Below are 57671 nucleotides of genomic sequence, written 5' to 3'. Positions count from 1 at the left end.
CCGAACCTAAAAATGGATTCATTCCGGACACGAACATGTGATGCCCCCATACGATGGTTGATAAAAAGGCAATGGCCAATATGGAAGCAATCATGGCACGGTACCCAAAAATTGGTTTTCGCGAGTTGGATGCCATAATCTCTGAAACAATTCCCATGGCAGGCAAAATTACAATATACACTTCAGGATGCCCTAAGAACCAAAACAGGTGCTCGAACAAAACGGGTGAACCGCCTTGATAATGTAACACTTCCCCTTGAATAAAAATATCGGATAAGAAGAAGGAAGTTCCAAAACTTCTATCCATAATTAATAATAAGGCAGCAGATAATAACACCGGAAATGACACCACACCGATGATGGCCGTTACGAAAAATGCCCAAATAGTAAGTGGTAAACGCGTCATCGACATGCCTTTAGTGCGCAAATTGATAACGGTTACAATATAATTTAACGAGCCCAATAACGATGAAGCAATAAAAATTGCCATAGAAACTAACCACAAGGTCATGCCCATACCCGAACCACCTTGCGCCATAGGCAATGCACTTAAGGGTGGGTATATGGTCCATCCCGCAGCAGCTGGTCCAGCCTCTACAAATAATGAGGAAACCATGATGATACTTGAAAGGAAAAACAACCAATAAGATATCATATTCAAGAAGCCAGAGGCCATATCGCGTGCACCAATTTGCAACGGAATTAACAAGTTGCTAAACGTACCGCTTAGACCTGCCGTTAAAACGAAAAAAACCATAATGGTACCATGAATGGTAACCAAGGCCAAATAAATGTCGGCATCCATGACACCGTCTGGTGCCCATTTGCCCAACAATGCTTCAAACAAAACGTTAGGCTCTTCTGGCCATGCGATTTGAATACGGAACATCATAGACATGATAACACCAATAATACCCATTAGCGTACCTGTAATGAGGTATTGTTTGGCAATCATTTTATGGTCTTGACTAAATATATATTTAGTTATAAACGTTTCTTTATGATGATGTCCGTGGTCGTCGTGAGCGTGATTATCTTCGTGTGCTGACATAATCTTATATCGTTTTTATCTTTTTAATTAGTTAATTAGCGAATTTTTGAAATCTTTCTGTTCTTTAATCCATGCATCATATTCTTCCTGTGTTTCCACTACTATTTTCATTTGCATGTTATAATGAGATTTACCACAAATTTTATTGCACAGAAGCAAATAATCAAATTCATAAGGCTCAAGAGCATCGCTCCCTTTTGCGGTTAGTTCTTTACTCTTTTCAGATCTAATCTTATTGATATTATTAACTTTGTCAACTATTTCAGGGGTTTTCCTCATGTCGGCAGTAGTAATTGTTGGCGTAAAACCAAATTGTGTTATCATACCGGGCACACAGTTCATTTGTGCTCTAAAGTGGGGCATATAAGCTGAATGCAATACATCTTGCGAACGCATTTTAAAGAGTACTGGCTTTCCAACGGGCAAATGCAGTTCGGTTGTAATGATGTCGTCCTGGGCATTTGGATCGGCTTCATCCAAACCTAAAATATTGGCTTTATCGATATCTATTAAACGCACATTGGCTTTACCTAAGGTATTATCGTTACCCCCATATCGGGCTTTCCAGTTAAACTGTTGCGCATATAATTCAACAATTAAAGGGTCGTCGCTCTCATCAACTCCCATGATATTGATCCAAGTGTTCAATCCATAAATGATCAAACCTGCCAGCACGATAACGGGAATGATTGTCCAGATAGCTTCAAGTTTATTGTTATCGGCAAAGAACAATGCTTTTTTTCCTTTTTCACCTTTGTATTTGAAGGCAAAATAGTGCAAAAGAAATTGGGTTACGGTTTGTACAAAGAAGATGATTACTAGAGAAACGATCATCAAATTATCGATGGTAGGGCCGTGTTCGGATGCAGAATTTGATAACAAAGGCAAGTCGCCCCATTTTGCAAAGGATATGATGGTAATTACATAGATGAATGCTAAAAAGCCCATCATTAAATATCCATTCATGGTATTATCCTTATCTGTGGCAACTTGGGTGTTTTCATTTTTGGCATGAGCCAAATCGAAAATCTTCACCATTTGCCAAATGGCTATCAGAATAAATACTAAAACTATAATTGTTAATAAAGCAGTCATCGTTTTTGTTCGTCTTAACTTAAATTAATAATGGAAATGCTCACTTTCTTTTCTAAAAGGATAACCTTTTACAAGTAATGGCGCTTTTGTTAGGGCGGTAAATACTATAAATATAAACAGACCAGCAAAAAGTAGTACTGAGCTGATTTCTGGGATACCAATAAACCAACGGTCGCCTACGGTGGCGGGCATGATCATAATAAATACATCAATATAATGCCCTAGTAGTATAACCAATCCTGTCATGATTACAAACCAAGGAATACGTTTATAATTGGCATTCATCAACATTAAAATGGGAAACACGAAATTCAATACCACCATTCCTAGGAACAATAATTTATAATCCTGGAACCTGGTGATGAAATAAGTTACCTCTTCTGGAATGTTTGAATACCAAATAAGCATAAATTGTGAAAACCATAAATAGGTCCAAAAAATACTGAACGCAAACATATATTTAGCAACGTCGTGCAAATGGTTTTCGTTTACAAACTCTAAATAGTTTCTTGATTTTAAGTAAATGGCCACCAAAGCTATTACGGTAATGCCGCTTACAAACATGGTTGCGAATACATACCACCCAAACAATGTTGAAAACCAGTGGGGGTCCACACTCATGATCCAGTCCCAAGACATCATAGATTCGGTGTAGATAAAGAAAACCAAAAAGGCTGCTGATATTCGGAACGATTTTTTAAAATTGCTAGTATCTTCTGCCGTATCCTGTGCAATAGAAAATTTACGCGAAAAATGACGGTACAGGCTCCAACCAGCGATAAATATCAACCCACGTATGGCAAACCAAGGAAGGTTTAAGAAACTGGATTTTCCGGCAATCAATTTATCATAATGTTCGCTTTCTGGGTTTATAAGGTCTGGGTTCATCCAAACAAACAGATTATAATGCCCAATAGTACCTGAAGCAACGGCTATACCCAAAACGATTAAAGTACCGGGCAACACATAGGCTGTGATGCCTTCCATGACTCTAAATAATACTGGAGACCACCCAGCTTGGGAAGCAATTTGAATGGCGTAAAATGCCAAAACGCCCAAAGCTATCATCATAAAGAAAAAGGCCGCTACATAAAGTGCCGACCATGGCCTGTTTGACAATTGGTGCTGTACATGTTCTGCATGCTCATTCGCGTTGTGGGCTTCATCTGAATGATCAGCATGTGCATCGGCAACAGCGTGGGTGGTTTGAACGGCATGACCTCCATGATGCGCTGCTTCTTCATTAAGCATGGTTTTAACTTCATCTATAGATTTATGGGACGTCATAAAACCATATCCAACACCCAATGCTCCTAATATCATTAGAATGAAAGAAAATGTCTTTAATTTATTTGAAAATGTGTACATATCTATAATAATCTGGTCTATCTTACTTAACTAAATCGGCTCTTAATTGCAACACATACGATACGACTTGCCAGCGTTCTTCTTCTTGCAATTGGTTTGCATAACTACCCATGGCATTTTTTCCATAATATATGGTGTGGTAAATGCTGCCTTCGGTAATTTCCCTATCGGCATAATTTGGAATACCCAATATTTTTTCGCGTTTTACCAAGTTACCCTGTCCGTCGCCCGCAGTGCCATGGCAAATAGCACAATAGATATCGTAAAGGGCTTTACCAGTTTGCGCATTGACTTGGGTAGAATCTAAGGGGCTTTTTAAGGTTTCCTTTGCTAGTTCGTACCCTTCGGTTGAATTTGCTATATCAAAAGGTACATGTCCTCTAGGTATGGAGCCTTCAGCAGGTAATTGAGCCTCAACACCATTTTTAAAGGCTGCTTCACCATAGGTTTCGTAACCTGCCGATTGGTACATATTTGGCATGAACTGATAGTTTGGTGCAGTATCTTTTTTACAAGACACAGCCATTAACCCAATTGCTAATACTACTATTTTAATTAAGCTTTTCATATCTATTATTAATGGGCTTTATTAATTAAATTAATTTCCACTGCGCCTGTTTCTTTAAGCAAGCTTTCCAGTTCGTTCTCATTTCCGTTTACTGCAATTTCCATTAAAAAATGGTCATCGGTTGTTCTAGGATCTGGATTTTCAGCATTTTTAAAAGGCCACATTTTACTGCGCAAGTAAAAAGTTATTACCATTAAATGTGCTGCAAAAAACACGGTTAACTCGAACATAATGGGCACAAATGCTGGCATATTTTCTAGGTAACTAAAGCTTGGTTTGCCACCAATATCTTGAGGCCAATCTTCAATCATGATATAATTCATCATGACTATGGATACTGTTAAACCTATTAAACCATAAATAAACGATGCTATGGCGATACGCGTGGGCGCTAAACCCATGGCCTTATCTAGCCCATGAACCGGAAACGGTGTGTATATTTCTTCGATATGATAACGTTCTGCCTTAACCTTTTTTACTGCCGACATTAATACATCATCATCCGTATAAATAGCGTGAATAACTTTTGAAGCTTCCATTGACTCTATTCTAGTTTATTAATTTTTTAGCTTGACCAGACCAATCATCACGTTCGGCCCTTCCTGGGAAAGAACCTGTAATATCATCCAACAAGTCGTATTCTCTTTTTGTCATTTTACTTACTTGCGCATAAGTAAAAATACCAATACTGTTAAGTACCTCTTCCATTTTAGGGCCAATGCCGCTAATTACCTTTAAATCATCAGCCGTTTGCAAGGTGGGATCAAATTTACCAACACCCTTCAATAGGTTATCCAACTTTTCAGCTTTATCTTGATGCGGTTTTACATCGGTAGTTTCCTGAGTAATCTTAAAATTAGACGTTCTGGCATCGACACCTGTTCCTACTAAACTACCTCCAGCTTCACGGATTCTTTTATAACGTTCTCCGGAAGATTTTAAAATGGTTTTAACCTCTGCTTGGGCAATTACGGGGAATGTTCTTGAATACAATAGGAACAACACAAAGAAGAAGCCAATGGTTCCAATGAAAATTCCTATATCAACAAATGTTGGCGAGAACATGGTCCAAGATGAAGGCAAATAATCTCGATGCAATGAGGTAACGATAATTACGAATCGTTCAAACCACATCCCAATATTTACAACAATAGATATAAAGAACGAAAACATAATGCTTGTTCTTAATTTCTTGAACCACATAAACTGTGGCGAAAACACGTTACAGGTCATCATCGACCAATAAGCCCACCAATAAGGGCCTGTTGCCCTGTTTAAGAAAGCATATTGTTCGTATTCTACACCCGAATACCAAGCGATAAAAAGCTCGGTAATATAGGCAACACCTACAATGGAACCGGTAATCATGATAACGATGTTCATTAACTCAATGTGTTGAACGGTAATATAGTCTTCAAGGTTACAAACTTTACGCATTATGATGAGCAGCGTATTTACCATGGCAAAACCAGAGAATACCGCTCCGGCAACAAAGTAAGGAGGGAATATGGTGGTATGCCAACCGGGAATAACCGATGTAGCAAAGTCAAACGATACAATTGTATGAACAGAAAGCACCAACGGGGTTGCTAAACCGGCAAGTACCAAAGATACTTCTTCAAAACGTTGCCAATCTTTGGCACGACCAGACCAGCCAAAGCTCAATAAAGAGTAGATTTTCTTTTGGAAAGGTTTTACAGCCCTGTCGCGAATCATGGCGAAATCGGGCAACAAACCTGTCCACCAAAACACTAATGATACCGATAGATAAGTAGAAATAGCAAACACGTCCCAAAGCAATGGGGAGTTAAAGTTTACCCATAAGGAACCGAATTGGTTTGGAATGGGTAATACCCAATATCCTAACCACGGGCGCCCCATGTGTATAATAGGGAATAAACCTGCCTGAACTACCGAGAAAATGGTCATTGCCTCCGCAGAACGGTTGATGGCCATACGCCATTTTTGACGGAACAACAAGAGTACAGCAGAAATAAGTGTTCCTGCATGCCCGATACCTACCCACCAAACAAAGTTAGTAATATCCCAGGCCCAACCTACGGTTTTGTTCAAACCCCAGGTTCCAATACCCGTGGATATTGTATAAATGATACAACCTATCCCCCAAAGGAAAGCTGCTAGTGCAATAGAAAATACTATCCACCATTGTTTATTCGCTTTTCCTTCCACAGGTCGTGCCACATCTACCGATACATCGTGATATGATTTTTCGCCTGTAACTAAAGGTCTTCTAATAGGTGCTTCGTAATGAGACGCCATAATTATATAATTGATTCTTTAATTAGATTTATGCTTCGGTTGTATTTCGCACTTTTGTTTGGTACATCACATTCGGTTTTATGCCTACGTGTTCCAACAAGTGGTACATACGGTTATCTTGTTTAAGTTTTGCAACTTTACTTTCCTTATCGTTAATGTCTCCAAATACCATGGCACCCGTACCACATGCTGCGGAACAAGCTGTTTGGAACTCACCATCCTTGATTTCACGACCATCGCGTTTTGCGTCAAGAATCGTTTTTTGCGTTTTTTGGATACACATCGAACATTTCTCCATAACACCGCGAGAACGCACCACCACATCGGGGTTTAAAACCATTCGGCCTAAATCGTCGTTCATGTGGTAATCAAACTCATCGTTTCCATTGTACAGGAACCAGTTGAAACGACGTACTTTGTATGGACAGTTGTTGGCACAATAACGTGTCCCTACACAACGGTTGTATGCCATTTGGTTTTGGCCTTGACGCCCGTGCGATGTTGCCGCAACCGGACAAACAGTTTCACATGGCGCGTGGTTACAATGTTGACACATAACAGGTTGGAAGGCTACTTGTGGATTGGCCGATGCATGTTCCATTTCAGCAAATTCGCTTAACGAGCTTCCTAAACCTGAAATATCATCTTTTTTCTTATCATCACCTTCAAAAGAATCTTCCGATGAATAATACCTATCAATACGCAACCAGTGCATATCACGGCTACGGCGTACTTCGCTTTTGCCAACTACGGGCACATTGTTTTCAGCATGACAAGCTATTACACAAGCACCACAGCCGGTACAGGCGTTCAAATCGATTGATAAGTTGAAATGATGCCCTATAGAACGATCGAAGGAATCCCATAAATCTACTTCTGGTGATGATACAGGTGTAGGTTTGTGGTTTAAGGACACCATAGCGACCTCGTTCCAGTATTTTTTATCTTTTGTATTGAATATCTCTAAAGTCGTTTCTTTAATGATATCGCCACGACCCATTAACGTGTTATGAAGTTGTACCGAAGCAAATTCATGCTCACCAGAAACCGCTTCAACGGTTACGTTTTGCACCGTATTAAAGCCTTGATATAATGCAAAGGCATTAACGCCCGTTTGCATTTCCTCCTTTAATCCTTTTGTTCTTCCGTAGCCCAATGCCAACCCCACAGATCCTTTTGCTTGACCTGGTTGAATCATTACCGGTGCAGTAACCGATTTTCCGTTAACGGTTACTTTAGCATAGCTTCCGTTTAATGCGCCATTTGCTACGTGCTTGTTAATTAAACCAAGTGCATCGGCATCGGCTTTTGAAATGGTTAAATAATTATCCCAAGAGGTTCTGGTAATGGGGTCTGGAAATTCTTGTAACCATGGGTTGTTGGCCTGTTGCCCATCGCCCATACCGACTTTGGTATATAAGGTTAATTCAAGACCTGATTTTTTTGCTGAAGACGCCAAAGCACTGGCCGCCGAACCTGAAGGGGCTGCTAAAGTTGATGCATCGGTAGTTGAAATGACTTCGGTGGCAATACTTCCAACAAAAACTCCATCGTGCAATGCTTGGTTAAAAGAACTGCCTCCTAAAATAGTTGTTCCCCAAGCCTCTTTAATATAATCGTGGTAAGAAACAGGGTTCCCTGTCCATTTTAACAACGCTTCTTGAAACTGTCGGGTATTAAACAAGGGGCGGATTGTAGGTTGTGTTAAACCATAATGCCCTTTTTTAATTTCAACATCGCCCCAAGATTCTAAATAATGTGGCGCTGCGGCCACATATTCCACTTCTGAAGCAGTTTCATCCATTTTCATGGAGAATGTTATGGATAATTCGGTTTTTTTCAAGCCTGCAACAAACTCGGAAGCATTGGGCAACGTGTAAACAGGATTGACACCGCTCATAATGATGGCGCCTACTTTTCCCGCTTTCATATCAGCAACCAAAGCTGCAACATCGGCATCGCTACCTTGTCTTGTTTTTATGGGAGTGGCTTTATCAAAAGCATTACTTACTAAAAATTCATTTATTTCTAAAGCAACGGTTTGTGCATTTACATCTTGAATTCCGGTAAGAACCACGCCATTGGTACCTGCCTTTTTTAATTGGGCTGCCGCTTTTTTAACGGCAACTTCAACCTGGTTTGGTAAACTTCCAGAAACAGAACCGCCAACCACATAGCTGTATAATTTTGCCAAGGCTATTTTTTGTTCACTGGGCGTTAAAGGCACGCGTTTATCGGCATTGGCACCAGTTAACGATAGGTTCGATTCAAACTGTATGTGGCGCGACATTTTTCCTTCTTGGGGAATGCGCCCTTTGGAATAACCAACCTCAAAACCACCACCTTGCCAATCGCCCAAGAAATCGGCACCTATGGAAACAATGGTTGAGGCCTTTGATAAATCGTAATTTGCCAATGCACGCTCACCATATTTTGCTTGGTAGGCATCCAATGCAGCCGATTCTGAAACAGCATCGTAAACGACATGACGAACCGTACCGTATTTTTCTTTAAATTCTGAGATTAACTTACTTGTTGAAGGGCTTGCATAGGTTTGTGTTAGCAATACAATTTCTTTACCTGCAACTTTTAAGTTCGTTAACTTCTGATTGGTTTCAGCATCGAAATCAGTCCATGAAATAGAATTGCCTCCTTTTTTGGGGCTTTGTAGTCGTAAACTATCATACAATCCAAGAACCGAAGCATTTACCCTGGCATTTGCTACGCTATTGGTTGCAGCTAATGCATTGTTTTCTATTTTAATAGGTCGCCCTTCTCGTGTCTTTACCAAAATACTTGCAAAATCAAAGCCATCGGCAATGGTTGTAGCATAGTAATTGGCAACACCTGGAATTATTTCTTGGGGTTGCACTACATAGGGAATGGATTTAACCACAGGACCCTCGCAGGCAGCCAATGATGCTGCCGCTGTACTAAACCCAATATATTTTAAGAAATCGCGACGTGTTGTAGAAGTTGCCTCCAATGTATCTTTATCACCTAAAAATTCATCGGTAGGGATCTCTGAAACAAACTCGTTTTGTTTTAGCGTCTCAACAATAGAACTAGTCTCGTTTAGCTCTTCAACACTTTTCCAGTATTTCTTGTTTGATGACATATTTATTAAATAGTTATTAGTTGTTAGTTATAAGTTGCTTGGTTACTCGCAAACCATAACTTTTTTTTATTAATAATGACATTTACCACATTCTAAGCCACCCATTTCAGCAACTGTAAGCTTTTCTTTATTATATTTTTTGGCTAAAGCTTCGTGGATTTTCGTGTAATAAGCATTGTCCTGAATTTTAACATCGGTGGTTCTGTGACAATCAATACACCAACCCATTGTTAAGGGCGCAAATTGGCTTACAACCTCCATTTCTTGTATAGGCCCGTGGCAGGTTTGGCACTCAACACCCGCTACGGTAACGTGCTGCGAGTGGTTAAAGTAAACAAAATCGGGCAAATTGTGAATACGCACCCATTTTACTGGTTGGGATTCACCTGTATATTTTTGTTCGGTATCATCCCATCCTACGGCTTTGTATAATTTTTTTATTTCAGCGTTATAATCAACCCCAATGGCTGCACCTTCTGCCTGGGTTTCTGGCGCTACTTCGTAAATTGATTTGTGGCAGTTCATACAAACATTTAACGACGGAATGCCTGAATGTTTACTTGTTCTAGCAGAAGAGTGGCAGTATTTACAATCTATTCCATTATCGCCAGCATGTATTTTGTGCGAATAATGTATTGGCTGCACAGGTTGATACCCTTGATCTACCCCAATTTGCATCATATAGCCATACACAAAATAAGCACTTGCCAACAATAGGAAAATAGCCAGCACCAACATTAAAAACTGGTTTTTAACAAATGCTTGCCATAGTGGCATACGCTTGGTAGCTTCGGGCAATTCGATATTTTGCGCATTGGCAAAACGACGTAAGGTTTTGTTAACCACAAATAAGCCCAATGCCAATAACACAAATAAAATGGCTAGGGCACCTAAAATTAGCTCATTGGTAATACCACCTGTTGCTGCTGGCGCATTGGTGGTTGCACCTGAGGCAACAGCGGCGGCGGGAGCCTCTTCTTTTACCTCGGCCGTATATGCTAATATGTTATCAATATCCTCGTTGGACAATTGTGGGAATGGGGACATGGCAGCGCCACCAAATTCATTATAAATTTTATTGGCATAAGCATCGCCCGATTTAATCAAACCAGCACTATTGCGGATCCACTCATAAATCCAGGCCCTATCCAAGCCTTCGGCAACAATTTTCTCCTCTACATTACGCAAGGCAGGACCCGTCATCTTTTTATCTAATTGATGACAAGCGGCACAATTGGCATTAAACAATGACTTTCCTTTTACTGGATCTCCTCCTTGGGCAGAAAGAGAGGTTGCGAACGCTAACAAAATAATTAAGCATAAACCAAGAATGTTCTTACTTAATATACGGTGAATCACCTTTCTCATATTGTTGGTTAAATTAACTTCTAAACTTTGGTATGACTTTTGTCATTTTATAAATAAAAAAACACAGTTATAAAAATACCAAGCAAAAGTAATATTTAAAGTCGATTTGAGAAACCTTAGATTGTCGATATTATTAATTTAGAAGAATTCTAAATAATAAAATAGTGTTAAATTTAGTTTATAACTTTTACATTTGTATAAATTTATTTGAAAATGAAACTATTGAAATTGAAAACTAGCATTTTAAGTGTTTTTTGCTTTGTAATGGCAACAGCTTTTGGTTATGCACAACAGGGAACTATTAACATTAACCAAGACAAAAAATTGAACACTTTGCTTGATATTAAGAAAGAAATGAACAAAAATGGAACGGAATCCGATAGATACAAAATACAAATTTATTCTGGAAATAACCGTTCAAGTGCTGAATCTGCGCAAAGAGAGTTCAACAGCGCTTTTTCTGATTGGAAGGCTTCCATTCAATTTGAAACGCCCAATTTCAAGATTTGGTCCAGCAGTTTTAACACACGGTTGGAAGCCGATAAGGCCTTGAAACAAATTAAGTCCAAATTTCCTGCGGCCTTTATTTTTAAGCCTAAAAAATAAGGCTGTTGTGTACTATTTTAGGCTAAAAAAAGCGACCAGTGAATTTCTTACTGGTCGCTTTTTTTATTTGTTTATGTTATTTCGATTTGTTACTTGAGTTTCTTTTTAACTTCTACCTCATGGAACGCTTCAATAATATCGCCTTCTTTTATGTCGTTGAAGTTTTTAATTTGCATACCACAATCGAACCCTTTAGTAACCTCTTTCGCATCATCTTTAAATCGTTTTAGCGATGCCAGTACACCTGTAAAAACCACTACCCCATCTCTAATTAAACGAATACCTGCACTCTTCACAATTTTTCCGCTGGTAACCATGCAACCTGCAATACTGCCAATTTTGGTTACTTTGAATATCTCCCTAATTTCAGCAGTACCTAAAATCTCTTCCTTAAATTCAGGAGAAAGCATGCCTTCCATAGCATCTTTAAGATCGTTGATGGCATCATAAATAATAGAGTAGGTTCGGATATCGATTTCTTCCTTATCGGCAATCATTCGGGCATTTCCAACTGGGCGCACATTGAACCCTATGATGATGGCATCGGAAGCCGATGCCAACAAGACATCGCTTTCGGTTATGGCACCAACACCCTTATGTAAAATGTTCACTTGAATTTCTTCGGTTGATAGTTTCTGGAACGAATCGGTCAACGCTTCCACAGAACCATCCACGTCGCCTTTAAGTATGATGTTCAATTCTTGGAAATCGCCCAATGCAATTCGACGACCAATTTCATCTAAAGTGATATGGCGCTGAGTCCTAACCGATTGCTCGCGTTGTAATTGTGCGCGTTTTGAAGCAATTTGTTTGGCTTCACGTTCATCTTCAAACACATTAAACTTATCGCCCGCTTGTGGTGCGCCATCCAATCCTAAAATAGAGACTGGTGTGGAGGGTCCAGCAGCTTTAACGCTATTTCCACGCTCATCGTGCATGGCCTTTACTTTGCCACTATTCTTGCCTGCCAACACATAATCGCCAACGCGAAGTGTACCTGCTTGAACCAGAATTGTAGATACAAAGCCGCGACCTTTATCTAAAAAGGCCTCTACAACGGTGCCCAATGCTGGTTTATTTGGGTTTGCCTTCAGCTCTAGCAATTCGGCTTCAAGCAACACTTTTTCCAATAATTCTTTTACGCCGGTACCTACTTTTGCAGAAATATCGTGCGATTGTATTTTACCGCCCCAATCTTCAACCAATAAATTCATTTGTGCCAATCCTTCTTTAATCTTTTCCGGATTCGCCGCAGGTTTATCAATTTTATTGATGGCAAAAACAATAGGCACTCCTGCTGCTTGCGCATGGGCAATGGCCTCTTTTGTTTGAGGCATGATATCATCATCGGCAGCGGCCACGATAATAGCAATATCGGTTACTTGGGCGCCACGTGCACGCATGGCGGTAAACGCTTCGTGCCCCGGTGTATCTAAGAATGCGATTTTTTGTCCGTTATCCAACTCAACGCCGTAGGCCCCGATATGTTGTGTAATGCCTCCCGATTCGCCAGCAATCACATTTTCTTTACGGATGTAATCCAAAAGCGATGTTTTACCATGATCTACGTGCCCCATCACGGTTACAATGGGTGCTCGTGGCAATAAATCTTCTTCCCTATCTTCATACACCTCGATAGAATCTTCAATATCAGCGGTTACAAATTCTACTTCAAATCCAAATTCCTCAGCAACAATTGATAGGGTTTCAGCATCTAATCGCTGGTTCATCGTTACCATCATACCTAACGACATACATGCTGATATGATTTGTGTAACCTGTACATCCATCATGGTAGCCACTTCGCTTGCCGTAACAAACTCGGTTACTTTAAGGATTTTGCTTTCGGCTGCTTCCTGCTCTAGGTGGCGTTCGGTTTGATCGCGATGATGCTCTCTTTTGTCCCGTCTATATTTGGCACCTTTGCCTTTTGTTGATTTTCCTTGAAGTTTTTCTAGGGTTTCGCGTACTTGTTTTTTTACGTCTTCATCGCTAGGATCTTCTTTAAGAATGGGGCGTCTGGCCTGTCCTGGTTTGCCACCCTTAAAACGATCATTACCAGGTTTGTTTGCTGTGGTATCGCCAGTTTGCTGTGGTCCTCCTACCTTACTGATACGGCGGCGCTTTTTCTTATTAGCAGCGGTACCTGCATCGGCATTTTTGGTTTCAGGTTTTTTATCTTCTTTCTTTTTCTTGGGCTTATTGAATTGCGACAAATCAATTTTATCGCCCGCTATTTTGGGTCCGGTGAGTTTTTGGTATTTGGTTTTTACGCGTTCCTCGGCAATGGCTTCACCATCGTTATTGGTGGTCGCGCTTTTTGAAACGACCTTTTCCTTTTTGCTTTCGGAAACAGGCTGTTCTTTAGGCTTAACAGGTTCTTCTTTTTCTTCTACCCTAACGTTTTCGGCCTTCTTTTCGGTTTGGGCCACCTGTGGCACATCAACTGGCGTTTCTTTTACTGAAGCTTCCTTAACTGGGGGTGTTTCAACTGTTTTTGGAACAACTTCTTCAATGTGCGTTGACACCTCTTTATCGGCTTGCTTTGGAACAGCAGGAGTTTCAATTGTCTTTTTGGGCTCCAAATCGATTTTTCCAACCTGTTTGGGGCCTGCAAGTGTTTTGGAGGCTTTTATGATTTCTTCTTTTTTGGCTGCCTCTTTGTGTTTTTCTTCAAGCTCACGCTCGCGTTGCTCGCGCAACACTTCCTTCTCTTTTAATTTTGCTTCACCAACCTCTTTGGATGCTACTTTTTTGCTGGCATCGGTTTGAAACTCGTTTGAAAGGATTACGTGTACTTCTTCTGAAATTTTCGTATTCGGACTTTTCTCTATTTCGATGCCTTTTGATTCTAGAAAATCAACGGCACGGTCAATAGAGATATTGAGTTCGCGTAATACTTTATTTAATCTAATTGTGTCAGCCATAAATTGCCTTTAAAATACTCAAATATATGTTATTATTCTTCAAATTCTTCCCTAAGGATCCTAATAACGTCTCTAATTGTTTCTTCTTCTAAATCGGTTCGTTTCACCAAATCGTCAACATCCTGTTCTAAAATGCTTTTTGCGGTATCCAGTCCTGCTTTACTGAACTCTTCAATGATCCAGCCTTCTATTTCATCGGAGAACTCTCTCAATTCAACATCTTCTTCGGCACCTTCTCTAAACACATCAATTTCGTAGCCTGTTAACTGGCCTGCCAATCGAATGTTGTGACCGCCCCTGCCAATCGCTTTGCTTACTTCCTCGGGCTTTAAAATAACCTCGGCGCGTTTGGTTTCTTCGTTGATTTTTACTGAAGTTACGCGTGCAGGACTTAAAGCTCTGGTTATGTAGAGCTGTAAATTGTTGGTGTAATTGATGACATCGATGTTTTCGTTGCCCAATTCGCGAACAATGCCATGGATTCTGGAGCCTTTCATGCCCACACAAGCACCTACTGGGTCAATCCTATCATCATAGGAATCTACGGCTACCTTGGCTTTTTCGCCTGGTATTCTAACCACATTTTTAATGGTAATCAAGCCATCGAAAACCTCGGGTATTTCTTGTTCAAAAAGCTTTTCCAAAAATACGGGGGAGCTTCTGGACATGATGATGGTTGGTTTGGCGCCTTTTAGCTCGACGCTATCAATAACCCCGCGAACATTATCGCCTTTTCTGAAAAAATCTGAAGGGATTTGTTTTTCTTTGGGAAGGACGATTTCATTGCCTTCATCATCCAATAAAATAACAGCGCGGTGGCGAATGTGGTGTACTTCGGCGGTATAAATTTCGCCCACTAAATCCTTGAATTGCTTGAAAATAATGGTGTTATCGTGTTCGTGGATTTTAGAAATGAGGTTTTGGCGCAATGCTAAAATGGCGCGTCTGCCTAAATCGATCAATTTCACTTCTTCCGATACATCTTCGCCTACCTCAAAATCGGGTTCAATTTTACGGGCTTCAGATAGTGAAATTTCCTGATTGGGCTCCACTACCTCGCCATCGGCCACAACAACCCTGTTTCGCCATATTTCCAAATCGCCTTTATCGGGATTTACAATGATATCGAAATTATCGTCATCGCCATATTTTTTTTTTAGGGCACTTCTAAACACATCTTCTAAAATGGCCATCAACGTTACTCTGTCAATTAGCTTATCGTCTTTGAATTCCGAGAAAGATTCAATTAACGCGATATTCTCCATAACTCTTATTGAATTAAAATTTAATCATAACTTTTGCTTCTACAATATCTTCGTAAGCGATTACCGCCTGCTTTTTTACGGTTATTTTGCCTTTACCTACGGGTTTAGGCTCTCTAACGTTCCACTCTAATGTTATCTTTGTTTCGGTAGCGTTTGCAAGTGTTCCCTCTAGTTTTCCTGAGGTTGTTTTTAAAGTTAGCTCCCTACCTACATTTTTTTTATACTGCCGTTTGTTTACTAAGGGCGATGTTGCCCCGGCCGACATGACTTCTAAGGAAAAATCGTGTTCTTCCCTATCTATGTTATGCTCGATGGCCCTGCTTATAAACATGCAATCTTCAACCAAAACCCCGTTATCGCCATCAATCACTACATTAATATGATTATCGCCTTGAATTGAAAAATCAATTAAAAACAAATCTGGTCGTTCCTTCAGGGCGGCTTCTAGTAAATCTGTTACGGTGTTTTTAAACATTTTTTTTATGAAAAGAGGGGACTTCCCGTCCCCTCTTCTTTTGTTTTAGCCTTTCAACGGTGCAAATATATAATATTTTATTGATTTTTAAAGTAATATTTCATAAATTTAGAATCAACTTAGTTTGCTGTTTATGAAAAAAATACTCGTTCCAACCGACTTTTCCGTACAAGCTGAAAACGCCTTAAAGGTTGCCGCACAATTGGCCAAAAAATACCATTGCGACATTTACCTGCTGCACGTTCTTGAAATACCTTTGCACACCGTAGATCCCTTAACTACTTACAATAACTTGCCGGAAGCCGTTTATTTTATGAAATTGGCCCATAAACAATTTGAGGAACTTAAAGCTAAGGACTATTTAAAAAACCTTACGGTACATGAAAAAGTAGAGTTTCAAGACCTATTTAAAAGTGTTTTCCATGTTTGCAAAAAAGAACAAATTGATTTAATAGTTATGGGTTCCAACGGCGAAAACGGTTTAATGGAAATGCTTATTGGCAGCAACACCGAAAAAGTGGTGCGCACCTCGGAAACCCCCGTATTGGTGGTAAAAAAAGAGCACCCACAATTTAACCCGAAACATTTTGTGTTTGCTTCCGATTTTAGGGATGAAGCCAAAAAACCGTTTGGGAAAGCCTTGGGTTTTGCAACTATTTTTGGGGCGAAAATGCACTTGCTTATGGTAAATACGCCCCAAAATTTCATTACTACTTCCGAGTCGCAAACGAGAATGCAGGATTTTATAAAAAACTTCAACTTTTTAAATTATTCGCTTCATGTCCACAATGAAGTTACCATTGAAAAAGGCATCATGCATTTTGCTCAATCCATTAAAGCCGACTTAATTGGCATGAGTACCCATGGCCGACAAGGAATTTCGCATTTTTTTAATGGCAGTGTGAGCGAAGATTTGGTAAACCACGCCAAACGCCCTGTGATGACCTTTAAGATTTGAAAAAGGATTCTCTGGCAAAAACGCAATGTAGAAGCTGAAGTAGTTTATTCCAAAAACTGATAGTTATCGGAGACTTCAACAAAAGAAACTTCAACAAAAAAACTCAAAAAAAAAATGGGGTTTTGAGATGAGGTTGGCTTACTAGGGCTTCCCGCAGGAAAACGGGATAAACTTCGCGCCCCATGGGCTTTATCGCAAAAAACAAAAAACCCAACTCTAAAAGAATTGGGTTTTTGAGATGATGTTGGCTTACTAGGGCTCGAACCTAGACTCTTCTGGACCAAAACCAGACGTGTTGCCAGTTACACCATAAGCCAATGTGTAATTGAGGGTGCAAATTTAGTACAAAGTTTTATTTTCGCAAGCATTTTTTAAAAAAATAATCGCAAATACTTAACGTTTACTTAAAAACATTTTGAATACCATATTTATTGTTAAATTCGCCAAGGGTTTATAGAATTCACGATTCTGGATTCTGAATTCTGGATTTTATAATTACAATAAACAATATGACCAATTTCAATTTTAAAAAATGGAATACCATTTTAGGGTGGTTTGCTTTTTTTATAGCGCTTATTACCTATACCCTTACCGCAGAACCAACCGTTAGTTTTTGGGATGCCGGCGAGTATATTTTAACATCGGCAAAATTACAGGTTGGACATCCTCCGGGGGCGCCCTTGTTTCAAATGCTTGGTGCCTTTTTTGCCATGTTTGCGCTAGAACCCTCACAAATTGGCTTTATGCTTAACATGATGAGTGCCATTTCTAGTGCGCTTACTATTTTATTCATGTTCTGGACCATTACCTTACTATTAAAAAAACTGGTTCACTTTAAAAATGAAATTTCGCAATCAAAAGCAATTGCTATTTTGGGCAGCGGTTTGGTTGGTAGTTTGGCCTTTACCTTTACCGATTCATTCTGGTTTAATGCCGTTGAAACCGAGGTTTATGCCATGGCAACCTTAATTATGTCTGTGCTGTTTTGGCTTGCATTGCGTTGGGAACAAGATATGCACAAACCTAGGGGCAACCGTTGGCTTATTTTAATTGCTTTTATTATTGGTCTGTCGTTTGGGGTACATTTTATGGGTTTATTGACCATTCCTGCCATCGGGCTTATTTATTATTTTAAAAACTATAAAACGGTTACCGTTAAAAATTTCATTATTGCCAATGTTATTTCAGTAGCTATTTTATTGTTCATTTTTAAGCTTTTGGCACCTAATATTCTTAAAATTTTCAGTGCCTTCGAGATATTTTTCGTAAACTCAGTGGGCTTACCATTTAATTCTGGGTCTATAATTGCAGGTCTTCTTTTGGTTGCCATTATTTACTACGCTTTAAATTACACCCACAAAAAGGGCTATGTAAACCTTAACACGAGCATTTTATGTGTAACTTTTATAATCATTGGGTTTTCAACATGGTTGATGCTGCCCATACGCGCCAATGCACAAACCGTTATAAATGAAAACAACCCATCAAGTGCCCGCGAGCTTTTAGCTTATTACAATTTAGAGCAATACCCAGAAACGCACTTGTTTTATGGACCGTTGTTTACCGACCAGTATGCTTATTTAGATGAAAACCAGCCCTATGTTGATGACAAGCCTAAATATGAAAAAGATGAAGCCAAAGGCAAATATGTGGTGGTAAACGACTATAAGAATGCAAAACAAAATTACAACTCAAAGCATGCTGCCATCCTACCAAGAATGTGGAGCAGCGAGCATGCCGAAAATTACATGACATTTTCTGGTTTCCTGAAATTTAAAATAAAACCGGAGTACCAAATGGAAAATGAGTTGCGCAACGTTATCAATAATTTTCAAAAAGATGTAGCCAAAGGCAATGTTGATTATGAAGATTACAATAAATTTTTAATGCGTTACAAAAGCTATATCGATGTTGAAAAACCTAGTTTATGGCAAAACATTACCTATATGGTCCAATACCAATTAGGCTATATGTATTGGCGCTATTTTATGTGGAATTTCTCTGGGAGACAAGACGATATTCAAGGGCGTTACGACAACCACGGTAACTGGATTACAGGAATCAAATTCCTTGACGAAAAACTTTTAGGAGCATCACAAGATAATTTACCTAGCGATGTTAAAAACAATAAGGGAAGAAATACCTATTTCTTACTACCATTCATCCTTGGTTTAATAGGCTTCTTCTTCTTATTCAACAAAGACAAAAAACTATTTTGGACTATGCTGGTATTTTTCCTGTTTACGGGTATCGCCATTCAATTCTACACCAACGTGCGCCCTTTTGAGCCTCGAGAACGCGACTACTCGGTTGTGGGGTCTTTTTACGTGTTTGCCCTTTGGATCGGGTTTGGTGTGTATGCACTTTATGAAGCCTTAAAAAAACACCTGTCGCCCAAAGTTTTAGCCCCGGCCATGACGCTGCTATGCTTGGTTTTGGTACCGGTAAATCTGGCTGCCAATAATTGGGATGACCACGACCGATCAGACAAATACACTGCCAGGGCAATGGCCAAAATGTATTTGGATTCTTGTGCTGAAGATGGCATTTTGTTTACCATTGGTGATAACGATACCTTTGCGCTGTGGTACGCACAGGAAATTGAAGGCTATCGAACCGATGTGCGTGTAGTAAATACCAGTTTATTCCAAACCGATTGGTATATTGACCAGATGAAGCGTCAAGCATACGAAAGCGAACCAATTCCATCACAATTAACGCACGATTTGTACAAATATGGCACGAACGATTATATTGTTATCGAACCGGTTATTAAGGATACATTAAACGTAAAACAATTTTTAGATTTTATTGCCAGTAACAACCCTAAAACCAAGTACAAATACATTTTACAACAAAAAGGTGTAGATATTTCGCAAGTTAGAAACCAAGATTTAGCAGCAAGTTATTTACCAACCGATAATTTAAGAATACCTGTAAACAAAGAAAACGTGCTAAAATATGGCATTGTTGCCGCTAAAGACGCCGATAAAATTGTTCCCTACATTGATATACACATAACAGGAAATGCTTTATACAAAAACAGGTTGTTAATGTTGGATATTATTGCGAATAATGATTGGAAACGCCCCATTTATTTTACAGGGGGAAGCTTTGGCGATGACGATTATATTTGGATGAAAGACTACCTTCAATTAGATGGTATGTGCTATAAACTGGTGCCCATAAAAACACCTGTTGACAGAGCAAACCCCTTTGATATGGGACGTGTTGATAGTGAGCTTATGTACCAAAAAGTAAAGAAATGGGATTGGGGAAACAGTGGCGGCGACATTTACCACGACCCCGAAACTCGCAAAAATTCCATAACCTACCGAGGTAATTTAGCCCGATTGATTGAGCAATTGATCAACGAGAAAAAACTAGATAAAGCCGAAAAAATAGCCGATATAGCCATGACCAACATGCCCGTTGACTATTTTGGGTACTATACCCTGTTAGAGCCTTATATTAGCGCCTATTACGAAGTAGGAAATAAAGAAAAAGCACAGAAATTATACAAACAGGTGGCCGTAAAATACCAAGAAAACCTATCCTATTATGGTGGTTTGGAAAAACAAACCCAAGAACGCCTGTTTGAAGATATTTATACCGACATTCAACGTTACAAGGGCTTAATTGATGTTTTAACCAAATACGACCCTAAGTTTGCAGAAATTGAGGGTGCCATATTCAACAAAAACCTGATGCTCTTTAAGCATTTTTACGGGGAAGAAGATGAAAATGCACCCAAAACCGATATTGACATACCTGCCCAAGACAGCAGCAAAAATTTAATTACAGAGTAAGGCATGCCCTTAACGCCCATTAAAACACCGTTGTTTGTAAAAAAGATGTTCCCAAACTATGTTTGGGACATCACAACCAATACTAAATCCATCTACCTAACTTTTGATGATGGCCCAACTCCTGAAATTACAAATTGGGTTTTAAACATGCTAAAAAGCTATCATGCAAAAGCTACTTTTTTTTGCATTGGCAACAATATTGAAAAACACCCTGAAATATTTCAAAATATTATTGCAGATGGGCACAGCATTGGAAACCACACACACAACCATATAAAAGGCTGGAAAACAAAAGCAAACGATTATGTAGATAACATCGCGAAAGCGGAAAGCCTAATCGATTCCCAAATTCAGAATTCAGAATTGAGAATTCAGAATTTATTCCGGCCACCATACGGACAGATAACCCCAAAACAAGGAAAAAAACTTTTGGCGTTGGGCTACAAAATCATCATGTGGGATGTATTGTCTTTTGATTGGGACAAAAATGTATCCGAAGAAACTTGTTTTAATAATGTTATATCAAAAGCAACCAATGGTAGCATTATTGTTTTTCATGATAGCGTAAAAGCCTCAAAAAACCTGCAGTACACCTTGCCAAGGGTGTTGGAATTTTTCAGCAAAAAAAACTTTCTGTTTGAAGCCTTACCACAAAAAAATCGGTAAAACTGAACGCTTTTAAAAATCCAACTATTTCGCAAGCTATATATTAAACAAAAAGAAAATGGGAGTACTTCCTCGAAATGTTTCTAAAATAAAGCCCTGTTTTAAATTTGATTTTTAAGCAATTTTTGTTGGGGCATTTCAATATGGTTACTATACATCTGCCATATTTTGAAACCGCCTGCTACGTTTGCTACATTGGCCATACCGTTGTTTCTTAAAATTAATTCGGCCAGATACCCCCGCAATCCTTTTTGGCAAAAAACAATTACTTTTTTACCCTGTTGTTTAATCGTTTTCGTGTGGTTTCTTAAAGCATCTAACGGAAAATTTACAGCGTTGGGAATGGTTCCTTTTTCATATTCTTCAACCGTTCTGGCATCTATCAACACATAATCTTCTTTGGAATGGGTGCGCATGAAGGTTTCCAGTTCTTCAACAGACATTTGTTCCGTTCTACCATTTAATATGTTTTCTGTAACATAACTTGAAACAATAACCGGATCTTTTGCAGGCGAAAATGGCGGTGCATAGGCCAAATCCAATTGAGCCAAATCGGTAATTTTCAATTTAGCATATATGGCGGTACTTAAAACATCAATGCGCTTATCAACGCCCACTTCACCAAAAAGTTCGGCCCCTAAAATTTCCTCTGTATCTGGATTATAATAAATCTCCGTGATGAGATCCTTCTGTCCTGGATAATAACCCGGGGTGGCACCAGCAACCGTTAAAACCGTTTTAAATGGCATGTTTTTTTGGGTAAGTGCGGTTGCGTTTAAACCGGTTCTTGCCAACGTGTACTTAAACACCTTTACAATGGCTGTTTTGTAGGCGCCCTTAAAGGCAATGCTTCTACCCACAGCATTGGCCCCTGCAGCACGACCCGCCTTATTGGAGTGTGTTCCTAAAGGAAAATAATCGTATGCATTGGTTTGTAAATTTTTAATGGACACATTATCTCCAGCAGCAAACACATCTTTAATGGATGTTTCCATAAATTGGTTCACTTTTAATGCGCCGTTTTCAATGGCTTCTGCACCTTCTGCGAGCAATAAATCGGTATTTGGTTTAATGCCAACGCTTAGTATGACAAAATCGGTTGGAATGGTTTTACCATCTTTGGTGATTACGTTCTGTATTTTTCCGTTACTATCTATGTCAAATTTAGTAACCAACGTATCTGTTAATACGTGGATGCCTTCTTCTTTTAAAATGTTTTCGGCAAAATTCCCAAATTTTTTCTGCCACATATTCAATACATGCGAAGAACCTTCAATTAAAGTTACGGTTTTGCCCGCTTCCTTTAGGTTTTCGGCAACTTCAACACCTATTAATCCGGCTCCAATTATGGTTATGTGCCGTGAGGCCGCCGTTAATCCTTCTTGTGTTATTTTATCAAAATCGGCCATAGAACGACAAGTGGACCAATTATGCGCCAGTTTAATATTGTGTATTGGTGGCACAATAGAGCTGGCTCCTGTTGCGAAAATTAAGGTGTCGTACTCATAACTATTCGTGTGGGAGAACACTATTTTATTTTTGGTATCAATTTTTATTATTTCCTCGTTTAAACGCACATCAATATTAAAGCGGGTTTTAAGCAATTCCGGTTTCACGACCATAAGGCGTTCCCTGCTCTCGATAACACCCGAAAACGCATAAGGCATGCCACAGGTAGCGTAACTAACGTGCGCCCCTTTTTCAAACAAAAGTATGTGGGCCTGTTCATGCTCGCGTCGTGCTTTTGCTGCTGCTGAAGGCCCTGCGGACAAACCTCCAATGACGATGATTTTTTTCATTTTAATTGAAATTTATGCCCAAATGTCCATCAATTCTTTTAATTGGAATGTAATAATTGTTACGCTATCGATTTCGTAAAACCAATAGTGTTTCCCTGGTTTAATTCACAAACCATTATATTTGCAGCGTAACTTTTAAAAAAAATGACAGTAACGTTTAAAAATATCCCCATTTTTTATACCGATAATGGCGTTGGAAAGCCTGTTGTGCTACTGCATGGGTTTTTAGAGAACTCGACCATGTGGGATGCCTTCCTTCCTGAATTAACTAAAAAAAACAGAATTATTTGCATAGATTTATTAGGCCATGGCCAAACAGGATGCCTAGGCTACCTGCATACCATGGAACAGATGGCGGAAGCTGTTGAAGCGGTACTTAAGCATTTAAATATTACCCAATCTATAATTATTGGTCACTCGATGGGCGGTTATGTGGCGCTCGCTTTCGCGGAAAAAAACCCACAGCGTTTACATGGGCTTTGTTTAATGAATTCTACGGCACTTCCGGATACAGACGAAAAAAAACAAAACCGCGACCGTGCCATTATGGCCGTGAAACAAAATTATAAAACCTTTATTCGAATTGCGGTTAAAAATTTATTCCGACCCAAAAACCGTATTATTTTTGCGGAAAAAATCAAGGAAATAACCGAACAAGCCCTAAAAACACCCTTACAAGGCATAATTGCCGCCCTTGAAGGCATGAAAATTAGACCCAACAACGTTCATATCCTTAAAAACCCGGGCTTTAAAAAAATGATGATCATCAGCAAAAAAGACCCCGCGCTCGATTACAGTTCCCTTATAGCCCAAACAAGGAATACCAATGTTAAGATAGTTGGATTTCCTGATGGCCACATGAGCCACATTGAAAATAAAAACGATTTTTTACTACAAATAAAACATTTTGTCGATTTTATTTAGCTTTTTATCGTTTTATTTCATTTTTTTTGTACATTTAGTCTCTTTAAAATGTTCAAATCATGAAAATAACCACTAACAAACCTACCTTAATCCCTAAAATGTACTGCAATCTTTTTGGACACGATTATGTAATTAGTAAAAAAGTTACCTTCCATGTAAAAGAATACACTTGCAAACATTGTAAAAAACAATTAACCACCAATAGTAACGGCAATTTAATTGAGCTTACGCCAAAATTCAAGGAAATTAATGCCATTTTAGAACATGTTTACAACAGCAGAAGAGAACGTTCAAAGAAGAAAATAGCCCTTTCGTCGATTTGTTGATAAATTGTTAATAACTTTTAAATGTTTTTCATAGCTTCATAGTCCCTAACCAAACTAATAATAGCATTAAATGAAAAGCATCCCTTGTCTGGTATTTGGGCATGAGTACGTTGTTACACGGCATGTTACCTATCATGTTAAAGAATACTCGTGCAAAAACTGCAAAAAACAGCTCACCACCAGTGGTAATGGCAGCCTCATTGAACTTACACCAAAATTTAAGGAAATTAATGATGTGCTAGAGCGCATTCACTACAAACGGCTTTCTAGGGTCTCCAAACTAGGTGAGATATTGCAAAAAAAAGAGCCCAAACCTAAAAAAGAAAACGAGCTTCTTTTGGTTTAAGCCTCAAAGTTTTTCCACCCTTGTGCCTTCATCGCGATTTTTGTGTTACCCCTGGTCACTAAATGGATGCCCTCACTGGCTTCTTTTATATAACCTATCACGCTAAAATTGGGGTTGGCCTTAATCTTGGGAAAGTCTTCTTGAGCTATGGTGAATAACAATTCATAATCCTCGCCGCCATTCAAGGCCACGGTTGTACTATCGATATTAAATTCTTCGCAGGTTGAAATAACCTGAGGATCCAAAGGTATTTTCTCTTCATACAAATCGCAACCAACACCACTTTGCTTACATAAATGAATAATTTCCGAAGATAACCCATCACTAATATCAATCATAGCGGTGGGTGTTACGCCCAAATCTTTTAACAACTGAACAATATCCTTTCTGGCTTCCGGTTTTAATTGGCGCTCAATTATATAGGTATAAGGCTCCAAATCTGGTTGATTATTGGGGTTTACTTTATACACTTCTTTTTCACGTTCCAGCACTTGTAGGCCCATAAAAGCACCCCCTAAATCGCCCGAAACCACCAACAAGTCGTTAATTTTTGCACCATTTCTATAAACGGGCAGCTGCACTTCGCCAATGGCGGTAACCGAAATTAAAAGACCGGTGTTTGAAGACGTGGTATCGCCACCAACCACATCAACATTGTAAATTTTTGCAGCCGTTTCAATTCCTGCATACAATTCTTCAAGAGCTTCCAAAGGAAATCGGTTGGATACCGCAATCGATACCGTAATTTGGGTTGCTTTTGCATTCATCGCATACACGTCCGACAGATTAACAACTACAGCCTTGTAGCCCAAATGTTTTAAGGGCATATAACTTAAATCGAAATGAACGCCTTCAACCAACAAATCGGTAGTAACCACCATTTTGTTGTTTTTAAACTCTAAAACCGCAGCATCATCACCTATACCCTTTATAGTTGAGGCGTGCTGTATCTTGAAATTCTTTGTGAGATGGTCTATAAGTCCAAATTCACCCAGATCGCTTAATTGGGTGCGGTGTTGATTTTTGTCTTCTATCATGCCACAAAAATAAGAAGCCTATTTATAATAATGCCTACCCTATCGCTAATAAAAATGTATAAAATCTGCTAATAAATTACAAAAACATAATGAAACACCCCTTTTTTAAAACGATAAGAAAAACCTATAAAACGTTTATGTATAAAGAAAGTTGCATATTTGTGTGCGGCGATTTTCCATAGGGAAATCGGAAGCAGGCAAACAGAGCAACAAACTTAGTGCAAGCCTAAAGTAGCAATTTTTTTACACGGTGTTACCAAACGTATTTTTTATCAGTTCTAAAGTTAATTGACACACTGAAAAATTTATTTTCTTTGAGGGAAGGCAGATTACTAACGGTCGGAAGCAAAATTATTTTTAGCTTTTATTTGAAAGAATAATCATAATATATCGACTAAAAGTAATAATTTGATAAAAAATTACGGTATAATGCAAAATATTTTGTATATTAAAATCGTTAAACATATATTAGCTTAATAAAAAAAAGGAGGCTCCACAAAACCTCCTTATAAACAGCTGCCGCTAAGCTACAGTGTTAACCAGATTGCAAACGCTTTTGCTTTCTTCGGATAAACCCGATTTCCACTTTTATCAAGTTTCCATCTACGGAATATCAACATCTGTCTTTTGCCGTTTTTTGTTCGAAATATTGACATTTGACATCAATTTAATGAACTTGGTACAACCCAATATTTGCAATTAAGGTCCAGACCAAATTATTGGGCGCTATCAAACTATATGATAACTAAAAGCCTTGTTTGCGGAAAACAAGGCTTTGTTTTGTTAGTGAGAATAAATTTTTGTTAATAGCAACAATCTGCGGAGCGCATTAGTTAGTTTTCTCACATAACTTTTAAATTGACGTAAACGTCTTTTGTATTTCGAACGGAACAAATATATAAAATATATTTGTATTATTTCAAAGAACCCGTAGCTCTTAATAATAGAGTTTCAACAGTATTATTGAAAGTCCTATTTTCATTTTTTGACAATTCTTCAATTGTCTTTAAAAGACTTGGATTGAGGCGAATTGTCTTAACTTGTAATTTACTAGCCATATCCATTTTTTTTAATTAATAGCAATGCTAAATTAAAAAAAAATTCACAGGGATGCACCGTGAACTTATTAACATTGTCGCAAAGTTTTTAACAGAATTTAACATTTAAAAATGTTGATATTCCGCAAACAAGCTTAAAAAGGCGAAAAAAATAAAGAGATTTCAGTAAGTCAGTTGATTAAGAGTGATAATTTATATGTTTGTCAACTATATGCTAATATAATGTTAGGTAATGTGGTAATACGTTACTTATATTGTATATTTGCACCCTATTTAGAAACTGTCTTAATAAAAACAGTTTAAAATTTGATTGTACTTTGTTATTAAACGTTAGAAAAATTAATAATCAAATATTCAAAACGTACCCAGTTTTGAGTGCCTTCCCTCTTGGAAGGTTTGAATGGGCTAAATATGATAAAAGTATCTGAAACAGCTAAGAAAAAAGTTATCGAACTTATGCAAGAAGATGGCTATAACCCTGCGACCGATTATGTACGGGTAGGCGTTAAAAGCGGTGGTTGTTCGGGGTTGTCGTACGATTTAAAGTTCGACAAGGAAAACCAAGATGGCGATAAGGTTTTTATTGATAATGAAGTGAGAATTATAGTTGACAAAAAAAGCTTCCTGTATTTGGTTGGCACAACTTTAGAATATTCTGGAGGATTGAACGGTACCGGATTTGTGTTTAAAAACCCAAACGCAAATCGTACATGTGGCTGCGGGGAAAGTTTTTCGCTGTAAAGCTTCGTAATCACCAAAGGAAGAAAAAAGGCTGTCATTAAAATAACCAAAAAAAACCTATTTACCCCTGATAGGAATTCCCATATTTTTGGGGACTTAGGGGCAAATTATGAGTAAATACACAGAAGACGATTTAAGAGAAGAACTAAAAACCAAGGAATATCAATACGGATTTTATACCGATATAGCCTCCGATACATTCCCAATAGGATTAAACGAAGAGGTTGTTCGCGCTATTTCCCTTAAAAAAGAAGAGCCCGAATGGATGACCGAATGGCGCCTGGAAGCGTTTCGCGCCTGGGAGAAAATGACCGAACCCGAATGGGCCAATGTGCATTATGCCAAACCCGATTTTCAAGCCATTTCCTATTATTCGGCCCCCAACAGCAAGCCCAAATACAATAGTTTGGATGAAGTTGACCCGGAACTGTTGGCTACATTTACCAAACTGGGCATTTCATTAGACGAACAAAAAGCACTATCGGGCGTGGCTATGGATGTGGTGGTCGATTCCGTTTCGGTTGCTACAACATTTAAAAAAGCGCTGGGAGAAAAAGGCATTATTTTTTGCTCCATTTCCGAAGCTTTGAGAGAACATCCAGACTTAGTGAAAAAATACATAGGCACCGTTGTACCACAAAAAGACAATTTCTATGCCGCTTTAAATTCGGCCGTATTTAGCGATGGCAGCTTTTGTTACATCCCTAAAGGCGTTCGTTGCCCCATGGAATTGTCAACCTATTTTAGGATCAATCAAGGTGGCACCGGCCAGTTCGAAAGAACCTTGGTTATTGCCGATGAAGGCAGTTATGTAAGCTACCTTGAAGGTTGTACCGCACCAAGTAGGGACGAAAACCAATTGCATGCAGCCGTGGTAGAATTAATTGCGCTGGACGATGCTGAAATAAAATACTCAACCGTTCAAAACTGGTTTCCCGGAAACGCCGAAGGCAAAGGAGGCGTTTACAATTTTGTAACCAAACGCGGATTGTGCGAAAAAAACGCTAAAATCTCATGGACACAGGTGGAAACAGGAAGTGCCGTAACCTGGAAATACCCATCATGTGTGTTGAAAGGTGATAATTCAGTTGGAGAGTTTTATTCTATTGCAGTAACTAACAATTACCAACAAGCCGATACGGGAACAAAGATGATTCATTTGGGAAAAAATACCAAATCAACTATTATTTCAAAAGGCATTTCAGCAGGAAAATCGCAAAACAGCTATCGTGGTTTGGTGAAAATTAGTCCGAATGCCGATAACGCCCGTAATTTTTCACAGTGCGATAGTTTATTAATGGGAAATGATTGTGGTGCGCACACCTTTCCTTATATAGAAGCAAAAAATAAATCGGCTAAAATCGAGCACGAAGCCACCACCAGTAAAATTGGCGAGGACCAAATATTTTATTGCAACCAACGGGGCATCGATACCGAAAAGGCCATTGCGCTTATTGTAAACGGCTTTAGCAAGGAAGTGCTTAACAAACTCCCCATGGAATTTGCCGTAGAAGCCCAAAAACTTTTGGAAATTAGCTTAGAAGGCTCGGTAGGATAATATAAAAAATACCAAAATTCAAATACTAAATTCCCTTAAAAAAGTGCTTTTGGAATTTGGAATTTTAAGATTGAAATTTTAAAAATTAAGTATGTTAAAAATTGAAAATTTACACGCCAGTATTGACGATAAGGCCATTTTAAGAGGCATAAACCTAGAAGTAAAAGCAGGTGAAGTACATGCCATAATGGGGCCAAACGGTTCCGGAAAAAGCACCCTTGCCTCGGTAATTGCTGGAAAAGAAGACTATGAGGTTACCCAAGGCCACATCGTGTTTAACAACGAAAACATTGATGAACTAGCGGCCGAAGAACGTGCCCACAAAGGCATCTTTTTGTCTTTCCAATATCCTGTTGAAATCCCCGGGGTTTCGGTTACCAACTTTATGAAAACCGCAATCAACGAAACGCGCAAAGCAAAAGGTTTGGAAGAAATGCCGGCAAAGGACATGTTAAAGCTCATCCGCGAAAAATCGGAATTGCTGGAAATTGACAGAAAGTTTTTGTCGCGTTCCTTAAACGAGGGCTTTTCGGGCGGTGAAAAAAAACGCAACGAAATTTTCCAAATGGCCATGTTGGAGCCACAACTGGCCATTCTCGATGAAACCGATTCAGGTCTTGATATCGATGCGCTGCGTATTGTAGCCAATGGGGTAAACAAGTTAAAAAATAAGGACAATGCCGTTATCGTTATTACCCACTACCAGCGTTTGCTCGATTATATCGTGCCCGATTTTGTGCATGTTCTGCATAACGGCCGCATTGTAAAATCTGGCCCTAAAGAACTGGCCCACGAACTTGAGGAAAAAGGATACGACTGGATTAAGGACGAAGTTGAGGCTTGAAATCAAGTTTTAAGTAGCAGCAACAGTTGGCAGTTGTTTACGAAAAACTGACTACTAAAAATTTACCATTATTTTACTAAAAACTGCAACTAAAAGCTGAAACCACGACTGAAAACCAAAAACTGCGACTGAAAACCGAATAAAATGGATTTAAAAGAAAAACTCATATCATCCTTTTTAGCATTTGAAAACCAAGTGGATACCGACACTTTTATTCACAATGTTAGAAACGAAGCCATTAAAATGTTTGAGGAAAAAGGCTTCCCAACAAAAAAAGAAGAGGCTTGGAAATATACCTCCTTAAATAGTGTTCTAAAACACGATTACAGTGTGTTTCCCACCCAAGAAAATAACGTTGATTATAACGAGGTTAAAAAATATTTTATCCACGATATCGATACCTTCAACGTGGTATTTATCGACGGTAAATTTGCCTCACACCTCTCGCAAACCACGCACGATGGTATCGATGTTTGCCTAATGTCGTCGGCATTAACAAAACCAAAATACCGCTTGATCATCGAAAATTATTTCAACAAAGCGGCTACCAACGATAGTTTGGCCTCATTAAACACCGCGTTTTCAAGCGAAGGTGCCTACATCCACATTCCAAAAAACAAACTGGTCCAAAAACCCATCCAAATCATTAATTTTTCAACGGGAAATGAAACAGCAACCATGTTGCAACCCCGAAATTTAATTGTGATTGATGAAAACTCGCATGTACAGATCATCGAGCGCCACCAAAGCTTAACCGATAATCCGGTGCTTACCAATAGTGTTACCGAAATTTTTACCAATAAACGCGCCATTGTCGATTATTACAAAATTCAAAACGACCGTTTAAACGCCAGTTTAATTGACAATACCTTTATAAAACAACGGCAAGAAAGCGTAGCCTCGGTGCATACCTTTGCTTTTGGCGGCAAACTGGTGCGCAACAACCTCAACTTTTTTCAAGAAGGCCAACGCATCGATTCCACCTTAAAAGGCATCACCATTATTGGCGATAACCAACATGTGGACCATAACACGCTCGTTCACCATATCGAGCCCAATTGCGAAAGCCACCAAGACTACAAAGGTATTTTTGATGAAAGTGCCACAGGGGTTTTCAATGGGAAAATAATTGTTGAAAAGGAAGCCCAAAAAACAAACGCTTTTCAAGCCAACAATAACATTTTAATTAGCGACAAGGCCAGCATAAATACCAAACCGCAATTAGAAATTTTTGCCGACGATGTAAAATGCTCGCACGGTTGTACCATTGGCCAGTTGGACGAAAGTGCCATGTTCTACATGCGTTCGCGCGGTATTCCCGAAAAAGAGGCCAAGGCCCTTTTAATGTACGCCTTTAGCAACAACGTGCTCAACTCGGTTAAAATACCCGAAATAAAACAACGCATTACCAAAATTATAGCCAATAAATTAGGCGTTAATATTGGCTTCGACCTTTAGTGCGGTACTTGTTTCGGCATCATAAAAGGTAGTAATTTATTATTTTGTAGCTATTCCCGCTTTCGGCAGTCGCTCTTTTCAAGGAGCTCCAACAAATGCCTCAATCGGGGCTAAACACAACCCTATGTTCAACGTAAACAGCATCCGAAAAGACTTCCCCATACTTTCCCGAAAAGTAAATGGCAAACCTTTGGTGTATTTTGATAATGCCGCAACCTCACAAACCCCACAACAGGTTATCGATGTTATAGTAGATTATTATTCAAACTACAATGCCAACATCCACCGGGGCGTGCATACTTTAAGTCAAGAAGCCACCGATAAATACGAAGCGGCGCGACAAAAAATCCAAAAACATTTCAACGCAAAACATGCGCACGAAATTATATTCACTTCGGGCACAACACATGGCATTAATTTGGTCGCAAACGGCTTTGCATCCCTATTAAAAAAGGAAGATGAAATAATCGTTTCAGCTTTAGAGCACCATAGCAACATTGTGCCTTGGCAAATGCTTTGCGAACGCACCGGTGCTACTTTAAAAGTCATCCCAATGAACCAAGAAGGCGAATTGGTAATGCCCGAATTTGATACACTACTTTCAAAAAACACCAAACTGGTTTTTGTAAATCACGTTTCAAATGCGTTAGGAACTGTTAACCCTATTGAATATATCATTGAAAAAGCACACCAGGTGGGTGCTGCTGTTTTGATTGATGGCGCCCAATCCTGCCCACACCTTAAACCCGACGTTCAGGCATTGGATGTCGATTTTTATGTCGCTTCAGCACACAAAATGTGCGGCCCAACAGGCGAAGGCATGCTTTACGGCAAAGAAAAATGGCTTAAAAAACTGCCGCCCTACCAAGGCGGTGGCGAAATGATTGCCGAAGTAACCTTTAAAAAAACCACTTATGCCGATTTGCCCCATAAATTTGAGGCAGGAACACCAAACATTTGTGGCGGCATCGCTTTTGGGGCAGCCATCGATTATATGAACAGTATTGGGTTTGAAGCAATCGCGACCTATGAAAATGAACTGCTTGCGTATGCCACAAAAAAACTATTGCAAATAGAAGGTTTAAAAATTTATGGCACTTCAAAACATAAAACTTCGGTAGTTTCGTTTAATTTAGAGGGCATACATCCGTATGATGTTGGTACTATTTTAGATAAAATGGGCATTGCGGTTAGAACCGGACACCATTGCGCCCAACCCATTATGGATTATTTTAAAATTCCGGGAACGGTACGCGCATCTTTTGCATTTTACAACACCAAAGAAGAAATTGACAGTTTGATTGAAGGTGTAAAAAAAGCAAAAATGATGCTGTCTTAATTTCTTGTTGTATTTTTGTAATAAGACCATTAAAAACCATAAAAGTGACCATAGAAGAAATACAAAACGAGCTAATCGACGAATTCTCCATGTTTGAGGATTGGGAAGAACGCTACCAATATATGATTGATTTAGGGAAAGATTTGCCCCTAATTGACGAGCAATACAAAACAGACAACAATATTATAAAAGGCTGTCAAAGTAAGGTTTGGGTACATGCTGAAATGAAAAACGACAAAATAGAATTTACCGCCGATAGTGATGCCATCATTACCAAAGGCATTATTGCTATTTTAATACGCGTGTTTTCAAACCAAAGCCCCAAGGACATTATCAATGCCGAAATGGACTTTATTGATAAAATAGGTTTAAAAGAACACTTGTCGCCCACCCGGGCCAATGGCTTGGTAAGCATGATTAAACAACTAAAAATGTATGCCATTGCATACCAAACACAACTTAAATAGTTAAGGCGTTTGTTGTGGAGTCGTTCAGAAAAAACAACTTAACAACATGCAACTTAACAACAAACATTAGAAAAAATGAGCAACAAAATAGATACTGCCCAATTGGGCGAAAAAATAGTAAACGTACTAAAAACGATTTACGACCCAGAAATTCCCGTTGATATTTATGAATTAGGATTGATTTACGACGTATTTGTAAATGAAGACTATGACGTAAAAATATTAATGACCTTAACAACACCAAACTGTCCCGTAGCCGAAACCTTGCCCTTGGAAGTTGAAGAAAAAATAAAATCGTTAAACGAAGTCAAATCAGCCGAGGTTGAAATCACGTTCGACCCACCATGGACACAAGATTTAATGAGTGAAGAGGCGAAGTTGGAGTTAGGAATGTTGTAAATAACATACGGTATTCAATCGTCGTTTGCATTAAAAAAAACACTATTGCAAATGGCAGCCTGAGCAAAGTCGAAGTTCAACCTAACAACTTAAATTTTTTGAAAGACGAAATTGTAAATCGCGTAGCGAACAGCGCCTTGGTTACCATCAATCTTGAGGATTATTATCCCAAAGGGAACCGCATCCTTTTTGATATTAAAGATTGGTTATACGAAGGGTTTGTACTGCGCGAAAAAGCGTTTAGAGATCAAGTGGCTTCATACAATTGGTCGCAATACCAAGATTGTTATGTTGCCTTAACCTGCAGTAGCGATGCCATAATACCAGGATGGGCCTTCATGCTTATCGCTATTCACTTAGAGCCCTACGCTAAAAAAACAATTGTAGGTAATCTTGACGCTTTAGAAAGTTCTATTTATCAAGAAGTTATAACCAATTTAGATGTGTCGGAGTTTGCCAATAAACCACTTATCATAAAAGGCTGCTCAAAAAAACCAGTGCCACAAAATGCGTATATCATGCTTGCTTCAAAATTAAAACCCATTGCAAAATCGCTTATGTATGGTGAAGCGTGCTCGTCTGTTCCTCTTTATAAAAACAAATAATATCGTGCTTGTTCATGTGACCTAAACATAAAAATGGGTCTAAACCATGTTATGGACTATTTTATCAAATTAACTTATATTTGTGCGAATTATAAAACTAAAAAATATGAAAAAAACGCTATTACTACTTACGCTTTTTATTGGAATTTTAACATTAAACGCTCAAACTAAAGAAGAGCTAGAAGCTCAAAAGGCCGAAAAACAGGCCGCAGCCGATGCTTTGCAGTCGGAAGCCAAAGCAATACAAAAGCAGATTGATGCTTTACCCGGTTGGAGAAAAGGCGCCTTTGGAACCATTGGAGGCAGTTTATCGAATTTCAGCAATTGGTATGCACAGGGCGCACCAAACAACGCTTCTGGCAACATTGGTTTTACCTTTAACGGATATGCCAACTTAATTCAAGAGAAATTCTTTTGGAGAAATGCCCTATCAACAAACTTGAATTGGGTGAAACTGGACGACAAAGACAATCCTGCTGATGACGATAGCTTTAAACCCACAACCGATGTGTTCAATATTTCATCATTATACGGAAGAAACATTACTAAAACATTAGCTGCTTCGGCATTAATGGAATACAGAACAACACTTCTGGATAACTTTAACGACCCCGGTTATTTAGATTTTGGTGTGGGAGCAACTTGGACACCAATCGAAAATCTAATTGTGGTAGTACACCCTTTAAACTACAACTTTGTATTTAGCAGTGGCGAAACCGTTTTCGAATCATCGTTAGGAGCTAAAATTGTTGCCGATTATACCCGTCAAATTGGTGCCGTGAATTTTAAAACCAACATGTCGATGTTCCAAAGTTATAAAAGTAGCAACTATTCAAACTGGACGTGGACCAACTCCTTTAGCTACACGTTGTGGAAAATGATTGGTGTTGGTTTCGATTTTGGCCTAAGGAACAACAAGCAAGAAGCGCTTAACTATGCCTTGGCACAAACACCGGCTACTGCAACAGATTTTGATGATTTGGATAACAAAATACAATCGTATTACACCGTTGGGTTAAGTTATAAATTCTAATAGAAACAATCACCTTCAACCGTTGCATTAAATAAGTATGCATCGTGAAAGATAAAAAAACCATGCCATGCGCCTTGTTGCATGGCATGGTTTTTTTATGGTGTGGTGTGGCTAACGTTTAAGCATAAGTAAAGTTGCGTGTTTGAGTGCAAGGATTTTCCAAAGGAAAATCATTTATTTTTATATTCATCTATAAAAGAATTGTTTGTTAATTTATTAGTGTCAACAAGCATGTATTCAAAATAATGCCCTACTAAATACTCTTTACTTTCTTCAACTAAAAATTCTGTCTCAATCTTAATGCATAAAACTCCTTTAATCGGATTTTGTGAATCAACATTAAGAAATTTAAAATTTACCCTATTTGAGTTGTTTGATTTAAAAGATAAAACCTCTTCTTTTCCATCATTTTTAGATGTGATTGCCTTAAATTCAACTTCGATTATCTTCTTTTTTTCGTAAACAACATCAATGTGTCCCTTATAATTTAATGGCTTATATTCATTAAATTCAAGTTTATAAAAATGGCTATTCAAAGAGTCAATATCAACGTCTGTTTTTAAAAACCATTTTGCCTGATTCAAGAACTTATTTTCTTTGGTACTCCCATAAATTTCAAGTTCAATTAATTGATCAGTTGAGCTATCTCTATTTTTTAAATTTATAATTTGGTAGTAATTAAAATCACTGTAATCAATTTCTTCATGATAAGTTTCCTTATCTTTTTTGCCACACGAATTCAAGCTTATAAGAATACAGATTGAAACAATTAAGTGTTTTAATTTGATTGATGAAAATTTAATATAATTCATATAATGTTTAAGGTATTACTGCTAACAATTGCCTTTACACCACATGGGCACGCTGGCTTAAATGTATGTGATTATTGTTTTCCGGCCATTTCTAAAAACTGAACCTTACTCATAATGCACCCCATCTTCTTTAATTTGATAGGTATCACCAGAGAAAAACAGATCATCCACTTTTTTGTATTTTGAAGTTGCTTGCACCTGGGCGGTTACCGCCAATTCCCGTTCGCCAAAGGTTAGTTCTTCATGGCTTCGTATAATGCCCGTAACCAACGGATATTCCAACCGCACCAACATTTGGTGTAACGTTGGGTCTTGCTCTTTGGCATCATGTACCAAAATATCGGCTTCGGTGATGCCGTTTTCGCCTATGGTCACTACTTCCAATTTAAGTTTGTTCAACACCAAACCTTTGTCTCTGTTCTTGCCAAAAACCATGGGTTTTCCGTGCTCTACAAAAAGTTGTTTGTCTTCACGAATGGCTTTATCGGTGTATTTTGTATAGCAACCATCGTTAAATATCACGCAGTTTTGAAGCACTTCAATTAACGAGGTGCCTTTAAATTTTTCGGCTTCAATAAATAATTGGGTCATTTCTTTAGGTGTATTCCCGCCTATTCTTGCAAAAAAACGTGCTTGAGCGCCCAGGGCCAATTCACCCGGTGAAAAGGGCGGTTGTGTATTTCCGTAGGGTGAAGATTTTGTTTTTTGGCCAATAGTAGAGGTTGGGGAAAACTGCCCTTTGGTTAACCCATAAATTTCATTGTTGAACAAAATAATATTCAAATTAATGTTACGGCGCAACACATGGATAAAATGATTACCGCCAATGGCCATGGAGTCGCCATCGCCCGTTATAACCCAAACACTTAAATTTGGGTTTGCCAATTTGGTTCCCGTGGCTATGGCCGGTGCGCGCCCATGAATGCTGTGCATACCGTAGGTGTTCATGTAATAGGGAAAGCGCGACGAACAGCCTATGCCCGAAATAAAAACCACATCTTCTTTTTTAACGCCCATTTCTGGAAGTGCCTTTTGCATGGCGCGTAAAATAACGTAATCGTCGCAGCCCGGGCACCATCTTACTTCTTGATTGCTCTCAAAATCCTTGTAAGTATAATTATTTTCTAATGTTGCTTCCATAATCAGTTTACTAATGCTTTAAACATTTCAATTAATTCTGAATTCCCAAATGGCAAACCTTGTATTTTATTAAACTGACAAAGGTTTAATGCATTGAAGTTCATTTTTAATACGCTTGAAAATTGGCCGTTGTTTAATTCGCAAACCACAATTTTTTTGAATTGCTTCAATACGGTTTCCGTGTTTTTGGGCAACGGATTGATATAATTAAAATGTGCATAGCCAATATTTTTATAGCCCAAATGGTTCATTTCCTTCACTGCAGAATGTAACGAACCATAAGTGCCACCCCAGCCTACAACCAGTAAATCGCCACTAGCGGCAAATTCAGTGGTTAATGCTGGAATGAAATTTTCGACCCGCTTTACTTTTTCGGCCCTTATCTTCGTCATGAATTCATGGTTTTCCGGCACATAGGAAACGTTTCCGGTAACCTTGTCTTTTTCCAAACCACCTACCCGATGCTCCATCCCTTTTGTGCCTGGAACGACCCATTTTCTGGCAAGTGTATCAGCATCGCGATCATACGGATGCCAACCATCAACCGCTTGTTTTAAAAGGGTTGTTTTAATTTCCGGCAGGTCGTGAACCGATTTCACTTTCCATGGTGCCGACCCATTGGCTATATACCCATCGGTTAATAAAATTACGGGGGTCATGTGTTCCAAGGTTAGTTTTGCTGCCATATAGGCCATATCGAAACAATTGGCCGGGGTACTTGCTGCAATAACAATAACCGGGCTTTCCCCATTTCTGCCATAAAGGGCCTGCAATAAATCGGATTGTTCTGTTTTGGTTGGCAAACCTGTTGATGGGCCTCCACGTTGCACATTTACTATTACTAAAGGTGTTTCGATAATCATCGCCAAACCAATGGCCTCCCCTTTTAATGCCAATCCAGGGCCTGAGGTGGTTGTTATTGCCAAATTGCCCGCAAATGAGGCACCAATTGCCGATGTGATTCCTGCAATTTCATCTTCCGCCTGAAGCGATTTTACCCCAAAATGGCGCTGTTTTACCAGTTCGTGCAAAATATCAGAAGCAGGTGTAATGGGATAGGAGCCCAAAAACAACTCCAGTCCCGCTTTTTCGGCGGCAGCCAAAAACCCCCATGCCGTGGCTTTGTTGCCCATAATAATACGGTAAGTGCCCGCTGGCATTTTTGCAGGTGAAATGGAATAGGTATTAGGAATCAATTCCAGCGTTTCCGCAAAGTAAAACCCCGCATTTAGCACTTTGGTATTAGCTTCAATAATATGGGGTGTTGCTTTAAATTTATTGTTAAAAAACGCAATGGTATGCTCGGTGGTACGGTTGTACATAAAATACACCATGCCCAACGCAAACATATTTTTGGTTCGGGTAATATCCTTGTTGTCCAGACCATCAATACCTTTTAAGGCTTCTTTGGTAAGCGAGCTCATGGCCACTTGAATGATTCTGTAATTGGCCAAACTGCCATCTTCTAGGGGGTTGATTTCATATTGCGCTTTTTCCAGATTTTTCTTGGTAAAAGCATCGGTATCAACAATAATGGTGTGCCCGGGCTTTAGCGCATGCAAATTGGTTTTCAAAGCCGCGGGATTCATGGCGACCAATAAATCGACCTCATCGCCCGGGGTATTGATTTCCACGCTGCCAATATGGACTTGGAAACCTGAAACACCGTACAGGCTGCCTTGGGGCGCCCTAATTTCTGATGGATAATTTGGGAAGGTTGCAATATCGTTCCCAAACATGGCAGACGTATCTGAAAATTGGGTACCCGTTAACTGCATGCCATCGCCAGAATCGCCCACAAACCTAATAATAACAGCTTCTAACGCTTCTGGGGTTCGCTTAGTTTGTATCATAACCACATTATAATTTTTATAGACAGAATATGTTTGAATGAACTAAAAATAGTGTTTAACTTCCAAATATAATATCTCTTTTTAAGGAGTTATATGATAATTGTCACATCCAGTCCCGCAACAACTGTTTTTTAGGCTTTCATAATTATTTAATTTCCTAACATAAGTCATATAATTACTAAAACGGATATACTAATTTCACATGGTGAATTATAGCTAATAATAAGTATTCATGGATTCCGAAGCATCAAATACAGACACGTTCATCCATTCGGGTGTTATCTCTAAAATAACAGGCGATTCCGTTATTGTTTCCTTGGAACAAAACATCCATTGCGAATCGTGCCGTGCCAAAGCAAGTTGCGGTATTTCAGAATCGAATACCAAAGACATTGAAATACAAAATCCCAACGAAAGCTTCAACGTGAATGAAACGGTAACCGTTGTGCTTAAAAAAACATTGGGTTTAAAAGCGGTGTTTTGGGCCTATGTGTTCCCTTTTATTTTAATGTTCGCCTCGTTGGTACTAACGTCGCTTTTTTTAAAGGAATGGCTTGCTGGCCTGGTATCGCTTTTTATTTTAATACCGTATTATTTAACGCTTTATTTATTGAAAAACACACTAAAAAGTGCGTTTAAAATTTCTATAATTAAAACCTAATTATGTATGTCAGATTCTGTTTTATATAGTATTTTCCTTTTGGCTTCATTAGGCATCATTGCAGCGGTTGTGCTGTATGTGGTTTCTAAAAAATTCTATGTTTATGAAGATCCTTTAATAGGTGAAGTTGAAGCCATTTTACCAGCGGCCAACTGCGCAGGCTGTGGTTCTCCGGGCTGTAGGGCATTTGCCGAAAAATTGGTTAAGACCGACGATATCTCCGATCTTTTTTGCCCCGTTGGTGGCAATCCTGTTATGAAAATGGTTGCTGAGGTATTGGGCAAAACCGTTGCCGAAAAAGACCCAACCCTTGCCGTATTGCGCTGCCAAGGTGGTTGCGATGTACGACCAAAGACCACCGAATACCAAGGCCCCAGAAATTGTGCTATTTCGGCCATGATTTACAGTGGCGAAACCGATTGCCAATATGGTTGTTTGGGCGATGGCGATTGCGTAGCGGTGTGCAAATTCGATGCTATGTACATGGACGAAACCACAGGCTTGCCCGTAATCATCTCCGATAAATGTACCTCGTGCGGTGCTTGCGTAGAAGCGTGCCCGCGCGACATCATTGAGATGCGCCCCAAACATAAACGCGATTTAAAGATATTTGTGGGCTGCCTAAACCAGGATAAAGCGGGCATTGCAAAAAAAGCCTGCGATGTGGCCTGTATTGGCTGCTCGAAATGTGATGATGTTTGCCCAAAAGATGCCATTACCATGGAAAATAACTTGGCATATATAGACCCCATTCTCTGTACACTTTGCAGAAAATGTGTAGAAGTATGCCCAACACACTCTATTATTGAAACCAATTTCCCTCCAAAAAAAGAAAAAAAGGTTGAAGCCATTGTTGAACCTGAAAAAATAAAGACCGATGCTTAAAACATTCCCAAAGGGCGGTGTTCATCCTCCAGAAAACAAATTAACTTCAGCAAAAAGCATCAAACGCATGGCGGTGCCCAAGGTTGTCTATGTTCCCATATCACAACATATTGGTATTCCAGCAGAAATAATCGTTAACGTGAAGGATGCTGTTGAAATAGGACAGGTTATTGCCAAATCGGGTGGGTTTGTTTCATCAAACATCCATTCGCCCGTTGCTGGAACCGTAACCAAATTAGACCTCATCATAGATACTTCGGGCTATAAAAAACAATGCATCGTTATTAGAACGGATGTTAAAAACGAGGCCAATTTCCAAGAAATTGAATATCCGTTAGTAAAGGATATTATCCTAGAACCAAAAGCGATCCTTCAAAAAATAAACGATTATGGTATTGTAGGTTTGGGTGGCGCTACCTTTCCCGCACACGTAAAATTGAACGTTAAGGAAGGTACCGTTTTAGACCATTTGATTATCAATGGCGTGGAATGTGAACCATATTTAACCGCCGACCACCGATTGATGCTTGAAAAAGCAGAAGAAATTATGGTTGGTGTCGAAATTTTAATGCATGCGCTCAACATCAATAAAGCTATTATAGGCATTGAAAACAATAAAAAAGATGCGATAGACATCTTTAAAAAACTCACCCAAAACAACCAAAAAATAAAAGTGGCGGCCTTACAGGTTAAATATCCGCAAGGTGGCGAAAAACAATTGGTACGGGCTTTGTTAAACAGGGAAGTTCCTAAAAACGGCTTGCCATTGGATGTGGGCGTTATTGTGCACAATGTGGGTACTATCTTTGCCATTTACCAAGCCATTCAACATAACGTGCCATTAACCGAGCGCGTAGTTACCGTTACCGGAAAAAAATTGGAAAATCCTGCCAATTACTGGGTAAAAATAGGAACGCCCATAACCGATTTGGTGAATGAAGTAGGCGGTTTGCCCGAAGGCACACGCAAAATTGTAAACGGTGGTCCCATGATGGGAAAAGCCATAAAAAACACCGATGTACCGGTTACCAAAGGCACTTCAGGCATTTTGGTCATTGCCGATGATGAGGCCAGCAGAGGCGAACCAAAAAACTGCATCCGTTGTAGTGAATGTGTTTTTGTGTGCCCCATGGGACTAGAACCGCACCTTCTTATGAATCTTTCTGAAAAAGGACTTTATGAAAGAGCTTCCGCAGAAGATATTATGACCTGTATTGAATGTGGTTCTTGCAGCTATGTATGCCCTTCGCACCGCCCCTTATTGGATTATATACGCTTCGGAAAACAAATTGTTAAAAAATTAAATACCGCTAAAAATTGATTATGAGCGAGCAACCTATTATTGTATCTGCTTCCCCACACGTTCACTCCGATAGAACTTCAAAAAAAATCATGTACGACGTGGTCATCGCACTCATTCCTGCCTTTTTGGTGTCTGTTTATGTGTTTGGGGCTAGCGCCTTTATTGTAACTTCCGTAGCCATTGCTTCCTGTTTGCTGTTCGAATATGGCATCCAAAAATACCTGTTTAAAACCGCCGTTACCATTACCGATGGTTCTGCGTTGCTAACGGGTATTTTGTTGGCGTTCAATTTACCCTCGAACCTTCCTATTTGGATGGTTATCGTGGGCAGTTTGGTAGCCATTGGTATTGCAAAACTATCTTTTGGCGGCTTGGGTTTTAATATTTTCAATCCGGCGCTGGTAGGTCGGGTGTTTTTATTGGTGTCCTTCCCCGTACAAATGACGATGTGGCCAACCGCCATTGTAAATAACACAAATGTAGTAGATGCCGTTACGGGTGCCACTTCGCTGGGCCTGATTAAAGAAGGTTTGCTTTTTGGAAAAACCATGACGGAAATAAGCCCTCAATTACCCAGTACTACCCAGATGCTTTTTGGGTTTACGGGTGGTTCGTTGGGCGAGATGTCGGCATTGGCATTGCTACTAGGAGGTTTGTATTTGCTGTACAGAAAAGTGATTTCGTGGCACATTCCCGTAACCGTATTGGCTACCATGGTAGTTATGACGGGCATTTTCTGGTTTATCGACCCCGAACATTATGCCAGCCCCCTCATCCATATCTTATCGGGTGGTGCTATTTTAGGGGCCTTTTTTATGGCAACCGATTTGGTTACCAGCCCCATGACCAAAAAAGGCATGGTTATTTTTGCCATTGGCATTGGTGTTATTACCGTTGTTATCAGGCTATTTGGCGCGTATCCAGAAGGCGTTTCGTTTGCCATCTTAATTATGAATGCCTTTGTACCCTTAATCAATACCTATTTTAAACCACGCAGATTTGGTGCTAAAATAAAAGCTAAAATCGTATCCTTATGAGCAAGAAAGAATCCACTTTTTTAGGAATGTTGTTATCACTTTTGATAATTACCGTTATATCCGGATTTTCATTGGGGTTTGTAAACGATTTAACCCTCGCACCCAAAGCAAAGGCGAAGCTGGAAAAAAAAGTCAATGCCCTCAAATTAGTATTGCCCACGTTTGACAACAACCCCGTGGCAGACATGAAACTTGCAAAAGCCGAAACTGTGGCCGATAGTATAGAAATTTACCCTGCCTATTTAAAAAATGAATTTGTAGGCGCTGCCGTAATTGGCACCACCGATAAAGGCTTTAGCGGTTTGGTAAAGCTTATGATAGGTTTTAAACCTTCGGGCGAAATTGAAAATATTGCGGTTTTAGAACAAAAAGAAACCCCGGGCTTGGGTACCAAAATGACCGAAGCTAAATTTTTACAACAATTCAAGGGCATCAATATTTCAACTTATAAATTGAAGGTGAAAAAAGATGGAGGCGATGTAGATGCCTTAACGGGCGCCACCATTTCAACCAGGGCATTTTGCGATGCTACCCAAATGGCTTATGATGCCTTTATAAAAAACAATGGTTCATTAATCGGATTAAAAAATTAAGAATTATGGCAGAACCACTAAATCAAACCCAAAACTTCTTAAAAGGGATTATCAAAGAAAACCCAACATTTGTAATGCTTTTGGGTATGTGCCCTACGCTAGGGGTTACCTCATCGGCTTATAATGGCTTGGGCATGGGTGTTGCTACGGCGTTTGTATTGTTAATGTCGAACGTGGCGGTATCGCTGGTAAAAAACGTGATTCCCGCAAAGGTGCGTATTCCGGCATTCATCATCATTATCGCATCGTTTGTAACGGTAGTTGAAATGATTTTGGAAGCCTTCGTGCCCTTTCTATATGAACAATTAGGCATTTTCATCCCGCTGATTGTTGTAAACTGCATCATATTAGGTCGTGCGGAAGCTTTTGCCTCCAAAAACAACCTGCTTTCTTCGGCCATTGATGCCTTAGGTATGGGTGTTGGTTTTACCTTGGCACTTACCGTTTTAGGCTCGGTACGCGAAATTTTGGGCAGTGGCAGCTTGTTCGGGTTAAAATTTGTATCAGACAACGCCAACACCTTTATACTGTTCATCTTGCCTCCGGGGGCATTTATTGCTTTGGCCTATTTATCCGTTATTTTCAACAAACTAACAAATAAAACCCTTTAAGATATGGATTATGTAATTATTCTCATAGCTGCCGTATTTGTAAACAACATTGTACTATCGCAATTCTTGGGCATTTGTCCGTTTTTGGGCGTTTCCAATAAGGTTTCCACATCCGTTGGCATGTCTGGGGCCGTATTATTTGTGATGACGATTGCCACAACAGTAACCTATTTGCTTCATCAATACGTCTTAATTCCGGCAGGATTGGATTATTTAAGAACCATTTCGTTTATTTTGGTCATCGCCGCTTTGGTACAGATGGTGGAAATTATCCTTAAAAAAGTGAGTCCGTCACTTTATCAGGCCTTGGGTGTTTTTCTTCCGCTAATCACAACCAATTGTGCCGTTTTGGGGGTTGCCATTTTAGCGTTGGGACTTGAAAATGGCAGTTTGTTAAAGGCCGTATTTTTTGCCATTTCAAACTCACTTGGTTTTGCCTTGGCATTGATTGTTTTTGCAAGCATACGGGAACACTTGGAACTTGCCAACCTGCCAAAAGTGATGAAAGGCGTGCCCATTAATCTGTTGGTGGCAGGACTGCTGTCTTTAGCTTTTTTAGGGTTTACAGCCTTGGTTTAATACCTACATGTTTATTACGCGTAGAAATTTACATAAGAACAGCACTAAATACGTGCCCCAACAAATAATTTTTCATATAATGGGATTTGTTAAGTAATTTTGCAATTATTTAGATGTAAGCCGCTTTTTATATGAACAAAACCATACTCATTACCGCATCCCTTTTTGGGATATTGGGCATTATTCTGGGAGCTTTTGGCGCTCATGGCCTAAAAGCATTCATACCTATTGAAGCTCAACAAAGCTTTGAAACTGGGGTTAGATACCAAATGTACCACGCCTTTTTTTTGTTTTTTGTAGGCTCCAATGCAACGGTAAGGCCTAAAGCAAAAAAAGCGATTTATTTTCTAACACTCTTGGGGGTTTTGCTTTTCTCGGGGTCTATTTATGGGTTGGCAACCAATACGCTAACAACCTTCAACTTTAAAACCATTGGTTTTGTAACGCCTATTGGCGGCCTTCTTTTAATTTCGGCATGGGTTGTATTGTTGTTCAATTTTTTAAAAATAAAATCAAAATACATATAAGATAATGCCTCCTGTAAGTCTTTAAAAACAAGCGGAGTTTACTTATTCTTATTCGCTTTCTCAATATATTTCTCCAATGCCATTGTCATAGAAGGTGTTTCTGGAGTTGGAGCCGCGATATCAATGCGCAAGCCTCTTTCTTCAGCAGCTTTCATGGTGGTGTCGCCAAATACTGCTATTCGGGTATCGTTTTGTTTAAACCCTGGAAAATTTTGAAAAAGCGATTCAATGCCCGATGGGCTAAAAAACACTAAAATATCATAAAAAACATCGGCCAAATCGGAGAGATCGCTAATAACCGTTCTGTAAAAAATGGCCTGTTTCCAATCAACGCCTAAGGCATTAAGGGTATTTGGCACTTCATCTTTTACCTTATCGGTATTTGGCATTAAAAACTTTTCGTCCTTATATTTTTTTATGATGGGCGAAAGCTCGGAAAATGTTCGTTTTCCAACATAAATTTTTCGTTTTCTATATACCACGTACTTTTGCAGATAAAATGCAACGGCTTCAGACTGGCAGAAATATTTCATGGTATCGGGCACCTTAAACCGCATTTCCTCGGCTACCCTAAAATAATGGTCAATGGCATTCCTACTGGTTAAAATTATGGCCGTATAGTGGTTTAAATCAACTTTTTGTTGTCTAATTTCCTTTGCTGGTACTCCTTCTACGTGTATAAAAGGTCTGAAATCAATTTTTACTTTTTGTTTTTCAATTAAATCGAAGTAAGGCGAATTTTCAATTTTTGGTTCAGGCTGGGATACCAAAATGGTTTTCACTTTCATATACACAAGTAGTTAGTCGTTCTATTTAGAAATAAATACCTTATACAAAATAATGTAGGGTGCAATTTCTAAAGCGCAAAGATACAAAATAAAATAAAAAAAATTATGTTTTATAAAACTTTGATGTGCCTTGAAAGAGGTAAATAATCCTATTAATACTACAATAATTAATAAAATAACGCTTACATAAAAAAAAGGCAATGAAGGCTTAAAACTAAACAGCAGAAAAGTATTTATAGGGATAAGCACAATACCCAAATAGTTTTTGTAGCTTATTTTTTGGAACAGATATTGGTCGATAATGTCGTCTATCTCCAAAAGGCTTCCAATAAGGCGTTCAATAAGCACTTTTATTAAAATGAACAGGCAGATACCCACCGAAAGTTTCACCATAATATCAACAGGAACAATTTTGGTGTTCATGAAAAACCGATATACGATAAAACTGAACAACGACATGGAAATTACCAAATTGGCAAACAACAGCGCGTCAAACTTATCCAGAAATTTTTGCTCGCGTGCATATACTTTTAAGTACTTTGAATTTACCAAAACAGAAACAAAATCATCGAACCGTTTTGGTGAAGTTAATTTTGCAACAGCAACAATAACAAGCCCTAAAACAATTATAATAGTATAAAAATCATTTGATATAACCTCCCTTAGCATCCCGTAAAATTATTATAAATTTTAATTAGATGCCTTAAATTATTAAGGAATATTTAAAATAAATAAACATCTAATAATGTACATTTGCCATGAATTAATACGTTTCCCTTAAAATTAACGAATGACCGATACCGTTGTTATCATTCCAACTTACAATGAAATTGAGAATATCGAGGCCATAATTAACGCGGTGTTTTCTAAATCGGAAGCAGTGCACCTGCTTATTGTTGATGACAATTCCCCCGATTTAACGGCCCTGAAAGTAAAGGAACTTCAAAAAAAATTTCCCGATAGGTTATTTCTGGAAGTTAGAAAAGAAAAATCCGGACTGGGCACTGCCTACATTCACGGGTTTAAATGGTGCTTACAAAGAAGTTACCAATATATTTTTGAAATGGATGCCGATTTCTCGCACGACCCAAACGACCTCGTAAAACTACACCACGCTTGCCATGTTGAAGGGGCCGATTTAGCTATTGGCTCGCGCTATGCAACCGGAGTAAACGTTGTAAACTGGCCCATGAGCAGGGTTTTGATCTCGTATTTTGCATCGCGCTACGTGCGTTTCATTACGGGCATGAAAATACACGATACAACAGCAGGTTTTATTTGCTATAAACGCATTGTTTTAGAAACATTAAACCTAGATAAAATAAAATTTATTGGATACGCCTTTCAAATTGAAATGAAATTTAAGACCTATTTGAAAAAATTCAAGATTATTGAAGTACCCGTTATTTTTACCGATAGAACCATGGGAACCTCAAAACTAAGCTCTGGCATTATTGCCGAAGCTATTTTTGGCGTTATCTCAATGAAAATAAACAGTATATTTAAAAAGTAGCGACCGAATATGAAGCAGAAAACCATACTTATAAAAAACGCCCACATTGTAAACGAAGGCAGCATTTTTAACGGCGACCTATTAATTGAAGGCGATTACATAAAAGAAATTAGCCAATCCATAAGCGCCAAATCATCCAATGTGCACGTTATTGATGCAGAAGGAAAATATTTATTGCCCGGTGCCATTGATGATCAAGTACATTTTAGAGAACCTGGCCTAACGCAAAAAGCAACCATTGAAACCGAATCGAAAGCAGCCATAGCGGGCGGTATTACGTCGTTTATTGAAATGCCCAACACCAACCCGCAAACAACAACCATTGAAAAGTTGGAGGAAAAATTCGATATAGCCGCACGAACCTCGGCAGCAAACTATTCGTTTATGTTTGGCGGCACAAACGACAATTTGGATGAAATTTTAAAAGTCGATGCTAAAAACGTGGCCGGGTTGAAATTGTTTTTAGGCTCTTCAACAGGCAACATGCTGGTTGATGACCCCATGGTTTTAGAGAACATCTTCAAAAATACCAAGTTGCTTATTTCCGTTCATTGTGAAGATGAGGCCACCATTCAAAAAAACTTTCAACAACAGTTCGATACCTTTGGCGATGCCATCCCCATAAGCTACCACCCAATTATAAGAAGTGAGGAAGCCTGCTATCTATCATCGTCCAGAGCCATCAAGCTCGCACAAAAAACAGGTGCCCGTTTGCATGTGTTCCATCTTTCAACAGGAAAGGAAACCAACCTTTTCAGCAATAAAATCCCTTTAAAAGACAAAAAAATTACGGCCGAGGTTTGTATCCATCATTTATGGTTTTCCGATAAGGATTATGAATCTAAAGGAACATTGATTAAATGGAATCCTGCCGTAAAAACAGAAGAAGACCGATTACAATTATGGGAAGCATTGCTTGATGATAGAATTGATGTGATTGCTACGGACCATGCACCCCATACCTTAGAGGAAAAGAAAAACCTATATACCAGTGCGCCTTCGGGTGGCCCCTTGGTACAACATGCTTTACCCGCCATGTTGGAAATGTACCATAGAGGAGTCATTTCCATTGAAAAAATTATTGAAAAAATGTGCCACAACCCCGCTATTTTATTTGAAATAGAAAAAAGAGGCTTTATAAAGGAAGGCTATTTTGCCGATTTGGTTTTGGTGGATTTAAACAACCCATGGACGGTAACCAAAGATAATATTTTATACAAATGTGGCTGGTCGCCGTTTGAAGGCACCACGTTTAAGTCACGAATTACCCATACCTTTGTAAATGGCAGTCTGGTATATCAAAACTCAAAATTTACCGATGTAAAAGCTGCAAAACGATTAACTTTTAATAGATAATGTTGAAACAATTTGTATCATTTTTCTGCATCATGGCTCTGGTCGCATCCTGTGGTTTTGGCGGCCCTAAAAAGCCTAAAAACCTCATTTCCAAAAAAAACATGGTCGCTATTTTAATTGATGCCAAATTACTGGCAACGGCAACCAGCGCCAACCAAAGCATTTTAGAGAGCCATGGCGTGCAAATTAACCGCTACATTTTTGAAAAATATGGCATAGATAGTTTGCAATTTGCAGAAAGCAACAAGTACTATGCCCATAAAATTAAGGATTACGAAGAAATTTACACCAAGGTAACCGATAGTTTGGAGCGTTTAAAAGTAGCCTTAAAAGAATTAGAACTAAAGGAAGAGAAAAAGAAAAAAAAGGAAACAGACTCCATAAATGCTGTAACGGCTAAAGATTCGTTGGCAGCGGTTTTGGTTAAAAAGGCATTAAACCCCGAGGAAGGCATTTTAATTAGTCCTGCATCCGATAAAAACTCCCCACTTTATAAATAGTTTCGTTTATATCCTTAAAATTATAGTTTAGGGCACTTTTAATTTTTTCGCTACTGTAAAACGTTTCGGTAGTTAATGACGTGCTGATACTTTTGGTTAACCTTCTGCGTTTACCCAACAGCTTGTGCCTTAACCAATCCCATTTCCATGCAATGCCCAACAAAAAGGGACTAGCTAATTTTTCTGGTTTTTTGGCATTAACCGATTGTGCCATGGTTTGCAAAAAGCGTTTGTAGAGCCAATTTTCGGCCACCAATACAAAACGTTCGTTTACGATGCTGCCCTTCATTAAGGCTTCCATAAGGTTTACTACATCTTCAACGGCTACCAATCCAATAGTGCCCGAAGTATAATATTTTAGGCCTTTATGTGCTTTTTTAAACAAACTGCCTGAACCAAATTTCCAGATACCGGCCCCTAAAATAACCCCAGGGTTTACAATTACCGCATCCAATCCTTCTTGTGTGCCGCGCCAAACTTCCATTTCGGCCCCATATTTTGTAATGGCATACACGCTGTTGTCATTTTCCGGGTCCCAATTGGCATCTTCTGTAATAAACGTACTGTTAAGTGGTTTTCCTAAGGTCGCTATGGAACTTACATAACATAGTTTTTTTATGCCATGGGCAATGCAAAAATTCACAATATTGGCAGTTCCTTCAATATTGGTTTTTCTTAATTCATGGTACTTATTGGGTTCAAAAGACACCAAAGCAGCACAATGGTACACGTGGGTAACATTTTTAAAAGCTTCAGATAGTGACGGAATATCCAAAATATCGGCCTGAACCCATTCAATAGCATCAAAAAGTACCTTATAGTTTTCAGTATAGGTGGCAAAAACATTTTTAACCAAGTCTAATTTGCGTTCGCTTCTATAAATAGCTTTAACGGCTTCATTCGCACTGGCAAGCTTGAAAAGCAAATGCGCACCCACTAAACCCGTACCTCCTGTTACTAAAATCATGCAACGAAAATAGTGAAAAGCCCCCTAACACCCAAAAGGGGAACTTCTAATATTTTGGACATTTTTTTTTTTTTGAGCTTCATCCGTTCCTAGTTGGGGTTAGGGGGCTTTTCTTTGTTTTTATTTTTATCTTTGCATAGTTTTAAAAAAATCAAAAAAAAAGATGAAAAATTTTGTTGAGGAATTGACTTGGCGCGGGATGATACAAGATAGTATGCCGGGGGTTGAAGAACACTTGATGGAGGCCATGCGGTTGGCGTATGTTGGCATTGACCCAACGGCCGACTCACTGCATATTGGTCATTTAGTGGGTGTTATGGGGCTTAAGCACTTTCAATTATCGGGACATAAACCGGTAGCGCTGGTTGGTGGTGCAACAGGTATGATTGGCGATCCTTCAGGAAAATCGGCAGAACGCAATTTGTTGAATGAAGAAACGCTAAAACATAATCAAAACGCGATAAAAGAACAGTTATCGCGGTTTTTGGATTTTGACAGTGATGCAGAAAACGCCGCAATTATTGTGAACAACTACGATTGGATGAAAAATTTCACGTTCTTGGAATTTATTCGCGATGTAGGCAAACATATTACCGTTAATTATATGATGGCGAAAGATTCGGTTAAAAAACGGTTATCGTCCGAATCGGCAGTGGGCATGAGCTTCACCGAGTTTACCTATCAATTGGTGCAAGGTTACGATTTTTTGCATCTGTACCGCACCAAACAATGCACCTTGCAAATGGGAGGCAGCGACCAATGGGGAAATATTACAACAGGAACCGAACTGATACGACGAGTTGATGCCGGCAAAGGCTTTGCGCTAACATGGCCGTTAATTACAAAAGCCGATGGCACCAAATTTGGAAAAACCGAAGGTGGCAATATTTGGTTGGATGCCAACAGAACATCACCCTATAAATTTTATCAATATTGGTTAAATACCAGTGATGTTGATGCAGAAAAGTACATTAAAATATTCACGTTTTTATCGAAAACCGAAATAGAGAACCTAATAGCTACACATCAAGAAGCGCCCCATTTACGAGCTTTACAAAAACGATTGGCAGAAGAAATTACCACCATGGTCCATTCAAGCGACGAGTTGGAAAATGCTATAAAAGCAAGCGAAATCCTATTTGGAAATTCAACAGGAAGCGATTTAAAAAAGCTGAATGAGCAAACTTTTTTAGATGTTTTTGATGGTGTACCACTTACTGAAATCTATAAAAGCGAGTTAGAAAACGGCTTGGACATCATTGCCGCTTTGGCCGAAAAAGGCGGATTTTTAAAATCGAATGGCGAAGCGCGTCGTGCTTTAAAGGAAAATGCCGTTTCGGTAAATAAAGAAAAAGTTGGCGAAGGCTACATGCTTACCCATAACGACTTGATAAACAATAAATTTATTTTATTGCAGCGCGGTAAAAAAAATTACTTCGTTTTGCGCATGGTGTAAAAATAAACAAGCCCGATTATAAAATCGGGCTTGTTGCTAACCAACCAACTAAAAAAATCAATCTTTCTTTTTCATAGTTTTGTATTGGTCGTAAGTGAATTTTAAAACTTACAACTTAACGCTATGTTTTTTAAGGCCTTTCGATAATGATATTGTCGGCTTCAATCTTTTTGTTCATTTGTAAATTCAAGTTTGAAAAGGCCACCAAAAAGGCGCGTATATTTTCAAGAAGTTCCGGTTTGGTTGTGGTTGATAAATTGTAAAGGCTTTCCAGTTTTAAAAGTTGTGTTTCCAAAGCTGTAATGCGCGCTGTAATGGCATTGTTGTTAATTTCCGCAGGAATTGTTTGCTTCAAGTTTCTAACCAACTCTTTAACGTTTTTTTCGTTGGCCTTAAAAAAATTTAGATCTGCTTTTTTTAAATTATTTACAACCTCATCAAGTTGCTTGTAGGCCATCCAATTTACAATGGAATCTTCGGCTCTCGAATCCAAAATATAATCGGTGTATTTAATTTTAGCAACATCTTTTACTTTAATTACCTGACTTTCAACAGGCTTCTCAACAACCAAAGCGGCATCATCTTGTTTTTTCTTACAAGAAACAAAAAACAACAGCACCCACACAATCCCTAAAAATTTAAGTTTCATAACTAATCCATATAAAATTATTTACACAAATATATAAGTTTCCGTTCTTTTTTAAGCAGAAGGAACACCATCAAATTAACAATATTTCATTTTAAAAAATATATTATTATCAATAAAAACTTGTTATTTTTGAAAACTATTTAAACAATGCTTTTTAATGAAGTCAAAAATATTAATAATTGGTGCCTGTGGTCAAATAGGTTCCGAATTAACATTCAAATTAAGAGCGCTTTATGGTGATGCCAATGTTATTGCAAGCGATATTAACTACAGTAATTTAGAAATTGTAAATGCCGGTATTTTCGAAATAGTAGATGCACAAAACTATGAAAGCATAAAAAGTTGTGTTGAAAAACATAAGATAGATACCATCTACCTCATGGCCGCTATGTTAAGTGCCACTGGAGAAAAATACCCCATGAAAGCTTGGGACTTAAATGTGGAATCGCTTTTTCATGTACTAAATTTAGGGCGAGCCAAATTTGTAAAAAAAATATTCTGGCCTTCAAGTATTGCCGTTTTTGGGCCTACAACACCTAAAGAATTTACGCCTCAATACACCATTATGGAACCTACCACGGTATATGGCATTACCAAACAAGTGGGCGAACGCTGGTGCGAATACTACAATAAAAAATATGGTGTTGATGTGCGGAGTTTGCGCTACCCGGGCATTATAAGTTGGAAAACATTACCAGGTGGCGGCACCACCGATTATGCCGTTGAAATTTACCATAAAGCCATTACCCATGGTAACTATGAATGTTTTTTAGCTGAAGATACCGAGCTCCCCATGATGTTTATGGACGATGCCATTAAAGCAACGGTTGATATTATGAAAGCACCCAAGGATGCTGTTAAAATCAGGTCGTCCTACAATTTGTCTGCCATAAGTTTTACACCAAAACAGATTGCAGAATCCATAAAAGCACAGATGCCCGATTTTAAAATAACCTATGCCCCCGATTACCGTCAGGAAATTGCCAACAGTTGGCCTAAAAACATAAACGATTCGTACGCACGGCAAGATTGGAAATGGAAACACCAATTTAACCTAGAGGCCATTACAAACGAAATGCTTTTGCAACTCGACAAAAAGTACAACCAACCCACAGAAAACTCTAATTAATTGTATATTTGGTTTCCCTAAATTGAATGATTATGCTTGAAAATTTTTGGTTCAATGTGCAATATGGCATCCACCATGTACTTGATATTAAGGCCTACGACCATGTGTTGTTTCTTATCGTTTTAACCGTACCTTACCTTTTCAAAGACTGGAAGCGCGTGTTGCTATTAGTAACCATGTTTACTCTAGGGCACAGCCTTTCGCTTGTTTTAGCGGTTTATGGCGTAGTAACCGTAAAAGCGACTCTGGTAGAATTTCTAATACCAATTACCATCCTTATTGTGGCACTTTTTAATGTTTTTACTTCGGGCAAAGGCGCACAAAAGGAAAAAATAGGGGTTCTGTTTTTATCCACTTTGTTCTTTGGCTTAATTCACGGGCTAGGGTTTGCGCGCGAGTTTAAAATGCTGTTGGGCGACTCAGACAGTAAATTAATGTTATTATTGGAATTTGCAGTAGGTATCGAACTGGCCCAAATAATCATCGTATTTGCCGTTTTGCTTTTAGGCTATATCATGCAAACCATTTTCAGGTTTAACAAACGAGATTGGATATTGGTAATATCTGCCATTGTGGTTGGCTTAGTCATTCCTATGATATTGAATAGCCCGTTTTTAACGTGATTTAGTTGAAATTATCTTATTTTCCATTCAAACTACCCACAAAAACCTATCAACCAAGTTGTCCCCTTGAGGGGACTTCAGGGGTGTGCTTTTTAAAATGGGCAAACTCAACCTTTTCAATTCCTTTCAATCTAAACTACCCACAAAAACCCATCAAACAAGTTGTCCCCTCGAGGGGACTTCAGGGGTGTGCTTTTTAAAATGGGCAAACTCAATCTTTTCAATTCCTTTCAATCTAAACTACCCACAAAAACCCATCAATCAAGTTGTCCCCTTGAGGGGACTTTAGGGGTGTGCTTTTTAAAATGGGCAAACTCAACCTTTTCAATTCCTTTCAATCCAAACTACCCACAAAAACCCATCAAACAAGTTGTCCCCTCGAGGGGACTTCAGGGGTGTGCTTTTTAAAATGGGCAAACTCAACCTTTTCAATTCCTTACAATCTAAACTACCCACAAAAACCCATCAATCAAGTTGTCCCCTTGAGGGGACTTCAGGGGTGTGCTTTTTAAAATGGGCAAACTCAATCTTTTCAATTCCTTTCAATCCAAACTACCCACAAAAACCCATCAATCAAGTTGTCCCCTTGAGGGGACTTTAGGGGTGTTCTTTAAAAAACCCAAATTAACCGTTCCATTTACACAAACTTTCATAAAACTTTAACGAACTTGCGTTGTAATTAAAATACGAACCCAGTATATTCGTTATATTGTTTGCGTTAAGGATTTCTCATTGATGACTATTTTTAAAATAAGGAATTCGTGAATGTTACACATTTAAAGTAAAAACCCTTTTGCTTTTTAGCAAAAGATTGCAACGAAAAGCCCAATACGAATTACTGTAAAGTTTTTTTTAATTTTGCACGTTTTCCAATGAGGGTAACACCCAAATTATAATTAAAATAAATGCCAGACCATAAACAACTTAAGTACGACAAAGCCTACTTACGAATTGCCCAGGAATGGGGCAAACTATCCTACTGCAAACGCCGGCAAGTTGGTGCGCTTATTGTTAAGGACCGCATGATTATTTCTGATGGCTATAACGGTACGCCATCGGGGTTTGAGAATTTTTGTGAAGACGAAGCAGGCTACACAAAATGGTACGTGCTACATGCCGAAGCCAACGCCATTTTAAAAGTCGCCGCATCAACCCAATCCTGCAAAGGCGCAACGCTTTATATAACCATGTCTCCTTGCAAGGAGTGTAGCAAGTTAATCCATCAAGCCGGTATCGTAAAAGTGGTGTACCATGAAGCCTACAAAGACGATTCCGGATTAAAATTCCTTGAAAAAGCAGGTATAGAATTAAAATTAATAGAAGACTTAAAAGCATAATGCCATATAAAAAGAAATATTTGCCATTAATTATAGGCGTTGCCGTAGCAGCGGGCATTTTTATTGGCGGAAAATTAAACTTTAGCGATTCTTCCGATAAACTATTTTCCAAAAACAGCAAAAAAGACAAGCTCAACAGACTTATAGACTATATTGATTACGACTATGTTGACAATGTAAATACCGATAGCATCGTTGATGTTACGGTAAACGGTATTTTGGAGAACCTCGATCCACATTCGGTTTACATTACCAAGGAAGAAATGCAAAGTGTAGCCGAAAACATGAAAGGCGATTTTGTGGGTATTGGCGTAAGCTTTTATCCGTATCGCGATTCTATTGCCGTTATTAGAGCCATCGAAAATGGCCCTAGCGACAAGGCAGGCATAAAGGGAGGCGACCGAATTTTGATTGCCGATGGCGATACCCTCTATGGAAACAAATTTAAAGATGGCGATTTGGTAAAAAAACTAAAAGGCCCTTTAGATAGCAAGGTGCGCCTAAAGGTGTTCAGAAAGGGCGAGCCAAAATTGCTTAATTTCACCATAAAGCGTTCACACATTCCTATTAAAAGTGTAGATGCGGCTTACATGCTTACCCATAAATTAGGCTATATAAAAGTGAACCGATTTGCCGAAACCACTTATAAAGAATTTAAAAAAGGGCTCGATAAACTACTGGCTGCTGGTGCCACCGAAATGGTTCTCGATTTGCGCGATAACCCTGGTGGGTTTTTAAGCATTGCCGAACAAATTGTAGATGAGTTTTTAGAAGATGACAAACTCATCCTGTTTACCAAAAACAAACATGGCAGTATCGAAAAAAACTATGCCACAAGCAAAGGCGATTTTGAACGCGGTACCATTTTTGTACTTATAAACGAAAACTCCGCATCGGCGAGCGAAATTGTTGCCGGTGCGTTACAGGATAATGATAGAGGCACCATTGTTGGTCGCAGGTCGTATGGCAAAGGCTTGGTACAACGCGAAATGGACTTGGGCGACGGCAGTGCCGTTCGCTTAACGGTTTCACGATACTACACCCCCACAGGACGCTCCATACAACGCCCTTACAGCAAAGGCAATAAGGATTATTACGACGAGTATTTCGAACGGTTGGATAGCGGCGAGTTATTGGACCCAGATAAAATAAAAGTGGCCGATTCTTTAAAATACAAAACCCCAAAAGGCAAAATTGTATATGGCGGCGGCGGCATCATACCCGATGTTTTTGTGCCTATTGACGATGCCATGCAAAACCAAACGCTTACTTTCTTGCAAAACTATGGGTATATTGGAAATTTTGTTTTTGAAACATTGGATAAAAACAGAAAAATGTATGAAGGTATTGCCAGACAAGATTTTATTGATTCTTTTGAAGTTCCCACAGATATGGTGTACGCTTTCCAAGATTATTTGAATTTAAGAACCGAAGCCAAAATAACCTTTGTAGCCTACCAAGATGAAGTAAAGGAATATATAAAAGCTACTTTGGCAGACCAACTTTACGGCAACGGCTCCTTTGATGAGGTTTTAAACAAAAGCGACATCATGATTGAAGAGGTTATTAAGTTGAGTGAAAGGAAATAGTTTTAAAAGCTGTATCCGTTTTCGGAAACACCTGAAAAATCTCTACATGGTTCCTTGAAAACCCCCTGAACATTTGAAAGCCCCTTTTTTCTTCAAACCTTTGCAAGACAAAACAGAATCAAATCTTATCATGCACCTTCACATGTTTTCCATTGTTCCAAAGTGTTAAAATATCGGTAGCCACCTGTGCGCCACTACCCGAACATACGGCAAACTGGCTGCGCCAACCCGCTAACGAACCAGCAACATACAGGTTGTTCTCAACTAAATGATTG

General features: G+C 38.9%; 53 protein-coding genes and 1 tRNA gene (2 of these 54 running past the window's edge). 32 read left to right on the top strand and 22 right to left on the bottom strand.

Translation table 11 applies throughout. The features are described from left to right. The 8 genes from GQO80_RS03860 to GQO80_RS03825 all read right to left on the bottom strand — a co-directional run. A protein-coding gene (locus tag GQO80_RS03860; RefSeq protein ID WP_157207015.1) for a cytochrome c oxidase subunit I crosses the window boundary here: on the bottom strand, positions 1-1051 show its 5' portion. The gene continues 740 nt to the left of window position 1, outside the view; the window shows 1051 of its 1791 coding nt (coding positions 1-1051); its start codon is at positions 1049-1051; its stop codon lies beyond the left edge, outside the window. Positions 1052-1078: 27 nt separating this feature from the next. Next, positions 1079-2146, bottom strand: a complete 1068-nt coding sequence (locus GQO80_RS03855; RefSeq protein ID WP_157207014.1) for a cytochrome c oxidase subunit II — start codon at positions 2144-2146, stop codon at positions 1079-1081. 24 nt (positions 2147-2170) lie between these two features. Next, positions 2171-3514, bottom strand: coding sequence for a quinol:cytochrome C oxidoreductase (locus GQO80_RS03850; protein ID WP_157207013.1), 1344 nt, complete (start codon positions 3512-3514; stop codon positions 2171-2173). A 22-nt stretch (positions 3515-3536) separates the two neighbouring features. Then, complete coding sequence (locus GQO80_RS03845; RefSeq protein ID WP_157207012.1) at positions 3537-4082, bottom strand: c-type cytochrome; 546 nt, start codon at positions 4080-4082, stop codon at positions 3537-3539. Between the two features lie 8 nt (positions 4083-4090). Beyond that, on the bottom strand, positions 4091-4621 hold the full coding sequence (locus GQO80_RS03840; RefSeq protein WP_157207011.1) for a DUF3341 domain-containing protein: 531 nt from the start codon (positions 4619-4621) through the stop codon (positions 4091-4093). A gap of 10 nt (positions 4622-4631) precedes the next feature. Further along, positions 4632-6362 (bottom strand): NrfD/PsrC family molybdoenzyme membrane anchor subunit, encoded by a 1731-nt coding sequence (gene nrfD, locus GQO80_RS03835; RefSeq protein WP_157207010.1) that lies wholly within the window; start codon positions 6360-6362, stop codon positions 4632-4634. Between the two features lie 28 nt (positions 6363-6390). Further along, positions 6391-9480, bottom strand: a complete 3090-nt coding sequence (locus tag GQO80_RS03830; protein ID WP_157207009.1) for a TAT-variant-translocated molybdopterin oxidoreductase — start codon at positions 9478-9480, stop codon at positions 6391-6393. A gap of 69 nt (positions 9481-9549) precedes the next feature. Further along, positions 9550-10848, bottom strand: a complete 1299-nt coding sequence (locus GQO80_RS03825; RefSeq protein WP_157207008.1) for a cytochrome c3 family protein — start codon at positions 10846-10848, stop codon at positions 9550-9552. Between the two features lie 213 nt (positions 10849-11061). On the opposite strand from GQO80_RS03825, the gene GQO80_RS03820 reads away from it, so the two are divergent. Then, a complete protein-coding gene (locus GQO80_RS03820; protein ID WP_157207007.1) occupies positions 11062-11454 on the top strand; it encodes an SPOR domain-containing protein in 393 nt (130 codons plus the stop codon). 89 nt (positions 11455-11543) lie between these two features. On the opposite strand, the gene infB is transcribed toward GQO80_RS03820, so the two are convergent. The 3 genes from infB to rimP are packed head-to-tail and all read right to left on the bottom strand — an operon-like array spanning position 11544 to position 16121. After that, a complete protein-coding gene (gene infB, locus GQO80_RS03815; RefSeq protein ID WP_157207006.1) occupies positions 11544-14381 on the bottom strand; it encodes a translation initiation factor IF-2 in 2838 nt (945 codons plus the stop codon). A gap of 32 nt (positions 14382-14413) precedes the next feature. Further along, a complete protein-coding gene (nusA, locus tag GQO80_RS03810; RefSeq protein ID WP_157207005.1) occupies positions 14414-15646 on the bottom strand; it encodes a transcription termination factor NusA in 1233 nt (410 codons plus the stop codon). Positions 15647-15659: 13 nt separating this feature from the next. After that, positions 15660-16121: a ribosome assembly cofactor RimP gene (gene rimP, locus GQO80_RS03805; protein ID WP_157207004.1), complete on the bottom strand. Its 462-nt coding sequence runs from the start codon at positions 16119-16121 to the stop codon at positions 15660-15662. A gap of 133 nt (positions 16122-16254) precedes the next feature. On the opposite strand from rimP, the gene GQO80_RS03800 reads away from it, so the two are divergent. After that, on the top strand, positions 16255-17079 hold the full coding sequence (locus GQO80_RS03800) for a universal stress protein (protein ID WP_157207003.1): 825 nt from the start codon (positions 16255-16257) through the stop codon (positions 17077-17079). Positions 17080-17323: 244 nt separating this feature from the next. On the opposite strand, the gene GQO80_RS03795 is transcribed toward GQO80_RS03800, so the two are convergent. Then, a tRNA-Gln gene (locus GQO80_RS03795) sits at positions 17324-17396 on the bottom strand. A 192-nt stretch (positions 17397-17588) separates the two neighbouring features. On the opposite strand from GQO80_RS03795, the gene GQO80_RS03790 reads away from it, so the two are divergent. Next, entirely contained in the window at positions 17589-20888 is a 3300-nt protein-coding gene (locus tag GQO80_RS03790; RefSeq protein WP_157207002.1) for a glycosyltransferase family 117 protein, read from the top strand. A 3-nt stretch (positions 20889-20891) separates the two neighbouring features. Further along, complete coding sequence (locus tag GQO80_RS03785; protein WP_157207001.1) at positions 20892-21554, top strand: polysaccharide deacetylase family protein; 663 nt, start codon at positions 20892-20894, stop codon at positions 21552-21554. 101 nt (positions 21555-21655) lie between these two features. On the opposite strand, the gene GQO80_RS03780 is transcribed toward GQO80_RS03785, so the two are convergent. Beyond that, positions 21656-23353 (bottom strand): FAD-dependent oxidoreductase, encoded by a 1698-nt coding sequence (locus GQO80_RS03780; protein WP_157207000.1) that lies wholly within the window; start codon positions 23351-23353, stop codon positions 21656-21658. Positions 23354-23497: 144 nt separating this feature from the next. On the opposite strand from GQO80_RS03780, the gene GQO80_RS03775 reads away from it, so the two are divergent. The 3 genes from GQO80_RS03775 to GQO80_RS03765 all read left to right on the top strand — a co-directional run bounded on the left by GQO80_RS03775 (position 23498) and on the right by GQO80_RS03765 (position 24949). Then, on the top strand, positions 23498-24277 hold the full coding sequence (locus GQO80_RS03775) for an alpha/beta hydrolase (RefSeq protein ID WP_157206999.1): 780 nt from the start codon (positions 23498-23500) through the stop codon (positions 24275-24277). A 59-nt stretch (positions 24278-24336) separates the two neighbouring features. Further along, on the top strand, positions 24337-24603 hold the full coding sequence (locus GQO80_RS03770; RefSeq protein ID WP_157206998.1) for a hypothetical protein: 267 nt from the start codon (positions 24337-24339) through the stop codon (positions 24601-24603). A gap of 70 nt (positions 24604-24673) precedes the next feature. Then, entirely contained in the window at positions 24674-24949 is a 276-nt protein-coding gene (locus tag GQO80_RS03765) for an LIM domain-containing protein (RefSeq protein WP_232333108.1), read from the top strand. Here GQO80_RS03765 and thiL read toward each other — a convergent pair. Further along, a complete protein-coding gene (thiL, locus tag GQO80_RS03760; protein WP_157206997.1) occupies positions 24946-25986 on the bottom strand; it encodes a thiamine-phosphate kinase in 1041 nt (346 codons plus the stop codon). The genes GQO80_RS03765 and thiL overlap by 4 nt on opposite strands. A gap of 1469 nt (positions 25987-27455) precedes the next feature. Here thiL and GQO80_RS03755 point away from each other — a divergent pair. The 9 genes from GQO80_RS03755 (at position 27456) to GQO80_RS03715 (ending at position 35488) form a co-directional block, all read left to right on the top strand. Next, positions 27456-27785, top strand: coding sequence for a HesB/IscA family protein (locus GQO80_RS03755; RefSeq protein ID WP_157206996.1), 330 nt, complete (start codon positions 27456-27458; stop codon positions 27783-27785). Between the two features lie 109 nt (positions 27786-27894). Next, positions 27895-29343 (top strand): Fe-S cluster assembly protein SufB, encoded by a 1449-nt coding sequence (gene sufB / locus GQO80_RS03750; protein ID WP_157206995.1) that lies wholly within the window; start codon positions 27895-27897, stop codon positions 29341-29343. A gap of 91 nt (positions 29344-29434) precedes the next feature. Next, entirely contained in the window at positions 29435-30187 is a 753-nt protein-coding gene (sufC, locus tag GQO80_RS03745; protein ID WP_157206994.1) for a Fe-S cluster assembly ATPase SufC, read from the top strand. Positions 30188-30331: 144 nt separating this feature from the next. Then, on the top strand, positions 30332-31645 hold the full coding sequence (gene sufD / locus GQO80_RS03740) for a Fe-S cluster assembly protein SufD (protein ID WP_157206993.1): 1314 nt from the start codon (positions 30332-30334) through the stop codon (positions 31643-31645). A gap of 124 nt (positions 31646-31769) precedes the next feature. Beyond that, the gene (locus tag GQO80_RS03735) at positions 31770-32984 is read left to right on the top strand and encodes an aminotransferase class V-fold PLP-dependent enzyme (RefSeq protein ID WP_157206992.1); all 1215 of its coding nucleotides are present in this window, start codon (positions 31770-31772) and stop codon (positions 32982-32984) included. Between the two features lie 44 nt (positions 32985-33028). Continuing rightward, a complete protein-coding gene (locus GQO80_RS03730) occupies positions 33029-33451 on the top strand; it encodes a SufE family protein (protein ID WP_157206991.1) in 423 nt (140 codons plus the stop codon). Positions 33452-33526: 75 nt separating this feature from the next. Next, the gene (locus GQO80_RS03725; protein ID WP_157206990.1) at positions 33527-33850 is read left to right on the top strand and encodes a DUF59 domain-containing protein; all 324 of its coding nucleotides are present in this window, start codon (positions 33527-33529) and stop codon (positions 33848-33850) included. A 98-nt stretch (positions 33851-33948) separates the two neighbouring features. Continuing rightward, positions 33949-34455: a DUF2480 family protein gene (locus GQO80_RS03720; protein WP_157206989.1), complete on the top strand. Its 507-nt coding sequence runs from the start codon at positions 33949-33951 to the stop codon at positions 34453-34455. Positions 34456-34561: 106 nt separating this feature from the next. Next, positions 34562-35488, top strand: a complete 927-nt coding sequence (locus tag GQO80_RS03715; protein WP_157206988.1) for a DUF3078 domain-containing protein — start codon at positions 34562-34564, stop codon at positions 35486-35488. Positions 35489-35658: 170 nt separating this feature from the next. On the opposite strand, the gene GQO80_RS03710 is transcribed toward GQO80_RS03715, so the two are convergent. From GQO80_RS03710 to GQO80_RS03700, 3 genes are all read right to left on the bottom strand, one after another. Then, entirely contained in the window at positions 35659-36300 is a 642-nt protein-coding gene (locus tag GQO80_RS03710) for a hypothetical protein (RefSeq protein ID WP_157206987.1), read from the bottom strand. Between the two features lie 105 nt (positions 36301-36405). Beyond that, a complete protein-coding gene (locus GQO80_RS03705; RefSeq protein ID WP_157206986.1) occupies positions 36406-37440 on the bottom strand; it encodes a 2-oxoacid:ferredoxin oxidoreductase subunit beta in 1035 nt (344 codons plus the stop codon). A 2-nt stretch (positions 37441-37442) separates the two neighbouring features. Further along, positions 37443-39293 (bottom strand): 2-oxoacid:acceptor oxidoreductase subunit alpha, encoded by a 1851-nt coding sequence (locus GQO80_RS03700; protein ID WP_157206985.1) that lies wholly within the window; start codon positions 39291-39293, stop codon positions 37443-37445. Positions 39294-39525: 232 nt separating this feature from the next. Here GQO80_RS03700 and GQO80_RS03695 point away from each other — a divergent pair, with 232 nt between their 5' ends. From GQO80_RS03695 to GQO80_RS03660, 8 genes are all read left to right on the top strand, one after another. After that, complete coding sequence (locus GQO80_RS03695) at positions 39526-39954, top strand: SoxR reducing system RseC family protein (protein ID WP_157206984.1); 429 nt, start codon at positions 39526-39528, stop codon at positions 39952-39954. A gap of 6 nt (positions 39955-39960) precedes the next feature. Further along, the gene (locus GQO80_RS03690; protein ID WP_157206983.1) at positions 39961-40839 is read left to right on the top strand and encodes a Fe-S cluster domain-containing protein; all 879 of its coding nucleotides are present in this window, start codon (positions 39961-39963) and stop codon (positions 40837-40839) included. Beyond that, positions 40832-42160: an electron transport complex subunit RsxC gene (gene rsxC / locus GQO80_RS03685; RefSeq protein WP_157206982.1), complete on the top strand. Its 1329-nt coding sequence runs from the start codon at positions 40832-40834 to the stop codon at positions 42158-42160. The genes GQO80_RS03690 and rsxC overlap by 8 nt, the downstream gene beginning before the upstream one ends. Positions 42161-42162: 2 nt before the next feature. Beyond that, a complete protein-coding gene (locus GQO80_RS03680; RefSeq protein WP_157206981.1) occupies positions 42163-43179 on the top strand; it encodes an RnfABCDGE type electron transport complex subunit D in 1017 nt (338 codons plus the stop codon). Further along, positions 43176-43772: an RnfABCDGE type electron transport complex subunit G gene (locus tag GQO80_RS03675; protein WP_157206980.1), complete on the top strand. Its 597-nt coding sequence runs from the start codon at positions 43176-43178 to the stop codon at positions 43770-43772. The genes GQO80_RS03680 and GQO80_RS03675 overlap by 4 nt, the downstream gene beginning before the upstream one ends. 5 nt (positions 43773-43777) lie before the next feature. Then, positions 43778-44383 (top strand): RnfABCDGE type electron transport complex subunit E, encoded by a 606-nt coding sequence (locus GQO80_RS03670; RefSeq protein ID WP_157206979.1) that lies wholly within the window; start codon positions 43778-43780, stop codon positions 44381-44383. 3 nt (positions 44384-44386) lie between these two features. Continuing rightward, complete coding sequence (locus GQO80_RS03665) at positions 44387-44962, top strand: electron transport complex protein RnfA (protein ID WP_157206978.1); 576 nt, start codon at positions 44387-44389, stop codon at positions 44960-44962. Positions 44963-45093: 131 nt separating this feature from the next. After that, positions 45094-45489, top strand: coding sequence for a DUF423 domain-containing protein (locus GQO80_RS03660; protein ID WP_157206977.1), 396 nt, complete (start codon positions 45094-45096; stop codon positions 45487-45489). Between the two features lie 38 nt (positions 45490-45527). Here GQO80_RS03660 and GQO80_RS03655 read toward each other — a convergent pair whose 3' ends face one another. Further along, positions 45528-46277, bottom strand: a complete 750-nt coding sequence (locus GQO80_RS03655) for a uroporphyrinogen-III synthase (protein WP_157206976.1) — start codon at positions 46275-46277, stop codon at positions 45528-45530. A gap of 21 nt (positions 46278-46298) precedes the next feature. After that, positions 46299-46946 (bottom strand): DUF4271 domain-containing protein, encoded by a 648-nt coding sequence (locus GQO80_RS03650; RefSeq protein ID WP_157206975.1) that lies wholly within the window; start codon positions 46944-46946, stop codon positions 46299-46301. 121 nt (positions 46947-47067) lie between these two features. Here GQO80_RS03650 and GQO80_RS03645 point away from each other — a divergent pair, with 121 nt between their 5' ends. The 3 genes from GQO80_RS03645 to GQO80_RS03635 are packed head-to-tail and all read left to right on the top strand — an operon-like array spanning position 47068 to position 49646. Then, a complete protein-coding gene (locus GQO80_RS03645; protein WP_157206974.1) occupies positions 47068-47790 on the top strand; it encodes a polyprenol monophosphomannose synthase in 723 nt (240 codons plus the stop codon). Positions 47791-47799: 9 nt separating this feature from the next. Then, positions 47800-49146 carry a dihydroorotase gene (locus GQO80_RS03640; RefSeq protein ID WP_157206973.1) on the top strand — a complete coding sequence of 449 codons (1347 nt, stop codon included), beginning with the start codon at positions 47800-47802 and terminating at the stop codon, positions 49144-49146. Beyond that, positions 49146-49646, top strand: a complete 501-nt coding sequence (locus tag GQO80_RS03635) for a DUF4296 domain-containing protein (RefSeq protein ID WP_157206972.1) — start codon at positions 49146-49148, stop codon at positions 49644-49646. Before GQO80_RS03640 ends, GQO80_RS03635 begins: the two co-directional genes overlap by 1 nt. On the opposite strand, the gene GQO80_RS03630 is transcribed toward GQO80_RS03635, so the two are convergent. Beyond that, positions 49606-50613, bottom strand: coding sequence for an NAD-dependent epimerase/dehydratase family protein (locus tag GQO80_RS03630; RefSeq protein ID WP_157206971.1), 1008 nt, complete (start codon positions 50611-50613; stop codon positions 49606-49608). The two genes, GQO80_RS03635 and GQO80_RS03630, sit on opposite strands and share 41 nt — an antisense overlap. 163 nt (positions 50614-50776) lie before the next feature. Between GQO80_RS03630 and tyrS the strand changes: the two genes are divergently transcribed. Next, entirely contained in the window at positions 50777-52069 is a 1293-nt protein-coding gene (gene tyrS, locus GQO80_RS03625; protein WP_157206970.1) for a tyrosine--tRNA ligase, read from the top strand. Positions 52070-52199: 130 nt separating this feature from the next. Here tyrS and GQO80_RS03620 read toward each other — a convergent pair whose 3' ends face one another. After that, positions 52200-52718 (bottom strand): hypothetical protein, encoded by a 519-nt coding sequence (locus GQO80_RS03620; protein WP_157206969.1) that lies wholly within the window; start codon positions 52716-52718, stop codon positions 52200-52202. Positions 52719-52875: 157 nt separating this feature from the next. On the opposite strand from GQO80_RS03620, the gene GQO80_RS03615 reads away from it, so the two are divergent. The 4 genes from GQO80_RS03615 to GQO80_RS03600 all read left to right on the top strand — a co-directional run bounded on the left by GQO80_RS03615 (position 52876) and on the right by GQO80_RS03600 (position 57396). Beyond that, complete coding sequence (locus tag GQO80_RS03615) at positions 52876-53847, top strand: NAD-dependent epimerase/dehydratase family protein (RefSeq protein ID WP_157206968.1); 972 nt, start codon at positions 52876-52878, stop codon at positions 53845-53847. Positions 53848-53879: 32 nt separating this feature from the next. Continuing rightward, a complete protein-coding gene (locus GQO80_RS03610) occupies positions 53880-54470 on the top strand; it encodes a HupE/UreJ family protein (protein ID WP_157206967.1) in 591 nt (196 codons plus the stop codon). A 905-nt stretch (positions 54471-55375) separates the two neighbouring features. Further along, the gene (locus GQO80_RS03605; protein WP_157206966.1) at positions 55376-55807 is read left to right on the top strand and encodes a deoxycytidylate deaminase; all 432 of its coding nucleotides are present in this window, start codon (positions 55376-55378) and stop codon (positions 55805-55807) included. Next, positions 55807-57396, top strand: a complete 1590-nt coding sequence (locus tag GQO80_RS03600) for a S41 family peptidase (protein WP_157206965.1) — start codon at positions 55807-55809, stop codon at positions 57394-57396. The genes GQO80_RS03605 and GQO80_RS03600 overlap by 1 nt, the downstream gene beginning before the upstream one ends. 118 nt (positions 57397-57514) lie before the next feature. Here GQO80_RS03600 and GQO80_RS03595 read toward each other — a convergent pair whose 3' ends face one another. Then, positions 57515-57671 carry the final stretch of an FAD-dependent oxidoreductase gene (locus GQO80_RS03595; RefSeq protein WP_157206964.1) on the bottom strand. Its footprint extends 446 nt past the window's final position, so only the last 157 of its 603 coding nucleotides appear in the window; its start codon lies off the right edge, out of view; the stop codon is at positions 57515-57517.

The sequence above is a fragment of the Mariniflexile maritimum genome, assembly GCF_009746565.1.
Taxonomy (GTDB): Bacteria; Bacteroidota; Bacteroidia; order Flavobacteriales; family Flavobacteriaceae; genus Mariniflexile; species Mariniflexile maritimum.
The sequence above is the reverse complement of the archived record's forward strand: the minus strand, read 5'-3'. Positions and strand labels throughout refer to the sequence as shown.

Excerpts from the sequence above, each read along its gene's own strand:
- GQO80_RS03855 (WP_157207014.1), bottom strand. The coding sequence starts at position 2,146 with ATGACTGCTTTATTAACAATTATAGTTTTAGTATTTATTCTGATAGCC.
- GQO80_RS03850 (WP_157207013.1), bottom strand. The coding sequence starts at position 3,514 with ATGTACACATTTTCAAATAAATTAAAGACATTTTCTTTCATTCTAATG.
- GQO80_RS03845 (WP_157207012.1), bottom strand. The coding sequence starts at position 4,082 with ATGAAAAGCTTAATTAAAATAGTAGTATTAGCAATTGGGTTAATGGCT.
- GQO80_RS03840 (WP_157207011.1), bottom strand. The coding sequence starts at position 4,621 with ATGGAAGCTTCAAAAGTTATTCACGCTATTTATACGGATGATGATGTA.
- nrfD (WP_157207010.1), bottom strand. The coding sequence starts at position 6,362 with ATGGCGTCTCATTACGAAGCACCTATTAGAAGACCTTTAGTTACAGGC.
- GQO80_RS03830 (WP_157207009.1), bottom strand. The coding sequence starts at position 9,480 with ATGTCATCAAACAAGAAATACTGGAAAAGTGTTGAAGAGCTAAACGAG.
- GQO80_RS03825 (WP_157207008.1), bottom strand. The coding sequence starts at position 10,848 with ATGAGAAAGGTGATTCACCGTATATTAAGTAAGAACATTCTTGGTTTA.
- GQO80_RS03820 (WP_157207007.1), top strand. The coding sequence starts at position 11,062 with ATGAAACTATTGAAATTGAAAACTAGCATTTTAAGTGTTTTTTGCTTT.
- infB (WP_157207006.1), bottom strand. The coding sequence starts at position 14,381 with ATGGCTGACACAATTAGATTAAATAAAGTATTACGCGAACTCAATATC.
- nusA (WP_157207005.1), bottom strand. The coding sequence starts at position 15,646 with ATGGAGAATATCGCGTTAATTGAATCTTTCTCGGAATTCAAAGACGAT.
- rimP (WP_157207004.1), bottom strand. The coding sequence starts at position 16,121 with ATGTTTAAAAACACCGTAACAGATTTACTAGAAGCCGCCCTGAAGGAA.
- GQO80_RS03800 (WP_157207003.1), top strand. The coding sequence starts at position 16,255 with ATGAAAAAAATACTCGTTCCAACCGACTTTTCCGTACAAGCTGAAAAC.
- GQO80_RS03790 (WP_157207002.1), top strand. The coding sequence starts at position 17,589 with ATGACCAATTTCAATTTTAAAAAATGGAATACCATTTTAGGGTGGTTT.
- GQO80_RS03785 (WP_157207001.1), top strand. The coding sequence starts at position 20,892 with ATGCCCTTAACGCCCATTAAAACACCGTTGTTTGTAAAAAAGATGTTC.
- GQO80_RS03780 (WP_157207000.1), bottom strand. The coding sequence starts at position 23,353 with ATGAAAAAAATCATCGTCATTGGAGGTTTGTCCGCAGGGCCTTCAGCA.
- GQO80_RS03775 (WP_157206999.1), top strand. The coding sequence starts at position 23,498 with ATGACAGTAACGTTTAAAAATATCCCCATTTTTTATACCGATAATGGC.
- GQO80_RS03770 (WP_157206998.1), top strand. The coding sequence starts at position 24,337 with ATGAAAATAACCACTAACAAACCTACCTTAATCCCTAAAATGTACTGC.
- GQO80_RS03765 (WP_232333108.1), top strand. The coding sequence starts at position 24,674 with ATGAAAAGCATCCCTTGTCTGGTATTTGGGCATGAGTACGTTGTTACA.
- thiL (WP_157206997.1), bottom strand. The coding sequence starts at position 25,986 with ATGATAGAAGACAAAAATCAACACCGCACCCAATTAAGCGATCTGGGT.
- GQO80_RS03755 (WP_157206996.1), top strand. The coding sequence starts at position 27,456 with ATGATAAAAGTATCTGAAACAGCTAAGAAAAAAGTTATCGAACTTATG.
- sufB (WP_157206995.1), top strand. The coding sequence starts at position 27,895 with ATGAGTAAATACACAGAAGACGATTTAAGAGAAGAACTAAAAACCAAG.
- sufC (WP_157206994.1), top strand. The coding sequence starts at position 29,435 with ATGTTAAAAATTGAAAATTTACACGCCAGTATTGACGATAAGGCCATT.
- sufD (WP_157206993.1), top strand. The coding sequence starts at position 30,332 with ATGGATTTAAAAGAAAAACTCATATCATCCTTTTTAGCATTTGAAAAC.
- GQO80_RS03735 (WP_157206992.1), top strand. The coding sequence starts at position 31,770 with ATGTTCAACGTAAACAGCATCCGAAAAGACTTCCCCATACTTTCCCGA.
- GQO80_RS03725 (WP_157206990.1), top strand. The coding sequence starts at position 33,527 with ATGAGCAACAAAATAGATACTGCCCAATTGGGCGAAAAAATAGTAAAC.
- GQO80_RS03715 (WP_157206988.1), top strand. The coding sequence starts at position 34,562 with ATGAAAAAAACGCTATTACTACTTACGCTTTTTATTGGAATTTTAACA.
- GQO80_RS03710 (WP_157206987.1), bottom strand. The coding sequence starts at position 36,300 with ATGAATTATATTAAATTTTCATCAATCAAATTAAAACACTTAATTGTT.
- GQO80_RS03705 (WP_157206986.1), bottom strand. The coding sequence starts at position 37,440 with ATGGAAGCAACATTAGAAAATAATTATACTTACAAGGATTTTGAGAGC.
- GQO80_RS03700 (WP_157206985.1), bottom strand. The coding sequence starts at position 39,293 with ATGATACAAACTAAGCGAACCCCAGAAGCGTTAGAAGCTGTTATTATT.
- GQO80_RS03695 (WP_157206984.1), top strand. The coding sequence starts at position 39,526 with ATGGATTCCGAAGCATCAAATACAGACACGTTCATCCATTCGGGTGTT.
- GQO80_RS03690 (WP_157206983.1), top strand. The coding sequence starts at position 39,961 with ATGTCAGATTCTGTTTTATATAGTATTTTCCTTTTGGCTTCATTAGGC.
- rsxC (WP_157206982.1), top strand. The coding sequence starts at position 40,832 with ATGCTTAAAACATTCCCAAAGGGCGGTGTTCATCCTCCAGAAAACAAA.
- GQO80_RS03680 (WP_157206981.1), top strand. The coding sequence starts at position 42,163 with ATGAGCGAGCAACCTATTATTGTATCTGCTTCCCCACACGTTCACTCC.
- GQO80_RS03675 (WP_157206980.1), top strand. The coding sequence starts at position 43,176 with ATGAGCAAGAAAGAATCCACTTTTTTAGGAATGTTGTTATCACTTTTG.
- GQO80_RS03670 (WP_157206979.1), top strand. The coding sequence starts at position 43,778 with ATGGCAGAACCACTAAATCAAACCCAAAACTTCTTAAAAGGGATTATC.
- GQO80_RS03665 (WP_157206978.1), top strand. The coding sequence starts at position 44,387 with ATGGATTATGTAATTATTCTCATAGCTGCCGTATTTGTAAACAACATT.
- GQO80_RS03660 (WP_157206977.1), top strand. The coding sequence starts at position 45,094 with ATGAACAAAACCATACTCATTACCGCATCCCTTTTTGGGATATTGGGC.
- GQO80_RS03655 (WP_157206976.1), bottom strand. The coding sequence starts at position 46,277 with ATGAAAGTGAAAACCATTTTGGTATCCCAGCCTGAACCAAAAATTGAA.
- GQO80_RS03650 (WP_157206975.1), bottom strand. The coding sequence starts at position 46,946 with ATGCTAAGGGAGGTTATATCAAATGATTTTTATACTATTATAATTGTT.
- GQO80_RS03645 (WP_157206974.1), top strand. The coding sequence starts at position 47,068 with ATGACCGATACCGTTGTTATCATTCCAACTTACAATGAAATTGAGAAT.
- GQO80_RS03640 (WP_157206973.1), top strand. The coding sequence starts at position 47,800 with ATGAAGCAGAAAACCATACTTATAAAAAACGCCCACATTGTAAACGAA.
- GQO80_RS03635 (WP_157206972.1), top strand. The coding sequence starts at position 49,146 with ATGTTGAAACAATTTGTATCATTTTTCTGCATCATGGCTCTGGTCGCA.
- GQO80_RS03630 (WP_157206971.1), bottom strand. The coding sequence starts at position 50,613 with ATGATTTTAGTAACAGGAGGTACGGGTTTAGTGGGTGCGCATTTGCTT.
- tyrS (WP_157206970.1), top strand. The coding sequence starts at position 50,777 with ATGAAAAATTTTGTTGAGGAATTGACTTGGCGCGGGATGATACAAGAT.
- GQO80_RS03620 (WP_157206969.1), bottom strand. The coding sequence starts at position 52,718 with ATGAAACTTAAATTTTTAGGGATTGTGTGGGTGCTGTTGTTTTTTGTT.
- GQO80_RS03615 (WP_157206968.1), top strand. The coding sequence starts at position 52,876 with ATGAAGTCAAAAATATTAATAATTGGTGCCTGTGGTCAAATAGGTTCC.
- GQO80_RS03610 (WP_157206967.1), top strand. The coding sequence starts at position 53,880 with ATGCTTGAAAATTTTTGGTTCAATGTGCAATATGGCATCCACCATGTA.
- GQO80_RS03605 (WP_157206966.1), top strand. The coding sequence starts at position 55,376 with ATGCCAGACCATAAACAACTTAAGTACGACAAAGCCTACTTACGAATT.
- GQO80_RS03600 (WP_157206965.1), top strand. The coding sequence starts at position 55,807 with ATGCCATATAAAAAGAAATATTTGCCATTAATTATAGGCGTTGCCGTA.